Genomic DNA, 55,980 nt, shown 5'->3' on the forward strand with positions numbered 1-55,980 from the left:
GTAGTGTGGAAACTCCAGTTTGGCACTTACGTGCCCTCAGGGGGAGGAGGAGTCCATCCCATTGCAATGGGTCGGGACCTGCCGTACACTAGTTGGCCGCAGTCAACCTTCACTTTTGAACAACTATGCATGTGCGACCTGTGTCCGATCTTCTTCACTCGATGCACTGAAATGCGTCAGGCCGTCGCTCGCGACCCTAAATGGAGTACTGGAAGAGGAATAGAAGTTCCGATACTTTTGTCTTGATGCCGACTGGCCGGTAAATTCATGGATCGGCTCGAAGCGCGATGCCCAAGGCCAGGAACTCATCACCCGCAACTTCCCGGAAGGGCTGGGTACGCTTGAGATGCTCTGCATTTACGAAGTTGTCGACGGACGCATCCAGCGCGCTTCGTTCGCTTCTGGGGCGAAGACCCTCCTCGCGCCGAGGCCCGCTTGAGTCAGCAGATTTCTGAAGCCGTGCGGCTACGAACCCTCACGAGGCCATTGCGGTCGTCCTACGCAATTACAAGGACCTGTTCGGTCACGTAAGAAGTTAGAAGCGCTCGATAGGCCGTCCAGCATCTCATCGTTGGACCAAACCTTCCCGAGGCGCAATCGGATTTGCTTAGTCTGGCTGAACATCTCCTTCGTCACGATCCCTGGAAAGGCATCTTCAATCCTGATTCACTTTATCCGCGTCGTTCGGGCGCTTGGAGCTTCTCAGCCGCTGCGCGCTGCGATTGAAGATAAGCGTTCCTGCGTGATGCAGGCGCCGGATAAAGCATGCTGCAGCAAACGCGTCTTGTGGCGGCTCAATATTCCTTAAGTATCGGAATCCTGTTGTAAATACACAAATCAAAAAAATCTATAGCAAAAAAAGCACTAGTTGCCATGGTAACTGCTTAAACTATGTAGGAGTTATCCTATCAAGGCCTGAGCAGATGGTAATGCTGCTTGTTCCTGATGGTAACGGATTCCCCTGAAGAATTTTCTGGCAGCCAGCCTTGGCTTCAGCATGCGCGGGTGTTTTCAATCAAAGCGGTTTTGCAGGACACGCTCGCGCTGCAGCCAGTTTTTCAAACAGCAAGTAGCTCACGGTTCACCGACTCCCCGGGAGGATGATGATGCGCAGTTACGTGCACTTCAAGGTTGTTCCAGCCTTCACCTTTCCCTCCATTTCCTCACGACGACCCTAGTTTTTCCGCCAGTCCTGGTTCATGTGTCCGCGTTCAATGGGCAACGCACGGGCAGCGCGTCGCCTGACTGTTTCTGCTAGCACCTGCGGATGCATGTGCTGTTCACGCTTACAGAGGAGGTCACAATGCAGTCCACAAGAAAGCAAGTGCAAGCCGCATTCCGAACATTCACTCGGCCCGGTGCCGCGCTGCTCGGGGCGGCTGTAATGTTCGTGCCAATCTGGGTGGTGGCTCATGACGACCCGGTTATCCGGGAAGTCTTCGTCGACCCCGGTGAGGTCTGTTTCAACCCGGCGTATTGCGGAAAGGTCGGACCACTGATTCCTACGCACGTCACCGCCACCCATTCGGCTTTTACCTGGAAGTATGGCGCTGACACGCCGAAAGTCCTGTCGTTCTTCCGTTTCCCGGATATGCAGGCGAATGACGTGGTACTCACGGAGCGTCTGGCCCGGTTGATCCACGAAGCCGTTCCTCCCTTCACGCAGCGTGCGTTCAACGATCCCTCGAATAATTTCAACGCAGCGTACAACCGCGGCTTCATCCGGGTGATGTACGGCGACTACAACATCGTGCAGGGGCTCAGCCAGAGCGTTCCCACCCGTATTCGCGCCAACCAGAACATCGAATTGTCCCAGCTGTGGAACTGGGGCCACGGCGATGCCTTCGCGGTGCTAGGCAGCGGGAAGATTGCGGTTGCCAATCTGACGGAAGCCGATTTCGCGCGGAACGCGCCTGCGTTTTCGGCTGCCGGGTATTCCCGAGGGCTGCGCTACAACCTGTACTGCACCGGGCATTCGGCCCTGGAGGACGGGCGGATCGTCTACGCCGGTGGCCATGACATGAACAGCAACAACGGCCTGTACAAGATCAACGTCTGGAATCCCGAGACGGAAGACTGGGCCCCGCGAGCCCAGTCCTGCCAGCGGGCAGTCTGGGAGACGAAGACGCCGGAGGAGTGGGAGAGCTGGGCGCTCAATCCTGTCAACGCCGGACAGTACGCGCCGGGCTGTCCGGACCCGCACACGACGCTGGCGAACTATCCGTTCGGCCCGACCGTGACACAGCCGGCAGACAGGTCCGACATGCGCTATGCGCGGTGGTATCCAACAGCGGTGACACTGCCCAACAATCGGGTACTGGTGTTCAACGGCACCGACAGCCGCGAGGACATGCGCGAGACGCCTGGCACGGTCATTGATGCCACCACTGGTGACCTGCGCCTGCCCACCTACGCTTCTTCAGACAGGGAGCTGAAGGCGTCCACCATCAACCAGGCCGTGCCGGAAATCTACGACCCGGCCACGGATCGAACCGTGGCACTGGAGAACGCGCGCATGTTGCACCCGTTTTATTCGCATGCGTTTCCCGTCCATACCGGTCCCGGGCCGAACGACTGGAAGCTGTTCGTCACCAATGGCGAGGCACCTTCGTCGGTGTGCCAACGCGCGGAAGCAGGGGAGCTCGGCAGCTTTCGCTGCGATCCAACCCCGGAGCGCTGGGGCAAGGGCGTGCACCCGGCACAGAAGTACGAGATGTCAGGGCGGCCCCTCAGCGGGAAATCGTGGTTCCTCGACGTGAATGGTGCGCTGGATGACCCAGGCAGGAATGTGCCGGGCGAAAAGTTTTACACGTATGTGGATACCGCAAAAAATGAAGCGGGCACAGAAGTTAGCACGGCCCCATACTTCCCCACTGTGCAGATCAAAGTGCTGGGAACGAACGGCCGGTTGTCCTCGCACAAGGTCGTTTCCTTCGGTGCGATGGACAGGGGTGGGACCATTTACGGCACGGTAAACATGATCGAACTGATGAGCGCCAAGCCAAGGTGGATTGCGCAGGAGCCGCTGTACCAGCCTGCCCGATTCGCCCACGCGGTCGTGCTTCCTGACGGCACAGTCTTTGTCTCCGACGGGAAGGCACCAGGAGCGACCTACGAGCAGCGAAACAGCCTCTACTTCCAGATCTTCGACCCTGCAACCTCCCGCTTCAAGCGGCCGCCAGCCAGCACCGATCAGCGACTGGCGAAGACGACTGTCCCGCGCGGCATCCATGCCAACGTGATCATTGGACCAGATGCGAGGCCTGTGATCATGGGTCACGACCGCCCCGACCTCGTGCTCCCGGGGGACATTGCATGGCCTTCGGGAGACCCCGATCTGGGGGTGCCGAACGCGCAGGTCTACGATCCGCCGTACCTGTTTAAGAACGACAGGACACCAGCCGTGCGCCCGACGCTTGCCGCTGTGCCAAAATCGATCCGCTACCAGCAATCGTTCAGCGTGGAGGTGAATAGCGCGGCGGGCATCAAGTCGGTGTCGATGATTCGCACTGGTGCGACAACGCACAGCCTCACGCCGGATTGGGACTACGTGAAGCTGCCGTTCGTGGTCAATGCAGCGCAGAAGAGCGAAGGCGCGGGGGCGGCGAAGCTGACCATCCTTCCGCCATCGTTTCCAGCCCAGGCAATCGCCGGCGACTGGATGCTCTTCGTCGTCGACAAGAACGGCGTTCCCAGCGTGGGGCGCCATGTGCGTCTGAAGCGGCAGCCGGCCTTGCCTCTTTGACTACCTCCCTCGGTACCCTGAAGGCGGCGCTCGCCGTCTTCAGTGGTGCAATATGAATTTCTCTTCGTGCCTGATGTTCATTTTTTTGCGGGCAACCCTACCCGGCCTGCATGGTATCGTGCCGCGCTGAAGCGTACGAGGTGTGCGCGCCGGCGGTCAGCGGCTCAGTTTGAATACCTGCACCACGCCCGACAACTCGTCGGCGCGGCGGTGCAGGTTCTCGGCCGCGGCGGCCGCTTCCTCGACCAGCGCGGCGTTTTGCTGGGTCATGCCGTCGAGGTGGCCGATCGACCCGTTCAGTTCTTCGATGCTCAGGCTCTGCGCGCGGCTGTCGTCGCGCATCTCGGCCATGATGCCGGCCACGCTGCGCACCGATTCCAGCAAACTCGTCATGGCGGTGCCGGCCTGGTCGGCCAGCTTGCTGCCGCCGTCGACTTCAACCACCGAGGCCTTGATCACGCTGCCGATATCGCGCGCGGCGGCGGCGCTGCGCTGGGCCAGCGCGCGCACTTCCGAGGCCACCACGGCAAAGCCGCGGCCGTGTTCGCCGGCGCGCGCCGCTTCGACCGCCGCATTCAGGGCCAGCAGGTTGGTCTGGAAGGCGATCGCCTCGATGGTGCCGATCATGTCGGCCATCTTCGAGGACGCCTCGCGGATCGTGCCCATCTTGCCGACCACTTCGGCGACCGCCTTGCCGCCGGCGGCCGCTTCGTCCGAGGCCGAGGTCGACAGGGCGGTGACGTGGGCCGAGCGCTCGCTGTTGGCGCGCATGGCCGCCACGATCGTTTCGACGTTCGAGGCGATTTCCTCGAGCGCGCCGGCCTGGGTTTCGGTGCGCGAAGCGAGATCGGCATTGCCGGTGGCGATTTCGCTGGTGGCGACGGCGATGCTGTCGGAGCCGCCGCGCACCTTGCCGACGATATCGGCCAGGCCCTGGCTGACGCCGTTAATCGCCTGCATCAGCTGGCCGATCTCGTCGCGCCGCGCCACGTGCATCTGCGTGGACAGGTCGCCCTGGGCCAGCTTTTGCGCCGCTTCGCGCGCCACCACCAGGGGCCGGGTCACCATGCGCCGCACGGACTGGTCGATCACGACCCCGAGCGCAAGCAGGGGCCACAGCATGGCGAGCAGGTAGTTCAGGCGCAGCCCCGCCAGCTCGGGCGCCGGCGCCTGCGCCGTCACCGCCCAGATGCCGGCCGTGCCGGCGCTGCCGGCTACCGCGACGGCAATGAGCGCAAGCTTGAGCGAGATCGGCATCTGGCGCTGGCTGCCGACGTCGATGCCGACAAACAGCACGCCGATGATGGCGCCGCCGCTGTCGAAGATCGGATCGTAATGGGTCATGTACTGCTTGCCGAACAGCGTGGCATAGCCGACATAGGGGCGCCCGGCGAGCAATTCCTGGTAGCCGGGATGGGCGCGGTCGAGCGGCGTGCCGAGCGGGCGCTCGCCGTTCGGGCGCTTGACCGAGGTGGTCACGCGCACGAAATCCTGCGCCATGCGCACGAAGAAGGTGGAGGTCGCGCCGGTGGCCTTCTGGAAGGCGTCCGGCAGCGAGAAGTCCAGGTTCAGCACCGCGCCGCCGCTCCTGAGCACCGGGGTGGGCATGCCGTTGATGGCGACGCTGGCCGCGTGATCGATCGTGATCGAGCCGGGCAACAAGGCATGCAGTTGGGTCGCCAGCGCATTGATCTGCGCCTTCAGCGGTTTGAACATCGTCATGCTGTCTCCTGAACGTTATCGCCTGATTGGCCAGGCTTTTATGCGTCTGATCTTACCGTATGTAACGCTGTATTGCTATGAATCAACCGCCATGTGGTAGGCATGACACGCCCGCGTGGACAAGGCGCTCTTCCGTTCCCATGCGCAAGCGCCGATGTCGCTGTAAGATAGACATCCTGATAACCACCGACGGAGGGATGCACATGAAGGATCTCGTACAGGACGGCGACAGCCTGGTTGGCGCCAGCGGTTTCGAAGACGGTGTCGACCGCCGGGTATTCCTCAAGGCGGCGCTCGGGACGGGTTTTGCGGCCGCGGTGCTGCCGGTCGAGGCGCAAACCCTCGTCAAGACCGACACCGCGGGCCTGTCGGCGGGCGAGCACGTCATCGTCATCGACGGCCAGGACGTGCCGGTCTACCGCGCCCAGCCCGAGGGCAAGCCTAATGCGCCGGTGATCCTGGTCGTTTCCGAGATCTTCGGCGTGCACGAGCACATCAAGGATGTGGCGCGCCGCTTCGCGAAACAAGGCTACATGGCGCTCGCGCCGGACCTGTTCGTGCGCGCGGGCGACGCCGCCAGGGAGCCGAACATTGCCGACCTGATGAAAAACATCGTCGGCAAGACCCCGGACGCGCAGGTCATGTCGGACCTCGATACCGTCGTCACCTGGGCCAGGCAGCGCGGTGGCGACACCGCCAGGCTCGGCATCACCGGGTTCTGCTGGGGCGGGCGCATCACCTGGCTGTACGCGGCGCACAACCCGCAGGTCAAGGCCGGCGTGGCCTGGTACGGACGCCTGGTGGGCGAGCCGACCGCCAATTCGCCGAAGCATCCGATCGATATCGCGCAGAACCTCAAGACGCCGGTGCTTGGCCTCTACGGCGCCAAGGACACCGGCATCCCGCTCGACTCGGTGGAGAAGATGCGCGCCGCGCTGGACAAGGGAAACAGCGGGTCCGCCTTCCACGTCTATCCGAATTCCGGTCATGCCTTCCATGCCGATTACCGTCCGAGTTTCAACGAGCCCGACGCCAGGGATGGCTGGCGCCGCGCACTGGACTGGTTCAGGAAGCACGGCGTCGCCTAAGCTTCCGCCGAAGCGACGCAAGCGGGCTGGGCACTGTACAATGCCCGGCTTGCCACGCCCAGCAAGTCCAGAACAAGAGGCTTCACATCGACCCGATTCTCATCTCCATACTGCTGGCGACCCTGATCGCCGGCGTCATCAGTATCTCGGCCGCGGCGCTATTTTCGTTCACGCTGCTCTCCAAAATGGTGGAGCGCCTGGTGAGCCTGTCGGTCGGCATCATGCTCTCGACTTCGCTGCTGCATGCGCTGCCGGAAGCCTTCGAATCGGGCGCCGATACGCACAAGCTGTTCGCGACCCTGCTCGCCGGCTTGCTCGCCTTCTTCCTGCTCGAAAAGCTCGCGCTGCTGCGCCATTCGCACCACCACGAGGGCGACGGCCACCACCACGCCCACGGACACGATGCGCGCGAGGCGGGGAAATCGGGCTGGATGATCCTGATCGGCGACGGCATGCACAACTTCACGGACGGTATCCTGATCGCGGCGGCCTTCCTCGCCAACCCGGAGCTGGGGATCGTCACCGCGCTGGCGATCGTCGCGCACGAGATCCCGACCGAGATCGGCGATTTCATCGTCCTGCTCAATGCCGGTTTCTCGCGCATGCGCGCCTATGTGTTCAACCTGCTGTGCAGCCTGCTGTCGGTCGCGGGGGGCTTGCTGGGGTATTACACGCTCGACCGGGCCAGCGGCCTGATCCCGTATGTGCTGGTGTTCGCCTCGTCGGGCTTCATCTACATCGCGGTGAGCGATTTGATGCCGCAGATGCAGAGGAAGGCGACGGTGAAGGAGTCGATTCCGCAGGTGCTGCTGGTCGGCCTCGGGGTGGCGATCGTGCTGTTCCTGACAGGGCGCTGGGCGACCTGAGCCGGCCCGGCGCCGGCCATGCCACACCGCATTCGTTACATCCCGCAGGTTGAGCTTTTAATGATAATGATTTATCATTAGCGAAAGGGGCGAGCCGATCCGTTCGCCTGTGCTCGATCGTCTATCTGAAAGGAAGCAGTCCATGTCCGACCTCACCTGTCACCGTACCCCGCTCGCCCTGGCGGTCCTGCTCGCCTTCGGCGCGCCGCTCGGCGCCCATGCCCAGACCGGCGCGGCCGACGCTGCCGACCGCCTGCATGCCGATCCGGACACGATCCCGACGGTGGTGGTCTCGGCCAGCGCCCTGGACGTGCTGGGCGACGACATGATCACGCCGGTGACCTCGCTCGGCGGCGGCGCCCTGGTGCGCGCCCGCGAATCGACCCTGGGCGAGACCCTGGCCAACCAGCCGGGCATCAGCTCGAGCCACTTCGGCGCCGGCGCCAGCCGCCCGGTGATCCGCGGCATGGACGGCCCGCGCGTGAAAATCCTGGCGGACGGTGCGGAAGTCCAGGACGCGTCCACCATCAGCCCGGACCATGCCGTCGGCTTCGAGCCGGTGCTGGCCGAGCGCATCGAAGTACTGCGCGGTCCGTCGGCGCTGGCCTATGGCGGCGGCGCGGTGGGCGGCGTCGTCAATATCCTCGACCGCAAGATCCCGACCGCGATGCCGGAGAAGCCCGTGGAAGGCAGCGCCGAACTGCGCGCCAACTCGGCCGCGCGCGAAAAGACCGGCGCCTTCGAACTCACTGGCGGCGCCGGCAACGTCGCCCTCCACGTCGAGGGTGTGAAGCGCAATGCCGACGCCTACCGCGTGGGCGAGGGCTGGAGCGAAGGCACGAGGGTGGCCGGCAGCTTCAAGGATACGGAGGCGGGCACGGTCGGCCTGTCGTGGATCGGCGCGCGCGGCTACCTGGGCGCGGCCTACACCAAGGAACGCAACCAATACGGCATCCCCGGCCACCCGCACGAATTCGGCGACTGCCATCCGGACGGCGCGCGCCTGCATTGCGGCGGGCACGACGAGCATGAGGGCGAGGAGGGCGGCGAACACGAAGAGGATCACGGCGCCGGGGACGTGCCGGTGGTAAAGCTCGACAGCGACCGCTGGGACCTGCGCGGCGAGTACCGCAATCCGCTGGCCGGCTTCGCGAAAGCCCGCCTGCGCGCCTCCTTCACCGACTACCGCCACGACGAACTGGAAGACGGCGCGGTCGCCACCAGCTTCTTCAGCAAGGCCCACGATGCGCGGGTCGAACTCGAACACGTGCCGGCCGGCGGCTGGCGCGGCGTCGTCGGCCTGCAGACCACGCGGCGCGACTTCAGTACCGACGGCGAAGAGGCCTACGTGCCGCCGACGGTCACGAGCAGGCAGGCGCTGTTCGCCACCGAGGAATACAAGACGGGCGACTGGCGTTTCGAAGCCGGCCTGCGCCACGAGCGCCAGAAGGTCGATGTCGACAGCGCGACGCAGCGCGACAGCAAGTCCAGCGGCACCTCGCTCGCCGCCGGCGCCGTCTGGAAGTTCGCGCCGGCGTACTCGCTGCGCGCCTCGGCCGCCCGCAGCCACCGCCTGCCCAGCGCCGAGGAACTGTATGCCGGCGGCGTGCACCTGGCGACGGCTACCTACGAGATCGGCAACCAGGACCTGGACAAGGAAACCTCGAACAACCTCGATCTCACGCTGCGCAAGTTCTCCGGCACCACGACCTTCTCGCTGAGCGCCTTCCGTAATCGCGTCGACGACTATATCTACGCCCGTACCCTGGACAGCTTCGAGGATTTCCGGCTGGTCGAATACGCCCAGCGCGATGCCGTCTTCACGGGCCTGGAAGGCGAAGTGCGCCACAAGTTCTCGCCGCACTTCGACGCCACCGTGTTCGGCGACCTGGTGCGTGCCCGCTTCGATGGCGCGGACGGCGACGGTAACCGCAACATCCCGCGCATCCCGGCGCACCGCATCGGCGTGCGCCTGAACGCGGACTGGCAGGGCTGGCACGGCATGGTCGAGCTGTCGCGGGTGGGCACGCAGGACAAGGTGGCGGATTTCGAAAGTCAGACCGGCGGCTATACCATGCTCAACCTCGGCACCCACTACACGACCCGCATCGGCGGCGTGCCGGCCCAGCTCTACGCGCGCATCAACAACGTGCTCGACGAACTGGCCTTCAGCCATACCTCCTTCATCAAGGCCGCCGCGCCGCTGCCGGGCCGTAACCTGACGGCGGGCCTGCGCTTCGTTTTCTGAAGTGAAAAAGCTGATCCGGTTTGCCGACTATGCCGGCATCGCCGCATCCATGCTGTGCCTGGCGCACTGCCTGGCCATGCCACTGCTGCTGGCCGTGTTTCCGCTGCTGGGGATGCAGGGCGAACGCCACGACCTGCATGACGTGCTGCTGCTGGGTGTAACCGCACCGGTGCTGCTGGCGCTGGTGCCGGGATGGCTGGCGCACCGCGACCCGGCCCCGCTGCTGCTGGGACTGGCGGGCCTGGGGGTCTTGCTGGTGGCGGTGCTGTACGTCGGACCCGCTTTCGGACAGGGCGCGGAGACGGCGCCGGCTGTACTCAGCAGCGTGCTGCTGATCGCGGCGCACCGGAAGAATCACCGCTTCTGCAAGGCCTGTTGCTAGGAGCGCCGGATACAGGTGCTGGACGGCCGCCGCCAGGGGGAAAGCGGGCTGGGACCCGGGGCCGACCCCCGGTGCAGTGGCGCCATATGGCTGCGTGATACGATCATTACTGCAACTTTCCATTGCAAGCAAAAACTGCATCCTCTTTTACTGCGAAAAATTTGGGAGATAAAGTGAGATTCACGCAAACGGTATTGAGCATGGCGTTGATGACGGCGTCTGCAGCCTTCGCGCAAAGCAAGCCAGTGGTCCAGTTCCTCGCCACCGGCGGCACGATCGCTATGAAAATCGATCCGGTAAAAAACGCGCCGGTGCCGGCAATCTCAGGCGACGACCTGCTGGCCACTGTTCCGGATATCGGCAAGTACGCCACGATTGAAGTCAATAACCTGTCGAATGTGCCGTCCGACTACATGGACCCGCCGCGCTGGATCCAGCTGACCAAGGCGGTGCAAGCGGCGCTGAAGCGGCCGGAAGTGTCCGGCGTGATCGTCTCGCACGGGACCGACACCCTGGAGGAAACGGCTTATTGGCTGGATCTGACGGTCGGTTCCAGCAAACCCATCGTGCTGATCGGCGCCCAGCGCAATGCCTCTTCCCCGGACTTCGACGGCCCGCGCAACCTGCTCAATGCGGCGCGCATCGCCGTCGACCCGCAATCAAGGGAAAAGGGCGTCATGCTTGCCATGAACAACCAGATCAATGCCGCACGCTACGTGACTAAAACTCACACCGGCAACGTGGAAACCTTCAACTCGGGCGACTTTGGCTTCATTGGCGAGGTGTACCCGGATCGCGTCGTCTATGCCAACGGGCCGCTGCGCCGCCAGCATATCGCGATCAAGACCGAAACGATGCCGATGGTGGAAATCGTGCCGATGTACGGCGGCGCCGATGGCATGGCCCTGCGAAGCGCTGTTGATCGCGGCGCCAAAGGCATCGTGGTCCAAGCCCTTGGCATGGGCAACATGAATGCGCCGATGTACGAAGCCGTCAAGTATGCGCTGTCCAGGAACGTGCCGGTGGTCGTATCGACCCGCGTGCACAATGGCCGCGTCTTGCCAAATTACGGCTTTGTCGGCGGAGGCAAAACGACGTTCGATGCCGGCGCGGTCATGGCTGACGATTTGAAACCGGCCAAGGCCCGCATTCTGTTGATGTTGCTGTTGCAAAGCGGCGTTACAGGCCAGGCCGACCTCCAGGCCGCTTTCAGCAAGTAGGCCGGAGTCCGGGCACGGGCAGCAGGGCGATGAAATAAGCGCTTCTTTCTTGCTCGTGCTTCGAATCTTGGGATGCTGCCGATCGTTTCGAATGAGACTTCGGTCGATTTGCGCGCTCCGGCGCTTCGCCCGGAGCCGTGCGACGCGCGCTCGGCACGGACCGCACGGCACGGCCCGCAAAATGCCGGGCTCGCCGGCACGTTTCCGCCCCTTCTTCTATACTGGCCGGCCCGCCGCGGCGCAGACCGCGGCTTGACCTTCATGTTCTGAACCCGAAAGATTTATGTCAGCCTTATTTACACCGTTTACACTGAAAGACGTCACCCTGCGCAACCGCATCGCGGTGCCGCCGATGTGCCAGTACACCGCCAACGATGGCTTCGTCAACGAATGGCACCAGACGCATTACGCCGGCATGGCCCGCGGCGGCGCCGGCCTGGTGATCGTGGAAGCGACCGCGGTCTCGCCGGAAGGCCGTATCACGCCGGGCTGCGCGGGCCTGTGGAACGATGCACAGGTCGAGGGCATGGCCCACATCGCCACCCGCATCAAGGCCGCCGGCGCGGTCGCCGGCATCCAGATCGGCCACGCCGGCCGCAAGGCCAGCGCCAACCGGCCCTGGGAGGGCGACGACCACATTCCGTCGGAAGATGCCTACGGTTGGGACACCATCGCCCCGTCGGCGATTGCCTTCGGCGCGAACCTGCCGAAAGTGCCGAAGGAAATGACCCTCGATGACATCGCCCGCGTCAAGGCCAGTTTCGTCGAAGCGGCCCGTCGCGCGCGCGCTGCCGGCTTCGAATGGCTCGAGCTGCACTTCGCCCACGGTTACCTGGGCCAGAGCTTCTTTTCGCCGCATGCCAACAGGCGCACCGACCAGTACGGCGGCGATTTCAGCGGCCGCGGCCGCTTCCTGCTCGAGACCCTGGAGGCCGTGCGCGAAGTCTGGCCGGCGAACCTGCCGCTCACCGCGCGCCTCGGCGTCATCGAATACGATGGCCGGGACGAAGACACCCTGAACGAGTCGATCGAGCTGATTCGCATGATGCGCCAGCGCGGCCTGGACATGCTGAGCGTCAGCATCAACTTCACCATTCCGGACGTGAATATTCCCTGGGGTCCGGCCTTCCTGGGCCCGGTGGCGAAGCGCGTGCGTGAGCAAGCCGGCATTCCGGTCGCGTCGGCGTGGGGCTTCGACGGGCCGCACCTGGCCGAACGCGCGGTGGCAGAGGGACAGCTGGACCTGGTCATGGTGGGCCGCGCCCACCTGGCCAATCCGCATTACCCGCTGCAGGCGGCCAGGGAGCTGGGTGTGGAGCGTCCGACCTGGGTGTTGCCGGCGCCATATGCGCACTGGCTCGAGCGTTACAGCATGCAGAAGTAAAACCCGTTCCGGCCGGGAGGAGGCAATGCTTCCGGCCGCTCAGCGGCAGTGGCTGCAGACCCCGTACAGGGTCAGTTCGTGCGACTCGAGCAGGAAGCCCTCGGGCGTGAGCTTCTGCATGTCGCCAGGGCAGGCGTGCACCTCGTAGACGCGGTCGCAGCTGCGGCAGTGGAAGTGGTGGTGGTGGCCGTGGCCGGCCAGTTCGTAGCGGTCGCAGCCGCCCGGCAGCGAGACCGCCGTGATGTCGCCCGCTTCCAGCATGGCCTTGAGGTTGCGGTAGATGGTGGCCATGCCGATGCCCGGCACCACGCCTTGCGCGTGTTCCAGGAGTTCCTGCGGGGAGAGCGGGCGGCCGGCATCGGCGATGCACTGCTGGATGGCCGTGCGCTGCTTGGTAGTGCGTTCCATGCGTTTGTCTTTCGTTTTCTTTCCTCAGGCCGCGCCCTTGGCCACCGGCCGCGCCGGGTCGCTGCTCCACTCGCTCCACGAACCCGGATACAGGGCAGCGCCCGGCATCCCGGCCACCTCCAATGCCAGCAGGTTGTGGCAAGCCGTCACCCCCGAGCCGCACTGCATGATCGCGTCCTGCGGGTCCCTGACCAGCGCTTCGAATTCCTCGCGCAACTGCGCCGGCGCTTTGAAGCGGCCGTCGTCACGCAGGTTGTCCTTGAAGAAGCGGTTCTTCGCGCCGGGGATGTGGCCGCCCACCGGATCGACGGTCTCGTTCTCGCCGCGAAAACGGTCGGCGGCGCGGGCGTCGACCACGGTCTTTCGCCCGTTCTCGATATTGTCCAGCACCTCGCGCACCGTCACCGTCGGCACGAACGGGGCGCGCACGGCGATCGTGCCGGCCCTGCGCGGCTCCGGCGGGTCCGACGATAGCGGCAGGCCCAGCGCCTGCCAGGCCGGCAAGCCGCCATCGAGCACGGCCGACGCCTCGTGCCCGATCCAGCGCAGCAGCCACCACAAACGCGCCGCGAACATGCCGCCGTGGGCGTCGTAGGCCACCACCTGCGTGCCGTCGTCGACGCCCCAGCGCCGCAGCACGGCCACCAGCGCTTCCTTCTCCGGCAGCGGATGACGGCCACGAAAGGCGCCGTCCTGCGCATGCCTGGCGCCCGAGAGTTCGCTCTCCATATCCGCGAACACGGCGTGCGGCAGGTGGCCGGCCGCATAGGCTTCGCGCCCGAAGGCGAGGTTCGCCAGGTCGTGGCGGCAGTCGACGATCGCCCAACCGGGGTCGTCGATGCGCGCGGCCAGGTCGGCGGCGCTGATCAAGGTCGTGTACATGGGGTTCCTCACAGTTCGCTTGCGATCGGGTCGGTCTTTTCCAGCGCGGCGCCTTTCGCCGTCTTTCTCGTATTGTAGAACGTCGCCGCCATGCCCGACGCCAGGATCACGCCGATGCCGAGCCAGACATGCCAGCCGAAGCGGTCGCCCCAGAGCGCCAGGCCCCACAGGCTGGAGAACACGATACCGGTGTACTGCAGGTTCGCCACCACCAGCACCTTGCCGACCCGGTAGGCGCGCGTCATCGCCATCTGCGCCACCAGGGCGGCCGCGCCGATCCCCAGCAGGAGCAGGGCGCCGCGCGCGGTATGGCCATGGAAGGGCAGGCCCGACGGCTGGCCGTCGCCGGCGAGCACGCCGGCCAGTCCCGCCAGCATGGTGGTGAGCGAAAAATAGAACACGACGCGGTACTCGGGCTCGCCCATCTGGCCCAGTTTGCGCACCTGCATGTAGGCCATCGCCGAGACCACCGACGAACACAGGCCGGCCAGGCCGCCGAGCCACTGGTTCGATTCGACCGCCGGCTGCAGTACCAGCGTCACGCCGAAGAAGCTGGCGCCCACGGCCAGCACCAGCGGCCATTCGACGGTACTGGCGCGCGACCACCAGCCGGCCACGAACAGGCCGGCGGCCATCCAGATCGGCGCCATGTAGTTCAGCGTCATGGCCGTGGCCAGGGGCAGCTTGCCGATGGCGAAGAACCAGAGCCAGAGCGACGTCACGCCCACCAGGCTGCGCCACAGGTGCTGTTGCGGAAAGCGCGTGCGGAAGCTGGCGCCGCGGTGGCGCACGATGGCGTACAGGATCACCGAGCCGATCAGGCCGCGATAGAACAGCAGTTCGGAAGTGGTGTAGAACCCGGAAGCGAGCTTGACGCCGGCGCCCATGGCGGCAAAGGCGAAGCTGGCGAACAGCATCCAAAGTGAAGGCATGACGGTCCTGGGTGACAAAAACTGGGTAGACGATACAGCAGCTCGCGGCGCCTCGCTGGCGCCGGGCTCGCCAGGGAAGGCGAGCGGGGGGCGGGAACATGGCGCGGCCCGGGGCAGGGCCGCGCACCGGCGGGCTAGAGCGCGATCTTGCTGCGGTACCACTCGTGGAAGTGCTGCATGCCGTCTTCCATCGGCGACTGGTAGGGCCCGACCTCGTTGACGCCGCGCTCGAACAGGATCTTGCGGCCGGCATCCATGCGCTGGGCGATCTCGTCGTCCTCGACACAGGTTTCCATGTAGGCCGCGCGTTCGGCTTCGACCAGTTCGCGCTCGAACAGGGCAATTTCTTCCGGATAGTAGAACTCGACGACGTTGCGCGTCTTTTGCGGCCCGAGCGGCCACAGGGTCGACACGACGAGCACGTTCGGGTACCACTCGACCATGATGTTCGGGTACAGCGTGAGCCAGATGGCGCCCTGCTTGGGCTCCTTGCCGCCGTTGAACTTCAAGACCGCTTCCTGCCACTTTTTATAGGCGGGCGAGCCGGCCTTCTGCAAGCCGCGGTTCACGCCCACGGTCTGCACGCTGTAGTCGCGGCCGAATTCCCAGGTCAGGTCTTCGCAGGACACGAAATTGCCCAGGCCGGGATGGAAGGGCTCGACGTGGTAATCCTCCAGGTAGACTTCGATGAAGGTCTTCCAGTTGTAGTCGACGTCGTGGATCTCGGCGTGGTCGAACAGGTAGCCGGAGAAGTCCAGGTCCTTGGTGACCGACATATGCTTGAGCTTGTCCATCACGTCGTAGCCGTTCTGCTCGAACAGCAGGCCGTTCCAGCTTTGCAGCGCCGTCTTCGACAGGTTCAGGCAGGGCGTCTGCGCGAAATGCGGGGCGCCGATCAGCTCTCCCTTGAGGTCGTAGGTCCAGCGGTGCAGCGGGCAGACAATGGTATTGGCATTGCCGCGGCCATTGAACATGAGCGCCTGGCGGTGACGGCAGACGTTGGACAGCACCTCGATGCCGTTGGCATTGCGCACGAGCATACGGCCCTCGTTTTCCGAAGGCAGGGTCGCGAAATCGCCCGTTTCCGGCACCATCAGCGCATGGCCGACATAGCGCGGGCCCTTGCGGAACAGTTGCTCGATTTCACGCTGCAGCAGCGCGTCGTCAAAATACACATTTACCGGAAGCTGGGCGCAAGAGCGCGCCAGCTTGGCGTGGGTAGCCAGATCGGACATCCCAACCCCCCTTTTATAAAAGCTTCAAGCAAAGAAGAGAAAGAATCCAAAGACCAGTATTTTTAGTTGAGGAAATACGGATTTCGGACAGAACCGGAGATTATAGCGTGGAACGAGCTCAGCCGTCCCCCAGGATCACGGGTCCGTCGCGGGATTGTGGTGCGGAATGGCACAAATCGTGCCGGAATGGCATTGTTTTCATCAGTGTGCAGGTGGCCGTGTTTTACATGAACTTCCCGAGAAGAAGCTCGACATTCGCGCAGACCACCCCAAGGGTGTGGATTGTTTTAAAATACGCGATTGAACTTGCGCGCGTCGCACCCAAGGCGCATGCGCGATCGCCAGCCCAACACAATAAAACACTATGGCAACTATTACTAACGCGGAAACGACGCCGGCCCCGGCTTCTTTCGAAGAGGCCATGGCCGAACTCGCCCAGCTCGTCACGCAGATCGAAGGCGGCCTGTTGCCGCTGGAAGCCTCGGTCGCGGCCTATGCGCGCGGCTCGGAGCTGGTGAAGTATTGCGCGGCCCAGCTCGAGAAAGTCGAAGCCCAGGTCAAGGTGCTCGAAGGCGACATGCTCAAACCGTTCAGCGCCGAGGGCGCAGGCGAAGGTATGCAGTGACCATTCCGATGACGCAGATGCTCCCCTTTGCAGCCTGGATGGGCAGCGTGCAGGCCGAGGTCGAGGACGCGTTGGCCAGCTTACTGCCGGCGCCGCACCTGGTCCCGGCCAAGCTGCACGAGGCGATGCGCTACACCGTGCTGGGCGGCGGCAAGCGCGTGCGTCCGCTATTGGTGTATGCCAGCGGCGCGCTGTTCGATGCCGACCGCGCCGCCATGGCGCGTGCCGCCTGTGCACTGGAAATGATCCACGCCTATTCGCTGGTCCACGACGACATGCCCTGCATGGACGACGACGACCTGCGCCGCGGCAAACCGACCGTGCACGTCGCCTACGACGAAGCGACCGCCTTGCTGGTCGGCGACGCGCTGCAGGCCCAGGCTTTCCAGACACTGGCCGACAGCGATACGCTGGCCCCGGCGCGTCTCGTGCCGATGCTGCGCATGCTGGCGCAGGCGGCCGGTTCGGGCGGCATGTGCGGCGGCCAGGCGATCGACCTCGACAGTGTCGGCATCGCGCTGAACCTGGCGCAGCTCGAGCGCATGCACCAGCTGAAAACCGGCGCGCTACTGCGCGCCGCGGTGCTGCTCGGCGCCATGACCGGCACGGAGCTGACGGATGCGCAGCGCGACGCCCTGGGCGCCTACTCGAGCGCGGTAGGGCTGGCCTTCCAGGTGGTCGACGACATCCTCGACGCGACCGCCGATTCGGCCACGCTCGGCAAGACCGCCGGCAAGGATGCGGCCGGCAACAAGCCGACCTATGTATCGATCCTCGGCCTGGCGGCATCACAAGCATTGGCGCAGCAATTGCGGCGCGACGCGCACGACGCGCTGGCGCCATTCGGAGAACAAGCACTGCGGCTGCGCGAACTCGCGGATCTGATCGTGCAGCGGAAGGCATAAATGAAACTGCTAGAAACCATCAACGACCCGTCTGACCTGCGCCAGCTGTCGCGCGCGCAACTGACGCCCCTGGCCAACGAACTGCGCCAGTTCCTGCTCGACTCGGTCTCGAAGACGGGTGGCCACCTGTCCTCGAACCTGGGCACGGTGGAACTGACGATCGCGCTGCATTATGTGTTCGAGACGCCGCACGACCGCATCGTCTGGGACGTGGGCCACCAGACCTATTCGCACAAGATCCTCACCGGCCGCCGCAACCGCATGGGCACGCTGCGCCAGCTGAACGGCCTGTCGGGCTTCCCGAAGCGCGACGAGAGCGAATACGACACCTTCGGCACGGCGCACTCGTCGACCTCGATCTCGGCCGCGCTCGGCATGGCCGCCGCCTCCAGGATCAAGGGCGAGCACCGCCACGCGATCGCCGTGATCGGCGACGGGTCGATGACGGCCGGCATGGCCTTCGAAGCCTTGAACAATGCCGGCGTCGAGGAAGACTGCAACCTGCTGGTGGTCCTGAACGACAACGACATGTCGATCTCGCCGCCGGTCGGCGCCCTGAACCGCTACCTGGCGCGCTTGATGAGCGGCCAGTTCTACGCCGCCGCCAAGACGGTCGGCAAGAGCGTGCTGCCCGGCCCCTTGCGCGAGCTGGCCAGCCGCCTGGAAGAACACGCGAAGGGCATGGTGGTCCCGGCCACGATGTTCGAGGAATTCGGCTTCAACTACATCGGCCCGATCGACGGCCACGACCTCGATTCGCTGATTCCGACGCTGGAGAACATCAAGAAGCTCAAGGGGCCGCAGTTCCTGCACGTCGTCACGAAGAAGGGGCAGGGCTACAAGCTGGCCGAGGCCGAGCCGATCCTGTACCACGGCACCGGCAAGTTCAATCCGACCGAAGGCATCATCCCGGCGACCAGCCCGAGCAAGATCACCTACACTGAAGTGTTCGGCAACTGGCTGTGCGACATGGCCGCCGCCGACAGCCGCCTGGTCGGCATCACGCCGGCCATGCGCGAGGGCTCGGGCATGGTGCGCTTCCACCAGCAATACCCGGAGCGCTATTTCGACGTCGGCATCGCCGAGCAGCATTCGGTGACCTTCGGCGCTGGACTCGCCACCGAGGGCTTGAAACCGGTCGTGGCGATCTATTCGACCTTCCTGCAGCGCGGCTACGACCAGCTGATCCACGACGTGGCGCTGCAAAACCTGGATGTCACCTTCGCGCTCGACCGCGCCGGCCTGGTCGGCGCCGACGGCGCGACCCACGCCGGCAACTACGACCTGTCCTTCCTGCGCTGCATCCCGAACATGGTGGTGATGGCGGCCTCCGACGAGAACGAGTGCCGCCAGATGCTGACGACGGCCTATCACTATCCGGGGCCGGCCGCGGTGCGCTATCCGCGCGGCGCCGGGGTCGGCGCGGCCATCAAGGAAGAGCTGGTCTCGATCGAGATCGGCAAGGGCGAGATCAAGCGCCAGGGCAAGGACATCGCCATCCTCGCCTTCGGTTCGATGGTGGCCCCGAGCCTGGGCGCGGCGAACGAACTGAACGCGACGGTCGCCAACATGCGCTTCGTGAAACCGCTCGACCTCGCGCTGGTGCAGCGGCTGGCGGCGGAGCACGCCTGCCTGGTCACCGTGGAAGAGGGCGCGACCATGGGCGGCGCCGGTTCGGCCGTGGCCGAGGCGATGGCGGCAGCCGGTATCGTCAAGCCACTCCTGATCCTGGGCTTGCCGGACAAGTTCATCGACCAGGGCGATCCTGCGGCGCTGCTGGCTTCGGTAGGCCTCGATGCCAAGGGGATCGCCGCTGCGATCCGCACGCGCTTCGGTGCAACGGGCGAGCCGCGGCTCGTCGTGAACAATACCTGACGAGGCGTCAGTCTCCCATGAACAACGGCGCTTCGGCGCCGTTGTTCATGGAAAGTTCGGATGCCGCCGCGGTCCAGGCATGGCCGGTCGGGATGATTGATTGCGCACAGGCATTGACTATGTGCGCTGCATAACAAAATATTATCGGGATTCTTTACACTTGAGCTGACTGCTGAGTAAGTTAAATACCTAAGCAATTGATTTTTAATGATATTTTACATCTGGCACGCATATTGCTAACAAGGGGATACCAACGACAATTTGTTCAACCTAATAAAGACCACTATCATGAAATTTCTGAAAAAACTCGCTTGTGCCGCCGCTGTTGCAATGTCCGTCGCAGGTGGCGCAAATGCCGCTACCGTGATGAACAACTGGGTCTTCAACCCGGTCGGCACCGGCTTCAGCGCTGGCCAGACCGTCAACGAATACCTCGACGTCAACGGCAACGCCTTCATCCAGATCAACCCAACCGGTGGCAGCAGCTTCTCGTTCACCGAACACGCTGTGTTCAACATCGTGCAAGCTGACAGCAACGGCGCCCTGTTCCCAGTGAACTACGCCGGCGGCAACATCACCGCGATCTTCGAAGCGACCGGCACCGGTAACTTCAGCGGCGCCTTCACCTTCACCGGCGGCACCATCAAGATGTACCAGAACCCGACCAACGGCCAGTACGGTTCGACCGCCGGCTTCTACGGCGCCAACCTGGGCAACGAGATCGCCGTGTTCAACGTGATGGCTGGCGGTGGCGGCCTGGTCGATGCAAGCGGTTCGCCAACCAACAACGGTCAAGTCAGCGTGTTCGCACAAGCTGATGCCGGCGCCCTGGATGCAGGTTACTTCTTCCGTGAAAACGGCGACGACCTGTCGGCTGAATCGGTGATGGGCTTTGCCTTCACCAACGCCAACACCATCGGCAATCCAACCCGCCGTCTGGTTGACGAAGTCGCTTGCCAATTCGCTGGCTACACCGGCAGCGGTTGCAACGGCACCGACTATGCCAACAACCCAGGCAACTTCTTTGTCTCGAACAACGGTCAGTTCAAGCTGGCTGAAGTGCCAGAGCCAGGTTCGCTGGCCCTGTTCGGTATCGCCATGCTGGGCGCCGGCGTCATGAGCCGCAAGCGCGCCAAGAAGGCCTAAAGTAGCGCCGCAGCGCCGCCTGGTTCAGGCGAGCGCTTGCAGAAAGGCCAGTCAGGAAACTGACTGGCCTTTTCTATTTGGGAAGACTGAACGCGCCGGAATCGCTTGTCTTCGACCTTCGTGCAACCGATCAGCCGGCGGGTTGGCCGAACAATTCCTCGGCGCGCCGGAACAGGATCCAGGAAGTCGCGATCAGCTTGTCGCCGCTGACCGGCACATGCCCCTTGTGGGTGTGGGTGAACCCGGCCGGGGCGATGATCAGGCGGCCCTTTTTCGCCGCCACCTTGCGCTCCTGGTAGAGGAACTCGGTCTCGCCGCCCTCGGTCACATCGTTCAGGTAGAACTGGAACAGCAGCACCCGGTGCAGGGTCTCGCAACTGGCGTTCTGCGGGTAGATCTCGGAATGCCAGTGGTGGTAGCCGCCCGTGCCTTGCAGGTATTTCTGCAGGTTGAGCGGGCCGCAGCGGTACATCGACTGCAAGAGCGCTGCAAGGTGCGGCCTGCCGCATTCGTCGAAGTTGGCCAGCGACAGCGCGACCGGCTGGCCGGTCCGGGGATGGGCGACCATCGGCGCCAGTGCGCCCAGCACCAGCGCCCGGTAGCGGTCGATATAGGCGGCAAGGTGGTGCGCCACCGCCGTCATCATCAGGTTGCCGACGTCGTGCCATTCCTGGTGCGGGCCGATGGTGAGGTCCCAGCTGTCCTTCTTGCTGGTGTCGACGCCGTTGCCGGTGCGCCCGCGCACGACCTTGTCGCTGGCCTCGAAACGGGCGGCGATGGCGCCGCACTGGGCCGCGCTCAAGGCGTCGTCGTAGATGCCGATGAAATCGTTCACGCCCGTCTGCCCTCCCTGCCTGCCTGCGGCGGCAGGTGAATCGAACGCGCCAGCAGGTGTCCGGCCAGCCAGCCGCCGGCCAGGCCGCCGAGATGGGCCGCGTTGTCGGTATGCGGATACACGAAACCCATCCACAGGCTAAAGAGCAGGAATGGAATCAGCGAGGAACGCAGCTCGGAGACGACGGTCGGCGGCACGCCGCTGTTGCTGCGCCCGAGGAAGGCCAGCAGGCCGCCGATGATGCCGAAGATCGCGCCCGAGGCGCCGACGCTGTTGACCTGCGGATTCCACAGCACGCTGGCGATGCTGCCCGCGACGCCGGCCAGCATGTACAGGGCGGCGAAGCGCGTGCTGCCGAAGATGCGTTCGGCGAGCCGGCCGACCTGCCACAGCGCCAGCATGTTGAACAGCAGGTGCCACAGGCTGCCGTGCAGGAACATCGAGCTGACCAGGCGCCACCATTGGCCGCCGCGCGTCAGGCGCCCGAGGTTCGAGCCCCAGTCGACCAGCTGGAAGGCGTGCAGGGCGGCGCCGGCATTGGGCTGCAGCGCGAACAGCTCGCGCAGCGGCCCCGCCAGTTCGGCCTGGTACTTCTGGCGCGCCAGCCACATCAGCACGAAAATGCCGATGTTCGCCGTCAGCAGGCCCCAGATCAGCGGCGTCGACGGACTCCAGTAATCGATGCGGTCGTGGAAGACTTCGTTCTCTTCGTGCTCGCGCACGAAAGCCTCGGTCTGGCGCCCGGGCAGCAGGTCGACGATGCGCGCGGCGGTGGCCCGGTCGGCTGCCGAGAAGCCGATCGTCAGGGTGCCCTTCACGCCGATCAGGTCGAACCAGACGTCCTCGGCGTTGGCATAGGCGTTGACGATGTCGACCTTGCGCAGCTTGTGTTCCTCGCGCCGCGGCAGCCGAAACGCGCGCCGGACGACGCCGCGCAGGAACACGAAATCGGCTTCGATCTCGCAACTGCCCTCGCCACGAAAGCGGAACGGGTTGCTTGGCCACTTGCCGCCGGCCGTATAGAAACGGACCTCGAATACGGTACTGCTCGCCATCGGCACGTCCTAGCCGCGCTGGCGCTCGTGGTTCCAGAGCACGTCGCTGCCGCCGGCAAAGCGGTTGAGCACGCGCGCCAGCACGAACATCAGGTCCGACAGGCGGTTCACGTACTGGCGCGGCTGCGGGTTGATGCCGTCCTCTTTCGACAGTGCGACGATGGCGCGCTCGGCGCGGCGGCAGACGGTCCGGCACACATGGGCGGTGGCGGCCGCGCGCGAACCGGCCGGCAGGATGAATTCCTTGAGCACGGGCAGGCCGGCATTGTATTTTCCGAGCAAGCCGTCGAGGCGCGCGACATGCTCGTCCTTGATCATCCGGTAGCCCGGAATGCACAGTTCGCCGCCGAGGTCGAACAGGTCGTGCTGGATCGAGACCAATTCCTCGCGCAGGTCGGGTGGCATGTCTTCGCACAGCAACAGGCCCACGAAAGAATTGAGCTCGTCGACTTCGCCGAGGGCGTCGATACGGGCGCTGTCCTTGCCGGTACGGCTGCCGTCGCCAAGGCCGGTCGTGCCGTCGTCGCCGGTGCGTGTGGCAATTTTGGAAAGTCGATTACCCATGATAATGTCCTGCCCCGAAAAAAAGATAGCCCGAGCATACGACAAAACAATGTGATTGTGCTTACAATCGACGTTATGTCCGCCTCTCTCCCCACTCCCCTCAGCGCCCCGGTCGAACGCCGCCGGCAGGTAGCCGACGCCCTGCGCGCGAAACTGCCTGCTGGCGCCGTCCTGTCCGACCCCGAAGACACGCGCCCCTACGAATGCGACGGCCTGGCCGCCTACCGCCAATTGCCGATGATCGTCACCCTGCCGACGGACGAACAGCAGGTGCTGGCGATCCTGAACGTCTGCCGCGAGCTGGGCGTGCCGATCGTGCCGCGTGGCGCCGGCACCGGCCTGTCGGGCGGGGCGCTGCCGATCCATGACGGCGTCGTGCTGTCGACCGCGCGCCTGAACCGCATCGTGCGGCTCGACGATTACGCGCGCACGGCGGTCGTGCAGCCGGGCGTGCGCAATCTCGCCATTTCCGAGGCCGCGGCCCCGTACGGCCTGTACTACGCGCCGGACCCGTCCTCGCAGATCGCCTGCACCATCGGCGGCAACGTGGCCGAGAACTCAGGCGGCGTGCACTGCCTGAAGTACGGCCTCACCGTGCACAACGTGCTGCGCGTGCGCGTGGCCACCATCGACGGCGAGATCATCGAGCTGGGCAGCGAGGCGCTCGACGCGCCGGGCCTCGATTTGCTGGCCGTCTTCATCGGCTCCGAAGGCATGCTCGGCATCGTGACCGAGGTGACCGTCAAACTGGTGCCCAAACCCGCGGCGGCCCAGGTGATCATGGCGTCCTTCGACGACGTCGTCACCGGCGGCAATGCCGTGGCCAGCGTGATCGCCGCCGGCATCATTCCCGCGGGCCTGGAGATGATGGACCGCACCTCGGCGCGCATGGTCGAGCCCTTCGTCCACGCCGGTTACGACACCGACGCCGCCGCCATCCTGCTGTGCGAAGCCGACGGCACGCCGCTGGAAGTGGCCGAAGAGATCGAGCGCATGACGCAAGTGCTGGAAGCGGCCGGCGCCAGCGCGATCGCGGTCTCGCAATCCGAACTCGAGCGCATGAAATTCTGGTCGGGGCGCAAGAACGCCTTCCCGGCGGCGGGGCGCATCTCGCCCGACTACTACTGCATGGACGGCACCATCCCGCGCAAGAACCTGGCGCAGGTGCTGACCGGCATCGAACAGATGGAAACGACCTACGGCCTGCGCTGCGCCAACGTGTTCCACGCCGGCGACGGCAACCTGCATCCGCTGATTCTGTTCGATGCGAACCAGCCGGGCGAATTCGACCGCGCCGAAGCCTTCGGCGCGGCCATCCTGGCGCTGTGCGTGGAAGTGGGCGGGACCATTACCGGCGAGCATGGGGTGGGCATGGAAAAGATCAATTCGATGTGCGTGCAGTTCGCGCGTCCCGAACTCGACATGTTCTTCGCCGTCAAGCGCGCCTTCGACGTGCACATGCTGCTCAATCCGGACAAGGCGATCCCGACCCCGCACCGCTGCGCCGAATTCGGCAAGCTGCACGTGCACCACGGCGAGGTGCCGTTCCCGGATCTTCCGCGCTTCTAGAAAGAGAACATGCAGTCAATCGAACAATTCAGGGAGCAGGTGCGCCAGGCCGGCGCAGCCAGGGCGCCGCTGCGCATTCGCGGCGGCGGCACCAAGGACTGGTATGGCGGCCCCTTGCAGGGCGCGATCCTCGACACGCGCGCGCATCGCGGCGTGGTCGACTACGAGCCGACCGAACTGGTGATCACGGCGCGCTGCGGCACGCCGCTGGCCGAGATCGAGGCGGTGCTGGCCGCGCAGCACCAGATGCTGGCCTTCGAGCCGCCGCATTTCGGCGACGGCGCCACCCTCGGCGGCGCGGTGGCCGCCGGCCTGTCCGGTCCGCGCCGCGCCAGCAGCGGCGCCGTGCGCGATTTCGTGCTCGGCGCGACCATCATGGACGGGCAGGGCGAGGTGCTCAAGTTCGGCGGCCAGGTCATGAAGAACGTGGCCGGCTACGACGTCTCGCGCCTGATGGCCGGCTCGATGGGCACGCTTGGGCTGATGCTCGAGCTTTCCGTCAAGGTGCTGCCGCGCGCGGTGGCCGAGACGACGCTGCGCTTCGAGACGGGCGAGATCGACGCGATCCGCATGCTCAACGTGTGGGGTGGCCAGCCCCTGCCGATCTCGGGCAGCTGCTGGCACGACGGCGTCCTGGCGCTGCGCCTGTCCGGCGCGCGGGCGGCGGTCGACGCGGCGGTGCGCTCGCTGGGCGGACAGGTGATGGCGGACTGCGCCGGCTTCTGGGCCGACCTGCGCGAACAGCGTCATCCCTTCTTCGACGGCGACGCGCCCCTGTGGCGCCTGTCGGTGCCGCCGACGACCGGCGCCATCGTGGCCGGCGGCGCGCAGCTGATCGAGTGGGGCGGGGCGCTGCGCTGGCTGCGCGCGCCCGCGAGCGAGGCGGATAATATCCGCCGTACCGTGCGCGCCGCCGGCGGCCATGCGACCCTGTTCCGTGGCGGCGACAAGGCCGCCGGCGTGTTCCAGCCGCTGGCGCCGGCCGTGGCACGCATTCACGAACGCCTGAAGACGGCGTTCGACCCTTCCCACATTTTCAATCCCGGACGGATGTTCTAGCATGCAAACCAACCTGGCCGACTTCATCAAGGGCACCGCCGACGGCAACGAGGCCGAAGCGATCCTGCGCGCCTGCGTGCACTGCGGCTTCTGTACCGCGACCTGCCCGACCTACCAGCTGCTGGGCGACGAGCTCGATGGCCCGCGCGGGCGCATCTACCTGATCAAGCAGGTGCTCGAGGGCGCCGAACCGACGCGCAAGACGCAGCTGCACCTGGACCGCTGCCTGACCTGCCGCAACTGCGAGTCGACCTGTCCGTCCGGCGTGAAGTACGGACGCCTGGTCGACATCGGCCGCCGCGTGGTCGACGAGCGCGTGCCGCGCCCGGCGGCGGACCGCGTGAAGCGCACGATGCTCAAGGAATTCCTGCCCAGAACGGGCCTGTTCAAGCCGGCCTATGGCCTGGGTACCGCGCTGCGCCCGTTCATGTCGAAGGCGCTGCAGCACAAGCTGCAGCGTCCGCGCCGCGCCGGCCACTGGCCGACGCGCGTCCATGCGCGCAAGATGCTGGTGCTCGACGGCTGCGTGCAGCCGGCGATGGCGCCGAACATCAACGCGGCCACCGCGCGCGTGCTCGACGCATTCGGCGTGCAGCTGGTGATGGCGCCCAAGGCCGGCTGCTGCGGCGCCGTGCGCTATCACCTGAACGACCAGGACGGCGGCCTGGAAGACATGCGCCGCAACATCGACGCCTGGTGGCCGTATGTCGAACAGGAGCAGGTCGAGGCGATCTTGATGACGGCCTCGGGCTGCGGCGTGACGGTCAAGGAATACGGCCACCTGCTGGCGCACGACCCGGACTACGCCGCCAAGGCCGGCCGTATCTCGATGCTCACGCGCGACCTGGCGGAAATCATGCCGGAATTCGAAGAGCAGCTGGCCAGCCGCTTGCGCGGCAAGATCGGCAAGCGCATCGCCTTCCATCCGCCGTGCACGCTACAGCACGGCCAGCAAATCCGCGGCAAGGTCGAGGGCGTTTTGCGCGCCGCCGGGGTCGACGTCGTGCTCTGCGCCGACAGCCATTTGTGCTGCGGCTCGGCCGGCACCTATTCGGTGCTGCATCCCGAGATCGCGCACGAACTGCGCGACCGCAAGCTGGCCAACCTGGAAGCGACCGGCGCCCAGGAAATCGTGTCGGCCAATATCGGCTGCATGACCCATTTGCAGTCGGGCACCGGGACCCCCGTCACCCACTGGATCGAGCTCGTCGACCGGGCGCTGGAAACCGGGACAGCTGGCTGACCGGACGCGTCGTCCAGCGCGCGCCGGCGCCGCCGCCGCATGGCGCGCATTCTATTTTTCTCCCCAATATAGAGTATTCATCCCCTGCTAATCCCGCCGGTTCACGCTGGCGGGTGCTTAGCTATTACTTTCAGGAAATATATTTCTACTGATCCTTGCTATCCGCTTTTAGATGAAAACTCACGGAATGTATCCAATAAGCGACGGATGTCACAGTTTTTAACAAGCTGGTCGGGAATTTGGGATATCAACTTTGCTACGGATCAATGTTATGTAAGAGTATTTATTACTGTCATCATTTGTAGCAGAAGTTTGTCACAGGTTGATGACAGCCTGTAGTCAAAATAAATTCACCATTCAGGAGTCGTTGTGAAGCACAAGAGTACTTTGAATAAAAGCGCCATCGCACTCGCGGTAACGTTGGCCTACCCGGCCTTCGCCCTGGCGCAACAGCCGATCGATCCGGCTGTCAAGATGCAGCGCGTGGAAGTCACCGGTTCGAGCATCAAGCGTACCCAGGCCGAAGCCGCAGGCTCGGTCCAGATCCTTACCCGCGATGACATCGAACGTACCGGCGAAACGACGGCTCTCGGCATCCTTACCAGCGCCGCGGCAATCACCACCGACCTGAATTCGGCGTCGAGCAGCGCGGGCAGTTTCGCCACCGGTGCCTCCGGCGTCAGCATGCGCGGCCTGTCCAAAGTGTCGACCCTGATTCTGGTCAACGGCCGCCGTATTGCGCCCTACGGCCTGTCCGATGGCGCCCAGGAAAACTTCACCAACCTCGACGCCATCGCCAGCGACGCGATCGAGCGCATCGAAGTGTTGAAAGACGGCGCCTCCGCCATCTACGGTTCCGACGCGGTGGCCGGCGTGGTCAACATCATCCTGCGCAAGAACTACCAGGGCGCGAAGATCCGTACCCACTATGCGCAGTCGCAGCATTTCAAGGAACAACGCAACGGCAGCGTCGCGGCCATCGTCGGCTACGGCGATATCGAAGCGCAGGGTTTCAATACCTACCTGAGCGCCGAAGCCTACCGGCGCGACGGCTACTCGCAGGGCGAATTGGCCCGCCATTATCCATTCTGGCATCGCCTCACCCCGGGCCGTTCGACCTGGGATGCCAAGAGCCAGTATTCGCCGACCGGCAACTATTTCCGCAGCTCGACCAACATCGTCGCCGCGCCGGGCTGCCCGGCTGGCGATATCGACCCGATCGACAAGCTGTGCAAATACGATATCCTGCCCTTGACTGGCCTGACCACCGACAACAAGCGTCATGCGATCGCCAGCGTCACCAATTTCAAGATCGGCAAGTCGATCGATGCGACTTTCGAGATCACCCATGCGGGCGCGGAAAGCGACTACATCGTGGCACCGTTCGCCCTGCAGCCGACCACCACATCGAGCACCTGGTATGACGTCTACGGCGGCAAGATGGTGGGTCCGTTCTTCTATCCGAAACTGCCGGTTGGCCATCCGAACAACCCATACAGCACGCCGACCGAATTCCGTACGCGCCTGATGGACACGGGAAACGGCTTTAACTTCAACCGCACCGAGTCGGACCAGCAGCGGGTCATGCTCGCCCTGACCGGCACGGTTGCAGGCTACGACTGGCGGTCGGCCGCCGGCTGGATGCGCTCGTCGGCGACGAAAGCGACCCGCAACCCTGCCGCCAAGGGCTACACCGATGCAATCGTCAACGCCACCTACAAGTTCGGCCAGCAAAACAGCTATGCGCTGCTCGACTCGATGTTCCCGGTCCGTACCACCGAAGGCGAATCGGACATCAAGTTCTTCGACGCCACGATCTCCGGTACTGTCATGCAATTGCCGGCTGGTCCCGTGAACGTCGCCGTCGGTACTGACATCCGCAGCAATGGTTACCGGATGAAGAGCTCGGACAACGTCCTGCGCGGCGAACTTGTCGGCGTGTTCGGTCTGCAGGTGGACGACCGCGTCAACCAGTATGCCGTCTTTACGGAAGCGAGTGTTCCTGTGGTGAAGAACGTCGAGCTGAGCGCCGCTCTGCGTGCCGACAAGACCACGGGCTTCGAGGCGCATTTGTCGCCGAAACTGGGCCTGCGCTGGAATGCCACCGATCGTCTGCTGTTGCGCGCTACCGCATCGGGCGGCTTCCGGGCCCCGAACATTGTCGAGTCCGGTAACGGCCTGGGCCGCAGCTCGGTTGCCACCTCGATCAACGACCCGCGTCGCTGCCCGACCGCAAATATCCTGAACGCGCTGGTGCAGGATGCCAAGAACGCCACGCCCGCCGACAAGTCCCAGGCCAACATCTTCCGCAACAGCGAATGCCTGGCCAACCTGCCAAGCTTCGTGTCGTCGAACCCCGACCTGAAGCCGGAAACCTCGCGTTCGTTCACCAGCGGCTTCGTCTTCGAGCCGGTGAAGAACTGGACGATGGCGATGGACTACTACTTCATCGAGCGCCGCAAGGAAATCGGCTCGCGCTCCGTGAACGATATCCTGAAAGGCGAAGCAGCACTGCCTGCCGGCCAGCTGATCCGTACCGACAACACCGCGTCGGACAACGATTTCCTGGCACTGGTGCGCAAGTATGCGCCGAACAACACCGTCAATTACGGTGGCGTGGGCAAGCTGGGCCTGGTGTACAACCCGTACGTCAACAGCGGCCAAACCCGCGTGATGGGTCTGGACTTCGACACCACCGGCCGCCTGAAGGCAGGCGGCTACGACGTGCGCATCAAACTCGATGGCACCTATGTCCTGAAATACCAGGAATACAGCGTCGCCAACGACGCCTATGGCCCGAACCAGGCCGGCACCTGGGACTTCGGCCCGCGCATGCGTGCCAAGCTCAGCACGTACGCCAAGAAAGGCAATTTCGATCATGGCGTCACCGTCAACTGGGCCAGCGGCTACAGCAACAACAGCATTTCGTCGCCAACCTACTGCGTGACGCAGAAGGTCGCCGCCGAATTCCTTGACACCTGCGGCCACGTCGGCAGCAACACGACGGTCGACTACAGCCTGTCGTACACGGGCATCGATCGCGTGAAGCTGAGCCTGTACGTCGACAACGTCTTCCACCAGGAAGCACCGGTCCAGTGGCGCGACGGCTTCAGCCCGCAATTCCGCCGTTTCGGCGCTGCCGCCAGCTATACATTCTAAGCGCAACGGGTAATGTCATCGATGCCGTTCAGTCTAGACTGAACGGCATTTTCATTTTGTCGCCGTCCGTAGCGGCATGGGGCTCGCCCGCGGCGCCGCTTCCCTGCCGCACCTGTTGCGCCCACGGAGCAGGCGCCCCGGCGCGCCTCGTGGCGCCGTGCTAGCATGCCGTCCCATCCATGATCGAGAAGAGCACGCCATGAGTTCAGTCTTTCGCCTCGTGCGCGACGAGGGAGGCGCCGTCCCCGTCGTCGTCTTCGAGGACTCCACCACGCCCGGCTTCGTCCCCTTGTGGGAAGAGGTCGGCGTCTATGACGCCCTCTACAACAGCGACGGCCGGCGCGCGCGCGACGTTTCGCGCACGCTGGCCTATGGCCTGGACCGCGTGATGAGCGAGCCGGGACTGAACCGGCTGGTGCCGGCGTCGGCCTCCATGGGGGAGGCGCTTCGCTTCCTCGAGAATGTCAATCGCGGCTGCGTCATCCACGGCTCGGCCGAGATCCAGACGCGCTGACCGCTGTCCCGGGCAACACCGGCGCGGCGTATTCGGCCGCGACCCTGCGCAAGATTCAAGGGTTGGAGCCTCATACTCAGGTGTAAGCAAATGCCACGGATGTAAGTGATTGTTAAACTCGTCAACAGCCTTGGCTGGCCGCCCGTTGATAGCCCAGTGACATGCGAGACGTGCACTGACAAACAACCAACCGAGGAGCTGCACCATGAAAAAAATTACCGCCACCCTGATCGCCGGCCTGTTCGCTACCGCTGCCTTCGCACAAACCCCCGCCACGCCGGCCACGTCCGCGACGGCGACTGTGACTGCGGCCACGCCAGCCACCCCGGCGGCGCAAGCGAGCGTGGAGGCCAAGGACACCAAGGGCGCTGCCTTCGTCGATAACAAGGAGTTGAAGGCCGACGCGCAGACCGACGGCAAATTGGTGAAAAAGATCAGCAAGGCCGATGCCAAGGCGGCGGTCAAGGCCGACAAGGAAGCCAAGGCGGCAGTGAAGGTCGACAAGGAAGCCAAGGCGGCCGTCAAGGCGGACACGAAGGCCGAAGTGCAGGCCGATACCCACGGCGCGCATGTCGCCGGGACCGCCAAGACCAAGTAAGATCGTTCAGGTCGAGAAGAAACCCGCGTGGATCGCGGGTTTTTTTTCGGATGAACATTTGCGTATTGGAATGTTCGTCAGCCGCTTGCCTGGGAATCGCACAGCGAACGGGTCACCTCGGGAGCAGTGCCTCGATGTCGCCTGCAATCTTCTCCGGCTTCGTCCGCGGCCCATAGCGCTTGACGACCGCGCCGTCGCGCCCGACGAGGAACTTGGTGAAATTCCACTTGATGAGTTTCGTCCCCAGCACGCCCGGTGCGGCGTGCTTCAGATACCGGAACAGGGGATGGGCGCCGGCGCCGTTGACGTCGACCTTGGCGAACAGCGGGAAGGTGACGCCGTAGTTCTCTTCGCAGAAAGCGCCGATCTCGGCCTCGCCGCCCGGCTCCTGGTGGCCGAACTGGTTGCACGGAAAGCCCAGCACCGCGAGCCCGCGCGCGTGGAACCGGCGGTAGACCGCTTCGAGCCCCTTGTATTGGGGCGTGAAGCCGCAGGCGCTGGCGGTATTGACGATCAGGAGCACCTGGCCGCGGTAGCGCGCCAGGTCGATGGAGGGGCCGGCTAGGCTGGCGGCCTGGAAGTCGAATATGTTCATGCCGCAATGATACCAAAAAAGCAAGTATCACCCCCGCGCGCCAGCTAGCCGCTCATACCAGCCCCAGGTGCTCGGTCCCGTTCGAGAAATCGCGGTCCTTCGCGTTCTTGCTGTTTAACTTGATGTTCAGGCGCAGGTCGTTGACCGAGTCGGCGTTGCGCAGCGCATCCTCGTAGGAGATGCGTTCGGCTTCGTGCAGGTCGAACAGGGCCTGGTCGAAGGTCTGCATGCCCAGCTCGCGCGACTTTTTCATGATCTCCTTGATCTCGTGGACTTCGCCCTTGAAGATCAGGTCGGAAATGAGCGGCGAATTGAGCATGATTTCCATCGCCACCACGCGGCCCTTGTCTTCCTTCTTCGGGATCAGGCGCTGCGAGACCAGGCCGCGCAAATTCAGCGACAAGTCCATCAGCAGCTGCTGGCGGCGCTCTTCCGGGAAGAAGTTGATGATGCGGTCGAGCGCCTGGTTGGCGCTGTTGGCGTGCAGCGTGGCCAGGCACAGGTGGCCGGTCTCGGCGAACGCGATCGCGTGCTCCATCGTCTCGCGGTCGCGGATTTCGCCGATCTGGATCACGTCCGGCGCCTGGCGCAGGGAGTTCTTCAGGGCTGCCTCGAAGCTGTCGGTGTCGACGCCCACTTCGCGCTGCGTGATGACGCAGTTGCGGTGCGGGTGGACGAATTCGACCGGGTCCTCGATGGTGATGATGTGGCCGTAGCTGTTCTCGTTGCGGTAGCCGACCATGGCGGCCAGCGTCGTCGATTTGCCCGAGCCGGTGGCGCCGACCATGATCACGAGGCCGCGCTTGGACATGACGACGTCCTTGAGCACGGGGGGCAGGGCCAGGTCTTCGAATTTCGGGATCTGGGTGGTGATCGTGCGCAGCACCATGCCGACGCTGCTCATCTGGACGAAGGCCGACACGCGGAAGCGTCCCAGGTCGCCCGGGCTGATCGCGAAGTTCGCTTCCTTGGTCAGCTCGAAGCCGGCGGTCTGTTTGTCGTTCATGATCGAACGCGCCAGGTCGGACGTGTGCGCCGCCGTCAGGGGCTGGCTCGAGACCGGCGTCATCTTGCCGTCGATCTTGATCGCCGGCGGGAAGCCGGCGGTAATGAAAAGGTCCGAGCCGCCCTTGTTGACCATCAGGCGCAGCAGGTCGAACATGAATTTTGAAGCCTGGTCGCGTTCCATCGTCTCAGCCCGGGAAGTTTTCTGGAATCTTGGCGGCCGAGCGGGCGGCGGCGCTCGAGATCACGTTGCGGCGCACCAGGTCGGTCAGGTTCTGGTCCAGCGTCTGCATGCCGACATTGCTGCCGGTCTGGATCGACGAATACATCTGGGCGATCTTCGCTTCGCGGATCAGGTTGCGGATGGCCGGCGTGCCGAGCATGATCTCGTGCGCGGCCACGCGTCCGGAGCCGTCCTTGGTTTTCAGGAGGGTCTGCGAGATGACCGCCTGCAGCGACTCCGACAGCATCGCGCGCACCATCTCCTTTTCCTCGGCCGGAAAGACGTCGACGATACGGTCGATGGTCTTGGCGGCCGACGAGGTGTGCAGGGTGCCGAACACGAGGTGGCCGGTTTCGGCGGCCGACAAGGCGAGACGGATTGTCTCGAGGTCGCGCAACTCGCCGACCAGGATCGCGTCCGGGTCCTCGCGCAGCGCCGAGCGCAGCGAATTGCTGAACGAGAGGGTGTGCGGGCCGACTTCGCGCTGGTTGATCAGGCATTTCTTGGAATCGTGGACGAATTCGATCGGGTCCTCGATCGTCAGGATGTGCCCGTACTCGGTTTCGTTCAGGTGGTTGATCATCGCTGCCAGGGTCGTCGACTTGCCCGAGCCGGTCGGGCCGGTGACCAGCACCAGGCCGCGCGGACGCAGGGCCAGTTCGCCGAAGATCTTCGGGGCGTTCAGTTCTTCCAGCGACAGGATCTTCGAGGGAATCGTGCGCAGCACGGCGGCGGCGCCGCGTTCCTGGTTGAAGGCGTTGACGCGGAAACGCGCCAGGCCCGGAATGGCGAACGAGAAGTCGCATTCGAGCATCTCTTCGTATTGCTTGCGCTGGCCGTCGTTCATGATGTCATAGATCATCCCGTGCACGTCCTTGTGCTCCAGCGGCGGCAAGTTGATCCGGCGTACGTCGCCATGCACGCGGATCATCGGCGGCAGGCCGGCCGACAGGTGCAGGTCGGAAGCCTTGTTCTTCACCGAGAAGGCGAGTAATTCTGAGATGTCCATTTATAATCCCTGTGCCGTGAAGGGCGCCGGCGTGCGCCTCGAATACGTGGCATCGTCCCGAATATTGCCCATAGAAAACGATTATGTCCACAATCGCTGCCAACTTGCAAGCTGTCGAAGCGACAATCGCCGCCGCCGCACAAGCCGCCGGCAGGCGCCGTTCAAGCATCCAGTTGCTCGCCGTATCGAAGACGTTCCCGATGGAACACGTACTCGAGGCGATTGCCGCCGGCCAGCGCGCCTTCGGTGAAAATTACCTGCAAGAAGCCGTCGAAAAGATCGCGGCCGTGGCGCGCGCGCAACCCGCGCAGGCGGGTGAGGGCATCGAGTGGCATTTCATCGGCCCGATCCAGAGCAACAAGACGCGGCCGATTGCCCTCAATTTCGCCTGGGTCCACACGGTCGAGCGCCTGAAGATCGCCCAGCGCCTGTCCGAGCAGCGCCCGCCCGAACTCGGCCCCCTGAACGTCTGCCTGCAAGTGAACATCAGCGGCGAAGCGACCAAGAGCGGCGCCATGCCGCACGAACTGCCGGAGCTGGCGCGCCAGGTCGCGGCCTTGCCCAACCTGCGCTTGCGCGGGCTGATGGCCATACCCGAAGCCCAGACCGACCCGCAGCGCCAGCGCGCCGCCTTTGCGCGCCTGCGCGTACTGGCCGACAAGCTGCGCGGCAACGGCCTCGCGATCGACACGCTGTCGATGGGGATGTCGGGCGACATGGCAGCCGCGATAGCGGAAGGCGCGACCATCGTGCGCGTGGGCAGTGCGATTTTCGGTGCGCGGCAATACGACTAAGAACAGGTTCCAAGGACGACTGGGGAAGACTATGAAGATTGCGTTTATCGGCGGCGGCAACATGGCGACGGCGCTCATTGCCGGGATGGCCAAGGACGCTGGAGCGGGCGTGCAGGTGCATGTGGTGGACCGCGATCCGCAAGCGCTGGCGCGGCTGGCGGCGCAGTACGGCGCGCGCACGGCCGGCGCCATCGACGCCGCGGTGGCCGACGCCGGCGTCATCGTGCTGGCGGTAAAACCGCAGCAGATGCGCGAGGTGGCGCTCGAACTGGCGCCGCATTTGGATGGCGGGCCGCTGGTGCTGTCGATCGCGGCGGGCATCCGTGGCGCGGATCTGTCGCGCTGGCTGGGCGGCTACGGCGCCATCGTGCGCGCCATGCCCAACACGCCGGCGCTGATCGGCATGGGCATGACCGGACTGGTGGCCTTGAAAGGCGTGAGCGCCGCGCAGCGCGCCGCCGCCGACGGCGTGCTGCGCGCGGTCGGGCAGACCGTGTGGCTGGACGACGAAGCCCTGATCGATCCGGTGACGGCGGTGTCGGGCAGCGGGCCGGCCTACGTGTTTTATTTTCTGGAAGCGATGCAGGCGGCGGCGCTGGAGATGGGCCTTAGTGCGCAGCAGGGCAGGGAGCTGGCGCTGGCAACCTTTGCCGGGGCCACGCAACTGGCCGCGCAGTCGGATGAACCGCTGGAAGTGCTGCGCCGGCGCGTGACCTCGACAGGCGGGACGACCCATGCGGCCATCGCCAGCATGGAAGCGGCGGGCGTGAAGGCGGCGATCGTGGAAGCGATGAAAGCCGCCGCCGCGCGCGGGCGCGCGCTGGGCGACGAACTGGGGGCCGATTGAGCGCAGCGGGTGGGCACTGCGTGCCTGCCCGCTGCGTACGCCCAGCCGGCCCGCGGCCGTCTAATCGAGCTGGCCGCCCAGCCGCGCACGCAGCAGCGGCAAGACCCGCTGCACCGCCGGCAAGGCCGCCTGCGCCATCTTCCACAGCGACGTCCCGGCCGCGACGGCGCCCAGCACCGGCTTCGGCCGCGCCAGCAGCACGCCGAGCAGCACGCCGGCACCGGCCAGCAGGGACTTCTTGTGCTGGCCGATGAACCCCGCCGCGCCGCCGATCCGTTCGACCGGCGCCTTGAGCAGGTTCAGGTGGTCCGCCATGTCGCCGCGCTGGCGCGCGCATTCGGCAATCAGGCGCGCGCGGCGCAGCGCCAACGGGGTGCCGTCATCCTTCATGCCGTGCTCCCTTGCCCTGGATAAAGGCGATGTCCTTGCCCAGTTCGGCGCGGGTGGCGGCCAGCATCGGGGCGCGTGCCGCGAAGCCGGCGCGTACCCTGGCCAGGATCAGCACGGCGGCCAGCGCGAACAGGCCGGCCATGGTGCCGATGGCAAGCAAGCGGTGTTCGTCCCAGAACAGCGCGATCACGAACAGCGCGGCCAGCAGGAGCGCGCCGGCGCCGAGGAAGACCGCCAGCAGCGTCCAGGCCAGGTAGCCCAGCAGCGACTGCGTTTCCTCGCGCACTTCGACCGCCGCCAGTTCCAGGCGCGTGCGCGCCATGCCGGCCAGGGTCGTGCCGATGCGGCCGACCGTTTCGGTAAAGACCATCAAGGGCGCGCCTTCAACGACGATTGATCAGCATGCCCAGCACGAGGCCGACCGCCGCGCCGATGCCGACCGCTTTCCACGGGTTTTCCTTGACATAGACATCCGTGGCCTTGGCGGCGGCTTTCGACTTTTCGACGACTTCCAGGTTGGCCAGGCCTTCCTTGGCGCCGGCGATGGCGCCTTCGAACTTGGCTTTCGCGTTCTTGAGCTCTTCGCCGGTCAGCGAACTGCCGTGGCGCAGCCAGGCTTCAGCATCCTGGATGACGGTTTTCAGGTCGGCCATCAGCTGATCGCGGGCGCCGGTCTGGGTCGGGATTTTTTCCATCATGGGGTGGTCCTCTTCATGTGAATGGGTCGCGGCCAGGCAGCCGCAACGGGCCGTGCAATTCGGACAATATTATCCTAATGCATAGTCTAACGCGACACCAAGAAATAGTGCCGCACCCAACCAATTGTTGTGCCGGAAGGCCGCAAAACAGCGCATCCGGTCGCGGTCCCGGATCAAGGTGTAGTGATAGAGCGCAATCGCGGCCGCGACGGCGACGCCGCCGACGAACCACCAGCGCAGGCCCAGCAGCCAGCCGCAGACCAGGTCGATGGCCAGTGCCAGCCCGTAGCACAGCATCACGGCGGCCACGTCGAAGCGCCCGAAGGTGATGGCCGAGGTGCGCATGCCGATTTTCAGGTCGTCGTCGCGGTCGACCATCGCATACTCGGTGTCGTAAGCGACGGCCCAGAACACGTTCGCCACCAGCAGCCACCAGGCCACCGCGGGCACCGCATTCTGGATGGCGGCGAATGCCATTGGGATGCCGAAGCCGAAGGCGATGCCGAGATAGGCCTGGGGAATGGCGAAAAAGCGCTTGAAATAGGGATAGGTGCCGGCCACGATCACGGCCAGCACCGAGAGCTGCTTGGTGAGCGTATTGAGCGGCAGGATCAGGAGAAACGACACGACGGCCAGCACGAGCGCGACCATGACCGCTTCCCAGCCCTTGATGCGCCCGGAGGTGAGCGGCCGCTCGGCCGTGCGCTTGACGTGCCTGTCGAACTCGCGGTCGGCGTAATCGTTGATCGCGCAGCCGGCCGAGCGCATCAGGGCGGTGCCGAGCACGAAGATGACGACGATGGCCGGATCGGGCTTGCCGCCCGATGCCATCCAGAGCGCCCACAGGGTCGGCCAGAGCAGGAGAAGGATGCCGATCGGCTTGTCGGCGCGGACCAGCCGCAAGTAGAGCGCCAGCTTGTTCATGATTCGCTTCTTGTCACGCAAGAATTATTGTGTACAAGACAGCGATTTTACTTGGTTTGCGCTTCGTTAACGCATGCTGGCGTCCACCCCGCGGCATCAGGCAGCCTTGTCGAGCGTGAGCATGTCGACCCCGGGCAGATCGCACTGCGCCACCGCATTGCAGACCGCCTCGATGGCCGCGCGCCGCGTGAAACTCTTGCGCCAGGCGATGACCACGCGGCGCGAGGGCGCCGGATTCGAGAAAGGGACGAAGGAGAGCATCCCGTTGGGATCGTTCATGTCGCGCACCGAAGCGCGCGGCAACACGGTCAGGCCGATACCGCTGGCGACCATGTGACGGATCGTTTCCAGCGACGAGCCCTCGAAGGTGCGCTGCATGCCGTTGCCGGGCGACGAGAAGCGCGCCATCTCCGGACACACTTCCAGCACCTGGTCGCGGAAGCAGTGGCCGCTGCCCAGCAGCAGCATGGTTTCGGCTTTCAGGTCGTCGGCGGGTATTTCGCGGCGCTGGGCCCAGGGATGGGTGCGCGGAGTGGCCACGACAAAGGGTTCGTCGTACAGGGTCTGCATCAGCATGCCGTGGTCCGGCAGCGGCAGCGCCATGATGGCGGCATCGAGCTCGCCCTGGCGCAACAGTTCCAGCAGCTTGACCGTGAAATTTTCCTGTAGCACAAGCGGCATTTGCGGGACATGGTCGATCAGGTTCTTGACCAGCGGCGGCAGCAGGTAGGGGCCGATCGTGTAGATCACGCCCAGGCGCAGCGGGCCGGCCAGCGGATCCTTGTTCTGCTTGGCCGTTTCCTTGATCGCGGCCGTCTGCTCGAGCACGCGTTCGGCCTGCGCCACGATCTGGGCGCCGACCGGCGTCACCGACACCTCCGAGCCGCCGCGTTCGAACAAGGTCACGCCGAGCTCGTCTTCGAGCTTCTTGATGGCGACCGAGAGAGTGGGTTGGGCGACGAAACACGATTCGGCGGCATGCCCGAAATGTTTGGCACGCGCGACGGCGACAATGTATTTCAGCTCGGTGAGTGTCATGGATGATGGTCAGTTCCAATTGCAGAGTTGCAATAATAATCCTGCCATGCCCGGCGTGGTTTGCCGAGAAAAAGTATTTTAACGAGAATCTTAGTCGATATAATGCCCGGCGGGTGAGATCGACTGTGAATCCATGCCCGGCAACCGTAGCGACACTCAGAAAGGCACCCATGTCTTCCACGTTTGGCCCGGTCGAAGCCCTGGCCTATATCCAGAAGCTGCTGACGGTAATGCACCAGCAGGGCGGCTCCGATCTCTTCATTTCCGCCGACTTTCCGCCCAGCATGAAGCACCAGGGCGCGATGAAACCGATGAGCCAGCAGCGCCTGACCGGCGAGGTGACGCGGGCGCTGGCCCTGTCGCTGATGAACGAGCGCCAGCGCGCCGAGTTCGAAGCGCAGATGGAGTGCAATTTCGCGATCTCGCTGCCCAATGTCTGCCGCTTCCGCGTCAACGTCTTCGTGCAGCAGCAGAGCGTGAGCATGGTCGTGCGCACGATTGCCTCGGAAATCCCGAATTTCGACAAGCTCGCACTGCCCGAAGTGCTGAAAGAGGTGGTGATGACCAAGCGCGGCCTGGTGCTGGTCGTCGGCGGCACCGGTTCGGGCAAGTCGACCACGCTGGCGGCGATGATCGATTACCGCAACAGCAACTCGGCCGGCCATATCATCACCGTCGAAGACCCGGTCGAATACGTCCACAAGAACAAGAATTGCCTGGTGACGCACCGCGAAGTGGGCGTCGACACCCATTCCTGGCACAACGCCCTGAAAAACACGCTGCGCCAGGCGCCGGACGTGATCCTGATCGGCGAGATCCGCGATACCGAAACGATGGAGCACGCGATCGCCTTCGCCGAAACCGGCCACCTCTGCCTGGGCACCCTGCACGCGAACAACGCGAACCAGACGATGGACCGCATCATCAATTTCTTCCCGGAAGAGCGCAGGAACCAGCTGCTGATGGACCTGTCGGCCAATCTGCGCGCCATCGTCTCGCAGCGCCTGGTGCGCACCGAAGACGGCAAGGGCCGCAAGGCCGCCATCGAGATCCTGTTGAACACGCCGACCATCGGCGAGATGATCCTTAAAGGAAATTTCCACAGCATTAAGGAAATCATGCACAAGTCGCGTGAACTGGGCATGTGCACCTTCGACCAGGCGCTCTACGAGCTCTACAACAAGGGCCATATCGGCTACGACGAAGCGATCCGCAACGCCGACTCGGCCAACGGCCTGCGCCTGCAGATCAAGCTGTCGGGCGAACGGCGCGAGGCGGACGACGCGGGCGCCGGCAAGGCGTCGCCGCTGTCGATGATGCTCGAAGAAGAAGAAGAGCAAGACCCCGCCAATCCACAATGACGCAGCAACAGCCGAACCCCATGCCGAATTTCGAATCCAAAATTTGCACGCGCGCCCAGCTCAAGGCACGCGTCGCCGCCCTCCCGAAACCGGTCGTGCTGACCAACGGCGTGTTCGACATCCTGCACCGCGGCCACGTGACTTACCTGGCGCAGGCGCGCGCACTGGGCGCGTCGCTGGTCGTGGCCGCCAATACCGACGCTTCCGTCAAACGCCTGGGCAAGGGCGAGGACCGCCCGCTCAATACCCTGGCCGACCGCATGGCCGTGCTGGCCGCGCTCGAATCGGTCAGCCTGGTCGTCGAATTCGACGAAGACACGGCGCTCGAAACGGTGCTCGAGGCGCGGCCCGAGATCTACGCGAAGGGCGGCGACTACCAGATGAACGCGATTCCCGAAGGGCAGGCGGTGCTGGCCTACGGCGGCCAGGCGGTCGCCATCGATTTCGAGCACGACCGCTCGACGACCAAGCTGCTGACCAAGGTGCGGGCCGGCTGAGGCGGCCGATCATGCGCTGATCGTCCCTGGCGGCCGCATGCAAAAGACACTCGGCACGCTGTTCCTGCTCGGCATCGCTGCCTACAGCGCGGCGTGCCTGGCCCTGTTTCTCCTGCAGCGCTCGCTGATTTATTTCCCGCCCGCCCAGGCCCTGGTCCGGGCCCCGCAGGTGTCGACCATGACCGTCCCCGGCGCGGTCGTGACCATTTCGGAACGCCCCCGGCCTGGCACCAAGGCCCTCATCTATTTGGGCGGCAACGCCGAAGACGTGTCCATGAGCCTGCCGCAGCTGGACGACGCCTTTCCCGATCACGCGCTCTACCTGCTGCACTACCGCGGCTATACCGGCAGCACCGGCAAGCCGAGCGAGCAAGCGCTGGTGGCCGACGCCTTGCGGCTGTTCGACCGCGTGGCCGCGGCGCATGCCGAGGTCGTGCTGGTGGGCCGCAGCCTGGGCAGCAGCATCGCGCTGCAGGTGGCCAGCCGGCGTCCGGTGCACAAGCTGGTGCTGGTCACTCCCTTCGACAGCCTGGCCGGGCTCGCGGCCCGCCAGTTTCCGTTCTTCCCCGTGCGCTGGCTGCTGCGCGACCGCTACGAAGCGGCGCCCCATGCGCCGCGGGTCAGGGCGCCGACCCTGGTCCTCGCCGCCGGACAGGACGAGATCGTTCCGGCGCGCAGCACGGCGCGGCTGGTGGCGCGCTTCGCCCCCGGCGTGGCAAGGCACGAGGTGATCGAAGGAAGCGGGCATAACACGATTTCCGACAGCGCCGCCTATGCCGCGGCCCTGCGCTGGGCCCGCTGATCCCTATCGGACAGCCTGAACAGTTGTAGCCCATCCACGTTATTGCTGAAGGGGCTATTTCCTAATTGCATGAACTGTTAGACTCTTGGCGCACGCCCGCGCTTCGCCGGCGGCGCGCCGGGCGGTCCGCATGGCCGGCCGCACGGTCCGGCGCCACCACGACCGGTCCTGAGGCCATGACCCCCACGCACCCTACGTACCCCATGCACCCCATTCACCCCACGCACCCGAGCGCGCCGCCCGCCGACCCGCGCCTGCGCGCCGATCCCCTGGCCGACGACATCGTCCATCGCATCCTCTGCGGTCCGGACACCGGTACGCCGTCCTTGTCGCGCTGGGACGCGATCGCCGTCGTCGAGCGCGCGCTGGCCGCCTGGGACAGCAATGGCGCGCTCGATGGATGGCGCGCCGATGCCGGCACGCCGGCGCCGATCGCCGCCGCGCTGGAAGACTATATAAAACAGGCGCGCCGGCTGCCGGCCTGGCTCGATGCCGGCAAGGTCGCCCGCGCCGAAGCGGTGTTCGCCTGTCTCGGCACGGTATCGTTCACGCTGCTGGCCTGCGCCGCCGTGCCGGAAGCCGACATGGCGGCCGGTGCCGTCGAGCCGCATCCCGACGACCGGGTGCGTGCGGCGGCGGCCCTGATGCTGGCGGCGATGCTGCCCGGCGGCCTGCTCGATCCGGCCGGCAGCGGCGTGGCGCAAGTGCTCGCGCTGCGCCTGAGGAACGCCCTGGTCCGCCACCTGGTCGTGCGCGGCCACCCGGGCGAGGCGCTGACCTACGGCGCGGCCATTCCGGCCCTGCTGCCCGAGGGCGCGGACCCGCACCGCACGCTGTTCGCGCGCGGCTGGGACGTGCGCGTCGACGGCCTGCCGCGCAACCAGGAAGCGCTGGCTTATACGCTGCTCGGCTTTCACTACGTGATGCTGCGCAGCCTGCGCCGCCTCGGCCTGGGCCTGCGCCGACAGGACGAGGACGCCTGGCTGCACGCCTGGAACGTGGCGGGCCACCTGCTCGGCATCGAGGAAGACTTGCTCGCCCCGCGCATGCGCGAGGCCGCCACCTTGTTCGAGCGCCTGCAACGGCACGCGCGTGCCGTCGCCGACGCCCGCTACGCCGTGCCCGGGCGCAAGGGCGGCGCACCGGCCTGGGGAAAAGCGCCCGACCCGCGCCCGGCGCTGGCCGCCGGCCTGGTGCGCGCGCTGAGGGAGGGCATCCGGCGCCGCGCCCTGCAAGCCTTGCCGCTGCTGCTGGCGCGCCGCCTGTGCGCCCGCGCGACGGCGCGCGCGCTCGGCCTGGACGCGCAAGCGCCGCTGCTGGCACGCGCGCTGTTCTCCCTCGGGCTGGGCGCGGCGCGCGCCGCCGACAGCGCCACCGGCCTGTTCGACCCGGGGGTGTCGATCCTGCGCCTGGCTGCGCGCATCCTCGGTTACCGGATCGCACTGCGCTTCCTGACGGACCCGGCGCTGCCTGAATCCCTGCTGCGCCAGGTCGACGCCGCGCTCGGCGCCTGGGAAACCAATCCGGCGGCGCCCGGCTGGGTGAATGCCATCGAAGCGCGCTTGCGGCCACGGCGCCCCAGGATCGGCCCCGGCCAGGCCGCCGCGTGCTGAGCCTACTGTCCTCGCGCGGATGGACCGGCCCGTTAGCAGGACGCTATCGTTCGGATAGATAATTTTGAAGGAATGCTAGCGTGTTTCTGTTAGTTGCCTAACGTAGCGTCGTCCTGCCATCGGTTATGGTCGTTGTCGCAGACAAGACACCTGATCAACTAGCGAGGACAGAATGACCGCAAGCAAGAACAAACCTGGTGCAACCGATGGCGCCGGCTCCGTATTGAGTACCGTGGCCGGACCTTCCACCGGCAAGCCGCCTTCCAGCCTGGGCAGCAATGAACCGGTTCCCGCGCGCCTGCTGGAAAAGACCAGCGCCGAGAAGCAGCTGGCCGCCGCCGCGCCGTTCAACCCGAACAAGCCGGGCGAATACGGCGACGCGTCGCGCACGCCGTCCGAGGGCGACCACCATCAGCCGTCGACACCTGCGGCGACCGGCAGCACCAGCACGGAAATCATCGGCTCGGACAAAGTCGGCAGCGGCCAGCCGGCGGTCGGCCAGAATCCGACCGTGGCGCCGCTCGACCGGGTGCGCGTCGATGCCGGCGACCGCGTGCTCACCACCAACCAGGGCGTGCCGGTTGCGGACAACCAGCATTCGCTGAAGATCGGCCTGCGCGGGCCGACCGCGATGGAAGACTTCATCCTGCGCGAAAAGATCACCCACTTCGACCACGAGCGCATTCCCGAGCGCGTGGTGCATGCGCGCGGTTCGGCCGCGCACGGCTTCTTCGAATCGTATGGCGACTTCAGCGAACTGACCCGCGCGGTGCCGTTCGCCGCCAAGGACAAGCGCACGCCGGTCTTCGTGCGTTTCTCGACCGTCGCCGGCGAGCGCGGCTCGACCGACACGGCGCGCGACGTGCGCGGCTTCGCCGTCAAGTTCTACACCGAACAGGGCAACTGGGACCTGGTGGGCAATAACATCCCGGTCTTCTTCATCCAGGATGCGATGAAATTCCCGGACCTGGTGCATGCCGCCAAGCCCGAGCCGCACCACGCGATGCCGCAGGCCGCCACCGCCCACGACACCTTCTGGGACTTCGCTTCGCTCTCGCCCGAAATCGCCCACATGCTGATGTGGACGATGTCGGACCGCGCCATTCCGCGCAGCTACCGCACGATGCAGGGCTTTGGCGTGCACACTTTCCGCCTGATCAATGCCGCCGGCGAGTCGCGCTTCGTGAAATTCCACTGGACGCCGCTGCAGGGTACGCACTCGCTGGTGTGGGACGAGGCGGTGCGCATCTCGGGCGCCGACCCCGACTTCCACCGGCGCGACCTGTGGGAAGCGATCGAAGCGGGCAATTTCCCGGAATGGGAGCTGGGCTTGCAGGTCTTCACCGAAGAGCAGGCCGCTTCCTTCCCCTTCGACATCCTGGATGCGACCAAGCTGGTTCCCGAAGAGCTGGTTCCGCTGACCCCGGTGGGCCGCCTGGTGCTCAACCGCAATCCAGACAATTTCTTCGCCGAAACCGAGCAAGTGGCCTTCTGCACCGCGCACATCGTGCCGGGCATCGATTTTTCCAACGATCCGCTGCTGCAAGGCCGTAACCACTCCTACCTCGATACCCAGATCAGCCGCCTGGGCGGCGCGAACTTCCACGAAATCCCGATCAACTCGCCGGTCGTCCAGATCCAGAACAACCAGCGCGACGGCATGCACCGCCAGGCCATCAACCGCGGCCGCGTGAACTATGAACCGAATTCGCTGGGCGGCGGCTGCCCGTTCCAGGCTGGAAAGGCGGGCTTCACCAGCTTCCCGGAAGCCTTCGCGACCGAAGACAAGGTGCGCGGCAATCCGGAACTGTTCGCCGAGCACTATGGGCAGGCGCGCCTGTTCTTCCAGAGCCAGAGCGCGGCCGAGCAGGCCCACATCGCCAACGCCTTCCGCTTCGAGCTGACCCGGGTCCAGACCCCGGCCGTGCGCGAGCGCGTGCTGGCGCTGCTGGCCAATGTCGACGCCGGGCTGGTGGCGAAAGTGGCCGAAGGCCTGGGCATGGACGTGCCGGCGCCGCTGCCGCTGGCGCGCCCGGAAATCCCGGCCTACGCGCCGTCGCCGTCGCTGTCGCTGCTCAGCCGTCCGGGCGAGACCGGCATCCGTACCCGCCGCGTGGCGATCCTGGTGGCCGCCGGTGTCGACGGCAATGCCGTGCGCACCATGTATGCGGACTTGCTGAAGGACGGCGCCGTGCCGCGCCTGGTCGGCTCCATGCTGGGCAAGGTCAAGACGGGCGCCGGCGACCCGCTGGACGTCGAGATTTCGCTCGAAGCCGGGCCGTCGGTCATGTATGACGCGGTGATCGTGCCGGACGGCGAGCAATCGTCCGACCTGCTGGCGAGGAATGCCCATGCGATCGACTTCCTGCGCGAGCAGTACCGCCATTGCAAGCCGATCCTGGTCCTGGGCGGCGGCGCCGGCTTGCTGGCCAAGGCGATGATTCCGGCGACGCTGCCGGACGGGTCGGACGATCCGGCGCTGCTGATCGACGCCGGCCTGGAAGCGTTCAAGGAAGCGCTGGCCGGCCACCGCTCGTTCGCGCGCGAGACCGACCCGCCAACGGTGTAAGGAACGACAGGCGCGGCTGCGGCCGTGCCTGTCAGGGCGCGGCGCGCGCCCTGCCGCCCGACCATTCCGGGCGGCGCCTCACGCCCCGCCTGCGTAGCCGTTCTGGCGCCAGGCCTCGTACACCACCACCGCCACCGTATTCGACAGGTTCAGGCTGCGGTTATCCGGCATCATCGGCAGGCGAATCCGCTGCGCCGCCGGAAAACCGTCGCGAAAGGCCGGCGCCAGCCCGCGCGACTCGGGTCCGAAGACGAAAACATCGCCCGGCTGGAACGCGGCATTCGCAAACGGTGCCGAGCCGTGCGTCGTGAGGGCGAACATGCGCGCCGGATCGGCTTGCGTGTCCGCCAGAAAAGCATCCCAGTGCTTGTGCACCTTCATCGTCGCATAGTCGTGGTAATCGAGACCGGCGCGGCGCATCTTGGCGTCGTCGAGGGGAAAGCCGAGCGGCTCGATCAGGTGCAGTTGCACGCCGGTGTTGGCGCACAGGCGGATGACATTGCCGGTATTCGGTGGGATTTCCGGTTCGACTAAAACAACATGAAACATTCCAGCTTCCTCATCAGTATGGTGGCGTGCGCGCGAACACCAGGTTCGATACGCGCGCCGCGCCGGCTGCCTTCAGGGTGGCGGCCAGCTCGTTCAAGGTGTGTCCGCTCGTCATGACGTCATCGACGACGCCGACGTGGCGGCCGTGCAGCAAATGGACCATCTCCGGCGCCACCTCGAAGGCGCCGCGGATATTGCGGGCACGTTCGCGCGGCGCCACGCCCGACTGCGCGGCCGTCTCGACGGCGCGTTGCGCCAGGCGCGGCTGCAGGACGGCGCCGATGGCGAGCGCCAGCGGCCGGGCGATCTCGAGCGCCTGGTTGAAGCCGCGCTCGGCGAGCCTGCGCGGCCCCAGCGGGACCGGGCACAGCAGCTCGGGCAGCGGCCAGCCCGGCTGCATCAGCACGGCATCGCGCATGCGCTGCGCGAACCAGGGCGCCAGCGGCAGGCGGGCGCCGAATTTCAGGCCAAGCACGAGGGCGTCGAGCGGCGCGGCGTATTCGGCCGCGACGATTGTCGCATCGAAGGCCGGCGCCGCGGCCAGGCAGGCGCCGCAGGCTTGTCCGGGCAGCTCGGCGGCGCCGAGCGGATTGGCGCAGCGGGGGCAGCGCGGCCCGCCGGGCCCGGCATGGTCCCGCGTGCAGGGCGCGCACACGGGTTCGGGCGCCGCTTCGCCGCACAGCGCGCAGGAGCAGGGCAGGACGGCGCGTGCCAGGGCGCGCGGCCAGTGTTGCGCAACCGCTCCCAGGTGCTCAAGCATGGGCCCGACTCCCACAAAGATGTACACTGCCGCCATTATCTCATTCGAACGCAACAGAAACATGGCTTCTCCCTCGTCTCCGTCGAAAATGAGCGCACCGATTGACGCCGGCCGCGTGCGCGCGCTGTTCAAGGAACCGCGGCGCGTGGCCGCGGCCGATTTCCTGCGCCGCGAGATCGCCGGGCGCATGCACGAGCGGCTGAGTCTGGTCAAGATCGGGCCCCGGCGCGTGCTCGACGCCGGCTGCGGCGCCGGGCCCGATCTGGGCACGCTGCAAACGACCTATCCGGCGGCCCAGGTCATCGGCATCGACGCGTCGAGCGCCATGCTGGCCGCGGCCGGCACGCCGGCGCCGGCCCTGCGTTCGCTGAACCGGATGCTCAGCCGCTTGATGCCGGCCAAGGCCGGCATCGATCTGCTGTGCGGCGACTTCGGTACCCTGCCATTCGGCCCGAACTCGATCGACCTGGTGTGGTCGAACCTGGCGCTGCACTGGCATCCCCAGCCGGACCGCGTGTTCGCCGAATGGCGCCGCGTGCTGCGCGTCGACGGCTTGCTGATGTTCTCGAATTTCGGTCCCGATACCTTCAAGGAGCTGCGCACGGCCTTTGCCGCGCTCGACGAAACGCCGCATACCCTGCCGTTCGTGGACATGCACGATTTCGGCGACCAGCTCGTCGAGGCCGGGTTTTCGACGCCGGTGATGGATGCCGAGCGCATCACGGTCACCTACGGCACGGTCGCGGCGCTGCTGGCGGACGTGCGCGCGCTCGGCGGCAACCCGCTGGCCACGCGCCGGCGCGGGCTGGTCGGACGCGCGGCCTGGCAGCGCATGCTCGACGCCCTGGAAGCGATGCGCGGGGCCGACGGCAGGATCGGGCTGAGCTTCGAGGTGATCTACGGCCACGCCTTCCGGCCAGTGCCCAGGACGACCGTGGCAGGGGAGTCGATCGTGCGCTTCCAGCCGCGCAGGCCATAGGCGGCCGCGCCGGCGCCGGTGGCACGGCGGCGCCGGAATGGCAAGGCCGGGAAGGCAACGCTCGATGCCACGGCGCACGAAATAACATGGCCATTGCAAGGATTTTCCTTGAATAAAAATTGGCGATTTGAGTATAATCAATGACTATTTTTTCGCCCAGCGCCCGGTAAACGTTGAAAAACAGGGTGAAATGGTGAAAGAATTGGAAAATTGAAAAGCAGCACCAGCAAGTTTCGCGCCCTTCAGTGTGTTTGCAGTTGCTGGGGAACGCGTCATGGTTTTAACCGGTTGCGCGTCCCCGCGCCGCGCCGTCGGAAGCCGCTTGCAACTGGTTTCGGAGCGGCGGCGGTTCGTTCATGGAATTGCTGACCGTTTAAAAATATTCTTATTTTGGGTGGTTGGGGACAATTCATGACATATGCAAAGCGACTTCACGCCATGGTGCTCGGTCTCGCGGTATGGACCAGTATCCCGGCACTGGCTGCGCCGGAAATCACGGGGCGGCCGGTGGAATACCAGTTGAACATGCAAACTCCGGTGACTGGGATCGGCGCTGACATCTACAGCTTGCACAACTGGATGATGATCGTGTGCCTGATCATCTTCATCGGCGTCTTCGGCGTCATGTTCTACTCGGTGTTCAAGCACCGCAAGTCCCTCGGCCACAAGCCGGCCACCTTCCACGAATCGACCGCCGTCGAAATCGCCTGGACCATCGTTCCCTTCCTGATCGTCATCGGCATGGCCCTGCCTGCCACCAAGACCGTGGTGGCGCTGAAGGACACCTCGAACGCCGACCTCACCATCAAGGCCACGGGCATGCAGTGGAAATGGGGCTACGACTACCTCAAGGGCGAAGGCGAGGGCATCAGCTTCCTGTCGAACCTGTCGACCCCGCGCAGCCAGATCGGCGAGCCGGGCGTGGCGCCGACCGAGGCGCGCACCGAAAACTACCTGCTCGAAGTCGACAACGAAATGGTCGTGCCGGTCGGCAAGAAGGTCCGCATGGTCCTGACCGCCAACGACGTGATCCACGCCTGGACCATTCCGGCGTTCGCCATCAAGCAGGATGCGATTCCCGGTTTCGTGCGCGACGGCTGGTTCAAGGCCGACAAGATCGGCGTCTACCGCGGCAACTGCGTCGAGCTGTGCGGCAAGGACCACGCCTTCATGCCGATCGTGGTGCGCGTCGTCTCGAGCGAGGATTACACTGCCTGGGTCAATACCAAGAAAAAGGAAATGGCCGCGCTGGCCGACGATCCGGCCAAGGTCTGGACCATCGACGAACTGAAGACCAAGGGCGAAGCCGTCTACGCCGCCAACTGCGTGGCCTGCCACCAGGCCAACGGCAAGGGCGTGCCGAACGCCTTCGCGCCGCTCGACGGCTCGGCCCTCGTGAACGGTCCGAAAGCGGCGCAGATCGACGTGCTGCTCAACGGCCAGGACACGCCGGCCTATCCGGGTGCCATGCCGCCATGGAAGCAGCTGTCGGACTCGGACATTGCGGCGGTGATCACCTATACCCGCAATACCTGGTCGAACAAGGCTGCGGAAAACATCGTACAACCGGCCGAAATTCTGGCTGCACGTAGCAAGTAACAGGATTCCAGGATACTGACATGACTACCAGCTCTCTCGACCACGCCCACGACGACCATCACGGTCACGCCCATGACCACGACCACGCGCACGACATGCCGACCGGCGCCCGCCGCTGGCTGTTCGCGACCAACCACAAGGACATCGGTACCCTGTACCTGTGGTTCTCGTTCATCATGCTGCTGTCGGGCGGCGTGCTGGCACTGATGATCCGCACCGAGCTGTTCCAGCCCGGCCTGCAGTTCTTCCGCCCCGAATTCTTCAACCAGCTGACCACGATGCACGGCCTGGTGATGGTGTTCGGCGCGATCATGCCGGCCTTCGTCGGCTTCGCCAACTGGATGATCCCGCTGCAGGTGGGGGCGTCGGACATGGCGTTCGCGCGCATGAACAACTTCTCGTTCTGGCTGCTGCCGCCCGCGGCCCTGCTGCTGGCCGGTTCCTTCTTCGCGCCGGGCGGCGCGACCGCCGCCGGCTGGACCCTGTACGCGCCGCTGTCGACCCAGATGGGTCCGGGCATGGACATGGCGATCTTCGCGATGCACATCATGGGCGCCTCGTCGATCATGGGTTCGATCAACATCATCGTCACCATCCTCAACATGCGCGCGCCCGGCATGACCCTGATGAAGATGCCGATGTTCTGCTGGACCTGGCTGATCACCGCCTTCCTGCTGATCGCCGTGATGCCGGTCCTGGCCGGCGCCATCACCATGACCCTGACCGACCGCCACTTCGGCACTTCGTTCTTCAACGCCGCCGGCGGCGGCGACCCGGTCATGTACCAGCACATCTTCTGGTTCTTCGGCCACCCCGAGGTCTACATCATGATCCTGCCGGCCTTCGGCATCGTCTCGCAGATCCTGCCGGCATTCGCGCGCAAGCCCCTGTTCGGCTACGCCTCGATGGTCTACGCGACCGCCTCGATCGCCGTGCTCTCGTTCATCGTCTGGGCGCACCACATGTTTACCACCGGCATGCCGGTGACCTCGCAGCTGTTCTTCATGTACGCCACCATGCTGATCGCGGTGCCGACCGGCGTGAAGGTGTTCAACTGGGTCGCCACGATGTGGAAGGGCTCGATGACCTTCGAGACGCCGATGCTGTTCTCGGTCGGCTTCATCTTCGTGTTCACCATGGGCGGCTTCACCGGCCTGATCCTGGCCGTGACCCCGATCGACATCCAGGTCCACGACACCTATTACGTGGTGGCCCACTTCCACTACGTGCTCGTGGCCGGCTCGCTGTTCGCGCTGTTCGCCGGCTTCTACTACTGGGCGCCGAAATGGACCGGCCACATGTATCCGGAAGGCCGCGGCAAGGCCCACTTCTGGCTGTCGCTGATCACCTTCAACATCACCTTCTTCCCGATGCACTTCCTGGGGCTGGCAGGGATGCCGCGCCGCTATGCCGACTATGCCGTCCAGTTCACCGACTTCAACATGCTGGTCTCGGTGGGCGCCTTCGGTTTCGGCCTGTCGCAGGTGTACTTCCTGTTCGCGGTGGTGCTGCCGACGATCAAGGGCGGCCCGAAAGCCGAGGCCAAGCCATGGGAAGGCGCGGAAGGGCTGGAGTGGACCGTGCCGAGCCCGGCGCCATTCCACACCTTCGAGAATCCGCCGCTGGTGAAGTAATGAACGCGCCGAAGAAGCCGGGCAATGTGAAAACGGCCCTGATCCTGTGCGTGATCGCCGCGTTCTTCTTCGCGGCGGTCATCATCAAGCGCACCTGGTTCATGTCGTGAGCTACAGCCCGAAAGAGCGCCTGCGCCTGAACCGCTCCACCTTCGGCAAGCTGGTGGTGGTGGCGGTGGCGATGTTCGGCTTCGGCTACGCGCTGGTGCCGGTCTACCGCCAGATGTGCGAGGTGCTCGGCATCAACGTGCTGACCCAGCAGGACGGCACGGTCGAGCGGCCCGAGAATACCCAGGTCGACAAGTCGCGCCTGATCACGGTGGAGCTGGACGGCAATGCGCAGGGGCCGTGGCGTTTCCGCCCGACCACGCGCAGCATCCAGGTGCACCCGGGGGAGCTGGCGACCGTCGTCTACGAGGTCGTCAACACCCAGGCGCGCGCGGTCAAGGCGCAGGCGATCCCGAGTTATGCGCCGCAGTCGGCGACGCCGCATTTCAAGAAGGTCGAGTGCTTCTGCTTCCGCGAGCAGCTCATGAAACCGAACGAGGCGCGCCAGATGCCGGTGGTATTCTTCATCGACCCGAAGTTGCCGAAGGAAGTGAAGAACATCACGCTGTCGTATACCTTCTTCGAGATCTCGGGCGCGGTGGCGGCGAACTGATGGAACCGCCGCGCCGCAAGGCTTCCTTCCTGGCGTCGATGAAGGCGGTGTTCTGGTCCTTCTTCGGAGTACGCAAGCGGCGCGACTACGAGGACGACGCGGTCAACCTGAACCCGGTCCAGGTGATCGTGGCGGCGCTGCTGGGTGTGGCGATATTGATCGGCGTGCTGTTGTTTTTGGTGAAAATGGCGGTTTCGCAATAGAAGTTTTGCATGTCAACTCAACGCAATTCAACGCAATAGAATAACGATCCAGGAGATGAAGATGAGTGTGTCAAAGACCGCGCCGCATTATTTCGTGCCGGGCCCTTCCATGTGGCCAATGGCCGGCGGCATCTCGATGCTGGTGACGATGCTCGGTGCATCCGGCTGGGTCAACAGCGCCTCCTGGGGGCCTGCCGTCTGCATCGCCGGCATCGTGGCGATGCTGGCCGTGCTGTATTTCTGGTTCGGCGACGCCATCAAGGAGTCGGAATCGGGCCAGTACAGCCGCAACATCGATGCATCCTTCCGCTGGTCGATGAGCTGGTTTATCTTCTCCGAAGTCATGTTCTTCGCCGCCTTCTTCGGCGCGCTGTTCTACGCCAGGGCGATCTCGATGCCCTGGCTGGCCGACCTCGACCACAAGGTCTTGTGGCCCGACTTCGCCGGCCAGTGGGGCAACACCGGTCCCGCCGGCGTGGTCGACGCGTTCAACACCATGGGCCCGTTCCCGATCCCGACCATCAACACCGCGCTGCTGCTGCTGTCGGGCGTGACGCTGACGATCTCGCACCACGCGCTGCGCGCCGGCCACCGCCGCAACACGGCGTTCTGGCTGTTCGCCACCATCCTGCTGGGCGCGATCTTCATGGGCTTCCAGGTCTATGAATACATGCACGCCTACCAGGAGCTGAACCTGAAGCTGACCTCGGGCATCTACGGCTCGACCTTCTTCATGCTGACCGGTTTCCACGGCTTCCACGTGACGCTGGGCGCGATCATGCTGTCGGTGATCCTGTACCGCGTGCTGCGCGGGCATTTCACGGCCGATCAGCACTTCGGTTTCGAAGGCGCGGCCTGGTACTGGCACTTCGTCGACGTGGTCTGGCTGGGCCTGTACGTCGTGGTCTACTGGCTTTGATTCGACGGCAGGCAGGGACTGCGAGGGACAGCCTGCCGGCTGTCCCTTGTCGTATCTGGGGTGGCGCGGTCAGCGGATGCCGGTGGGCTGGATCCAGCCCATCTTGTACGAGGCCAGCAGGATCAGGAACAGCGTGATCGACAGGCCGACGCGCATCGCCAGCGCCTGCACCGTGCGGTTGCTGCGGCCCTTGTCCCTCATGAGGAAGAACAGCGCCGAGCCGAGGCTGGCGATGATCAGGATGAAGGCGATGGCGACAAAGATTTTCATGTTCTGGCCGGCAATGAAGTAAAGGTGAATTGTAATGGCGTTCCGGTTCAGGGTCATACCGTTCGTGGCGACGGTGGTGCTGGTGGTGCTCGGGATTGCGCTGGGTAACTGGCAGACGCGCAGGGCGCAGGAGAAGGATGCGCTTGTTATGAAGCTGGCGCAACGGTCGGCGGCGCCGCCGCTGGTGTTCGGGAATGGCGGCGGTGTGCAGGGGGACGCGGGCGTGGGCAACGGTGCCGTGCGCGGTCCGGCCGAGCCGACGCCGCGCGCCGAAGAGCTCGACTATCGCAGGGTGCGCCTGACCGGGGAGTGGGTGTCCTCGTGGCCGCTGTTCCTGGAAAACCGGCCGTTGAACGGGCGCTCCGGGTTCATCCTGGCGATGCCGTTTAAAATAACCGCTTCGGGCCGGCACGTGCTGGTGCTGCGCGGGTGGCTGCCGCGCGCTGCGCGCGCGTACGGGCAATTGCCGCAGTTCGCGACCCCGAGCGGCACGGTGACGATCGAGGGCGTGGCCACGCCCGGCGCGGGCCGGGTCATGCAGCTCGGCACACCGGGCCCATTGCAACCCGGGGCGCTCGTGCAAAACCTGACCACGGCCGAGGTGGCCAGGGCCAGCGGCCTGGCCTTCTACCCCTTTTTCGTGCAGCAGGCCGGCGCCGGGCAGGGCGAGGGACTGGTGCGCGAGTGGCCGGCCGCGGGCACGGGCGTGGACAAGCACCGCGGCTACGCGTTCCAGTGGTATGCATTGGCGGCCATGGCGGCCGTATTTTTCGTGATGACGGGATTTCGAAGTGGAAGAAAACAAGGTGCCTGAACAAACGCCGACGTCGAACAAGGCCCGCTGGAGCGGACGCCTGAAACTGCTGGTGCTGCTGCTGGTCTGCGCGGCGCCGATCATCGCCTCGTATGTGACCTATTACATCATCAAGCCCGCAGGGCGCACCAACTACGGCGCCCTCATCGACCAGCGCGCCCACCCGATGCCGGCCCTGAGCAGCACCACGCTCGACGGCCGGCCGGAGACGCTGGAGCGATATGCCGGCAAGTGGATCATGGTGAAGGTCGGCGGCGGCGCCTGCGCCGAGGCTTGCCTCAAGCAGCTGTTCGCGATGCGCCAGCTGCGCACCATGCAGGGCAAGAACATGGACCGCATCGAGCGCGTCTGGCTGATCACCGACGACGCGCCGGTCGACACCATGCTGATCCGCCAGTACGACGACATGCATATGCTGCGCGTGCCGCCCGGGCAGTTGTCGCGCTGGCTGCCGGTGGAAAGCGGCACCGGGCCCGACGACCATATCTTCCTGATCGACCCGCGCAGCAACCTGATGATGCGCTTCCCGAAAGACCCGGACCCGCGCCGCGTGCACAAGGACCTCGCCAAGCTGCTGCGCGCCTCGGCGATCGGGTGAGCGGACCATGAACATGAACGCGTCGACCCTGTTCCAGCTTGGCCTGATGGGCCTGTTCGTCGCCGCCATTCCGCTGACCATGGTCTGGCTGTCGAGCGACGCCAACAAGTACCGCAAGCTGGTCTGGGTGATGGCTTTCCTCACCTTCGACCTGATCGTGTTCGGCGCCTTTACCCGCCTCACCGATTCGGGCCTGGGCTGCCCCGACTGGCCGGGCTGCTATGGCGCGGCCAATCCCTTCATCGCGCACGAACAGATCGCCGCGGCCGAGGCCGCGATGCCGACCGGTCCGGTCACCCGGGTCAAGGCCTGGATCGAGATGATCCACCGCTACCTGGCCATGGGCATCGGCGTCCTGATCATGGCCCTGATGTTCCAGTCGATCCGCCAGTGGAAGAAAACGCGGCGCGCAGCCTTCGCGCCGGCGCTGCCGGTGGCGCTGTTCCTGTTCGTCTGCGTGCAGGGCGCCTTCGGCGCCTGGACCGTGACATTGAAACTGCAGCCGCTGATCGTCACCCTCCACCTGCTGCTGGGCATGGGCCTGCTGGCCATGCTGGCCTGGCTGGGCGGGCAAGAGGATTACCTGTCGACGCCGCCGGCGCCGCTGCGCGACCGGCGCGACCTGCCAGGCTTGCGTGCGCTGCGCACCCTGGCCCTGTTCGCCGCCGCCGTGCTGGCGGTCCAGATCGCGCTCGGCGGGTGGGTCAGCACCAACTACGCGACCATGGCCTGCGATGAATTCCCGCTCTGCGACGGCAACCTGTTGCCGGAGATGGATTTCGAGCATGGCTTCACCCTGTGGCGCGAACTGGGCAAGACGGCGGCCGGCCACTACCTGCAATTCCCGGCGCTGGTCGCCATCCACTGGGTGCACCGCAATTTCGCGATCGTCGTCACGCTGGTGCTGGGGCTGGCCGCCTGGCGCGCCAGCCGCCAGCCGGCACTGCGCCGCACCGGCTGCCTGATCGCGCTGGTATTGCTGGCGCAGCTGTTCACGGGCATCGCCACCGTGTTTTTCGACTTCCCGCTGGCCATTGCCGTGTTGCATAACGCCGGGGCGGCTCTCCTCGTCCTCCTGGTGACCATGTTAAACTACAAGGTCAAGCACCTGCTTCACGTGTCGCAGCGCACGCCCGCGAATGCCCACGCTCCTGCGAACTCGTACCGATGACCACCCAGACCGCCCTCCGACCGACCAGCCGCATTTCGCAGTACTGGACGCTGACCAAGCCCCGGGTCACCCAGCTTGCCGTCTTTTGCGCCATCATCGGCATGTTCCTGGCCACCGACGGCTTCCCCGGCTGGCGCGTGCTGATCGCAGGCACGGCCGGCATCTGGCTGCTGGCCGGGGCCGCCTTCGCCGTCAACTG

Annotated in this window: 54 protein-coding genes (1 of these 54 only partly in view); 35 read left to right on the plus strand and 19 right to left on the minus strand. The window is 65.2% G+C overall.

Features of this window, described 5'->3' with window-relative positions; genetic code table 11:
- Positions 1–1,384 precede the first annotated feature (1,384 nt).
- Positions 1,385–3,745 (plus strand): galactose oxidase early set domain-containing protein, encoded by a 2,361-nt coding sequence (locus ACFPOU_RS22630; RefSeq protein WP_379726969.1) that lies wholly within the window; start codon positions 1,385–1,387, stop codon positions 3,743–3,745.
- Between the two features lie 156 nt (positions 3,746–3,901).
- On the opposite strand, the gene ACFPOU_RS22635 is transcribed toward ACFPOU_RS22630, so the two are convergent.
- On the minus strand, positions 3,902–5,467 hold the full coding sequence (locus tag ACFPOU_RS22635) for a methyl-accepting chemotaxis protein (protein ID WP_379726972.1): 1,566 nt from the start codon (positions 5,465–5,467) through the stop codon (positions 3,902–3,904).
- A 203-nt stretch (positions 5,468–5,670) separates the two neighbouring features.
- On the opposite strand from ACFPOU_RS22635, the gene ACFPOU_RS22640 reads away from it, so the two are divergent.
- From ACFPOU_RS22640 to ACFPOU_RS22665, 6 genes are all read left to right on the plus strand, one after another.
- Positions 5,671–6,555 (plus strand): dienelactone hydrolase family protein, encoded by an 885-nt coding sequence (locus tag ACFPOU_RS22640; protein ID WP_379726976.1) that lies wholly within the window; start codon positions 5,671–5,673, stop codon positions 6,553–6,555.
- A 122-nt stretch (positions 6,556–6,677) separates the two neighbouring features.
- Entirely contained in the window at positions 6,678–7,421 is a 744-nt protein-coding gene (locus ACFPOU_RS22645; protein WP_379727159.1) for a ZIP family metal transporter, read from the plus strand.
- A 142-nt stretch (positions 7,422–7,563) separates the two neighbouring features.
- Entirely contained in the window at positions 7,564–9,669 is a 2,106-nt protein-coding gene (locus ACFPOU_RS22650; protein WP_379726979.1) for a TonB-dependent receptor domain-containing protein, read from the plus strand.
- Position 9,670: 1 nt separating this feature from the next.
- A complete protein-coding gene (locus ACFPOU_RS22655; RefSeq protein ID WP_379726982.1) occupies positions 9,671–10,051 on the plus strand; it encodes a MerC domain-containing protein in 381 nt (126 codons plus the stop codon).
- Between the two features lie 209 nt (positions 10,052–10,260).
- Positions 10,261–11,271: an asparaginase gene (locus tag ACFPOU_RS22660; protein ID WP_379727162.1), complete on the plus strand. Its 1,011-nt coding sequence runs from the start codon at positions 10,261–10,263 to the stop codon at positions 11,269–11,271.
- A 283-nt stretch (positions 11,272–11,554) separates the two neighbouring features.
- On the plus strand, positions 11,555–12,655 hold the full coding sequence (locus ACFPOU_RS22665; protein WP_379726985.1) for an NADH:flavin oxidoreductase/NADH oxidase: 1,101 nt from the start codon (positions 11,555–11,557) through the stop codon (positions 12,653–12,655).
- A 39-nt stretch (positions 12,656–12,694) separates the two neighbouring features.
- Here the strand turns inward: ACFPOU_RS22665 and ACFPOU_RS22670 are convergent, their stop codons facing one another.
- The 4 genes from ACFPOU_RS22670 to ACFPOU_RS22685 all read right to left on the minus strand — a co-directional run bounded on the left by ACFPOU_RS22670 (position 12,695) and on the right by ACFPOU_RS22685 (position 16,112).
- A complete protein-coding gene (locus tag ACFPOU_RS22670) occupies positions 12,695–13,063 on the minus strand; it encodes a Fur family transcriptional regulator (RefSeq protein ID WP_379726988.1) in 369 nt (122 codons plus the stop codon).
- 24 nt (positions 13,064–13,087) lie between these two features.
- Positions 13,088–13,945 (minus strand): sulfurtransferase, encoded by an 858-nt coding sequence (locus ACFPOU_RS22675; protein ID WP_379726991.1) that lies wholly within the window; start codon positions 13,943–13,945, stop codon positions 13,088–13,090.
- Between the two features lie 8 nt (positions 13,946–13,953).
- Positions 13,954–14,877, minus strand: a complete 924-nt coding sequence (locus ACFPOU_RS22680) for a DMT family transporter (protein WP_379726994.1) — start codon at positions 14,875–14,877, stop codon at positions 13,954–13,956.
- Positions 14,878–15,011: 134 nt separating this feature from the next.
- Positions 15,012–16,112 carry an aromatic ring-hydroxylating oxygenase subunit alpha gene (locus ACFPOU_RS22685; protein ID WP_379726997.1) on the minus strand — a complete coding sequence of 367 codons (1,101 nt, stop codon included), beginning with the start codon at positions 16,110–16,112 and terminating at the stop codon, positions 15,012–15,014.
- A 364-nt stretch (positions 16,113–16,476) separates the two neighbouring features.
- Between ACFPOU_RS22685 and ACFPOU_RS22690 the strand changes: the two genes are divergently transcribed.
- From ACFPOU_RS22690 to pepA, 4 genes are all read left to right on the plus strand, one after another.
- Positions 16,477–16,737: an exodeoxyribonuclease VII small subunit gene (locus ACFPOU_RS22690; RefSeq protein ID WP_379727000.1), complete on the plus strand. Its 261-nt coding sequence runs from the start codon at positions 16,477–16,479 to the stop codon at positions 16,735–16,737.
- A gap of 8 nt (positions 16,738–16,745) precedes the next feature.
- Positions 16,746–17,642 (plus strand): polyprenyl synthetase family protein, encoded by an 897-nt coding sequence (locus tag ACFPOU_RS22695; RefSeq protein WP_379727003.1) that lies wholly within the window; start codon positions 16,746–16,748, stop codon positions 17,640–17,642.
- Complete coding sequence (dxs, locus tag ACFPOU_RS22700) at positions 17,643–19,517, plus strand: 1-deoxy-D-xylulose-5-phosphate synthase (protein WP_379727006.1); 1,875 nt, start codon at positions 17,643–17,645, stop codon at positions 19,515–19,517. It begins immediately after the preceding gene.
- Between the two features lie 288 nt (positions 19,518–19,805).
- Positions 19,806–20,663: a flocculation-associated PEP-CTERM protein PepA gene (pepA, locus tag ACFPOU_RS22705; protein WP_379727009.1), complete on the plus strand. Its 858-nt coding sequence runs from the start codon at positions 19,806–19,808 to the stop codon at positions 20,661–20,663.
- A 130-nt stretch (positions 20,664–20,793) separates the two neighbouring features.
- Here pepA and ACFPOU_RS22710 read toward each other — a convergent pair whose 3' ends face one another.
- From ACFPOU_RS22710 to ACFPOU_RS22720, 3 genes are read right to left on the minus strand one after another with little or no spacing between them, the layout of a single operon-like run.
- Positions 20,794–21,498, minus strand: coding sequence for a 2OG-Fe(II) oxygenase (locus tag ACFPOU_RS22710; RefSeq protein WP_379727012.1), 705 nt, complete (start codon positions 21,496–21,498; stop codon positions 20,794–20,796).
- On the minus strand, positions 21,495–22,553 hold the full coding sequence (locus tag ACFPOU_RS22715) for a rhomboid family intramembrane serine protease (protein ID WP_379727014.1): 1,059 nt from the start codon (positions 22,551–22,553) through the stop codon (positions 21,495–21,497). The genes ACFPOU_RS22710 and ACFPOU_RS22715 overlap by 4 nt, the downstream gene beginning before the upstream one ends.
- Before the next feature lie 9 nt (positions 22,554–22,562).
- Positions 22,563–23,117: a cob(I)yrinic acid a,c-diamide adenosyltransferase gene (locus tag ACFPOU_RS22720; RefSeq protein WP_379727017.1), complete on the minus strand. Its 555-nt coding sequence runs from the start codon at positions 23,115–23,117 to the stop codon at positions 22,563–22,565.
- Between the two features lie 75 nt (positions 23,118–23,192).
- On the opposite strand from ACFPOU_RS22720, the gene ACFPOU_RS22725 reads away from it, so the two are divergent.
- The 6 genes from ACFPOU_RS22725 (at position 23,193) to ACFPOU_RS22750 (ending at position 31,259) form a co-directional block, all read left to right on the plus strand.
- Positions 23,193–24,686 carry an FAD-linked oxidase C-terminal domain-containing protein gene (locus ACFPOU_RS22725; RefSeq protein ID WP_379727020.1) on the plus strand — a complete coding sequence of 498 codons (1,494 nt, stop codon included), beginning with the start codon at positions 23,193–23,195 and terminating at the stop codon, positions 24,684–24,686.
- 9 nt (positions 24,687–24,695) lie between these two features.
- Positions 24,696–25,745: a glycolate oxidase subunit GlcE gene (gene glcE, locus ACFPOU_RS22730; RefSeq protein WP_379727023.1), complete on the plus strand. Its 1,050-nt coding sequence runs from the start codon at positions 24,696–24,698 to the stop codon at positions 25,743–25,745.
- 1 nt (position 25,746) lies between these two features.
- Positions 25,747–26,988, plus strand: a complete 1,242-nt coding sequence (gene glcF, locus ACFPOU_RS22735; protein WP_379727026.1) for a glycolate oxidase subunit GlcF — start codon at positions 25,747–25,749, stop codon at positions 26,986–26,988.
- Positions 26,989–27,357: 369 nt separating this feature from the next.
- The gene (locus tag ACFPOU_RS22740; protein ID WP_379727029.1) at positions 27,358–30,147 is read left to right on the plus strand and encodes a TonB-dependent receptor plug domain-containing protein; all 2,790 of its coding nucleotides are present in this window, start codon (positions 27,358–27,360) and stop codon (positions 30,145–30,147) included.
- A 199-nt stretch (positions 30,148–30,346) separates the two neighbouring features.
- Positions 30,347–30,661 (plus strand): hypothetical protein, encoded by a 315-nt coding sequence (locus tag ACFPOU_RS22745; protein WP_379727032.1) that lies wholly within the window; start codon positions 30,347–30,349, stop codon positions 30,659–30,661.
- Positions 30,662–30,866: 205 nt separating this feature from the next.
- Entirely contained in the window at positions 30,867–31,259 is a 393-nt protein-coding gene (locus ACFPOU_RS22750) for a hypothetical protein (RefSeq protein WP_379727035.1), read from the plus strand.
- A 112-nt stretch (positions 31,260–31,371) separates the two neighbouring features.
- Here ACFPOU_RS22750 and ACFPOU_RS22755 read toward each other — a convergent pair whose 3' ends face one another.
- From ACFPOU_RS22755 to ACFPOU_RS22765, 3 genes are read right to left on the minus strand one after another with little or no spacing between them, the layout of a single operon-like run.
- Positions 31,372–31,854 carry a glutathione peroxidase gene (locus tag ACFPOU_RS22755; RefSeq protein WP_379727038.1) on the minus strand — a complete coding sequence of 161 codons (483 nt, stop codon included), beginning with the start codon at positions 31,852–31,854 and terminating at the stop codon, positions 31,372–31,374.
- Between the two features lie 52 nt (positions 31,855–31,906).
- Positions 31,907–33,043 (minus strand): PilT/PilU family type 4a pilus ATPase, encoded by a 1,137-nt coding sequence (locus ACFPOU_RS22760; protein ID WP_379727041.1) that lies wholly within the window; start codon positions 33,041–33,043, stop codon positions 31,907–31,909.
- Positions 33,044–33,047: 4 nt separating this feature from the next.
- On the minus strand, positions 33,048–34,091 hold the full coding sequence (locus tag ACFPOU_RS22765) for a type IV pilus twitching motility protein PilT (RefSeq protein ID WP_379727044.1): 1,044 nt from the start codon (positions 34,089–34,091) through the stop codon (positions 33,048–33,050).
- An 83-nt stretch (positions 34,092–34,174) separates the two neighbouring features.
- On the opposite strand from ACFPOU_RS22765, the gene ACFPOU_RS22770 reads away from it, so the two are divergent.
- Complete coding sequence (locus tag ACFPOU_RS22770) at positions 34,175–34,885, plus strand: YggS family pyridoxal phosphate-dependent enzyme (RefSeq protein WP_379727048.1); 711 nt, start codon at positions 34,175–34,177, stop codon at positions 34,883–34,885.
- Positions 34,886–34,916: 31 nt separating this feature from the next.
- On the plus strand, positions 34,917–35,732 hold the full coding sequence (proC, locus tag ACFPOU_RS22775; protein WP_379727051.1) for a pyrroline-5-carboxylate reductase: 816 nt from the start codon (positions 34,917–34,919) through the stop codon (positions 35,730–35,732).
- Between the two features lie 60 nt (positions 35,733–35,792).
- Here the strand turns inward: proC and ACFPOU_RS22780 are convergent, their stop codons facing one another.
- From ACFPOU_RS22780 to ACFPOU_RS22800, 5 genes are all read right to left on the minus strand, one after another.
- A complete protein-coding gene (locus ACFPOU_RS22780; protein WP_379727054.1) occupies positions 35,793–36,122 on the minus strand; it encodes a YqjK family protein in 330 nt (109 codons plus the stop codon).
- Positions 36,112–36,492, minus strand: coding sequence for a phage holin family protein (locus ACFPOU_RS22785; RefSeq protein WP_379727165.1), 381 nt, complete (start codon positions 36,490–36,492; stop codon positions 36,112–36,114). The genes ACFPOU_RS22780 and ACFPOU_RS22785 overlap by 11 nt, the downstream gene beginning before the upstream one ends.
- A 13-nt stretch (positions 36,493–36,505) precedes the next feature.
- Positions 36,506–36,820: an ElaB/YgaM/YqjD family protein gene (locus tag ACFPOU_RS22790; RefSeq protein ID WP_379727057.1), complete on the minus strand. Its 315-nt coding sequence runs from the start codon at positions 36,818–36,820 to the stop codon at positions 36,506–36,508.
- A gap of 69 nt (positions 36,821–36,889) precedes the next feature.
- A complete protein-coding gene (gene ubiA, locus ACFPOU_RS22795; RefSeq protein ID WP_379727060.1) occupies positions 36,890–37,744 on the minus strand; it encodes a 4-hydroxybenzoate octaprenyltransferase in 855 nt (284 codons plus the stop codon).
- A 96-nt stretch (positions 37,745–37,840) separates the two neighbouring features.
- On the minus strand, positions 37,841–38,782 hold the full coding sequence (locus ACFPOU_RS22800; RefSeq protein ID WP_379727063.1) for a hydrogen peroxide-inducible genes activator: 942 nt from the start codon (positions 38,780–38,782) through the stop codon (positions 37,841–37,843).
- A 170-nt stretch (positions 38,783–38,952) separates the two neighbouring features.
- Here ACFPOU_RS22800 and ACFPOU_RS22805 point away from each other — a divergent pair, with 170 nt between their 5' ends.
- From ACFPOU_RS22805 to ACFPOU_RS22825, 5 genes are all read left to right on the plus strand, one after another.
- On the plus strand, positions 38,953–40,143 hold the full coding sequence (locus tag ACFPOU_RS22805; RefSeq protein ID WP_379727066.1) for a PilT/PilU family type 4a pilus ATPase: 1,191 nt from the start codon (positions 38,953–38,955) through the stop codon (positions 40,141–40,143).
- 20 nt (positions 40,144–40,163) lie between these two features.
- Complete coding sequence (gene rfaE2 / locus ACFPOU_RS22810) at positions 40,164–40,640, plus strand: D-glycero-beta-D-manno-heptose 1-phosphate adenylyltransferase (protein WP_379727069.1); 477 nt, start codon at positions 40,164–40,166, stop codon at positions 40,638–40,640.
- A 37-nt stretch (positions 40,641–40,677) separates the two neighbouring features.
- Entirely contained in the window at positions 40,678–41,442 is a 765-nt protein-coding gene (locus ACFPOU_RS22815; protein ID WP_379727072.1) for an alpha/beta hydrolase, read from the plus strand.
- A 203-nt stretch (positions 41,443–41,645) separates the two neighbouring features.
- Positions 41,646–43,055, plus strand: coding sequence for a DUF2236 domain-containing protein (locus tag ACFPOU_RS22820; RefSeq protein WP_379727075.1), 1,410 nt, complete (start codon positions 41,646–41,648; stop codon positions 43,053–43,055).
- Positions 43,056–43,227: 172 nt separating this feature from the next.
- Complete coding sequence (locus ACFPOU_RS22825) at positions 43,228–45,624, plus strand: catalase (RefSeq protein WP_379727078.1); 2,397 nt, start codon at positions 43,228–43,230, stop codon at positions 45,622–45,624.
- Positions 45,625–45,702: 78 nt separating this feature from the next.
- Here the strand turns inward: ACFPOU_RS22825 and trmL are convergent, their stop codons facing one another.
- Positions 45,703–46,173, minus strand: a complete 471-nt coding sequence (gene trmL, locus ACFPOU_RS22830; RefSeq protein WP_379727081.1) for a tRNA (uridine(34)/cytosine(34)/5-carboxymethylaminomethyluridine(34)-2'-O)-methyltransferase TrmL — start codon at positions 46,171–46,173, stop codon at positions 45,703–45,705.
- Between the two features lie 13 nt (positions 46,174–46,186).
- A complete protein-coding gene (locus tag ACFPOU_RS22835; protein ID WP_379727083.1) occupies positions 46,187–46,933 on the minus strand; it encodes a ComF family protein in 747 nt (248 codons plus the stop codon).
- Between the two features lie 88 nt (positions 46,934–47,021).
- Here ACFPOU_RS22835 and ACFPOU_RS22840 point away from each other — a divergent pair, with 88 nt between their 5' ends.
- The 7 genes from ACFPOU_RS22840 to ACFPOU_RS22870 all read left to right on the plus strand — a co-directional run bounded on the left by ACFPOU_RS22840 (position 47,022) and on the right by ACFPOU_RS22870 (position 52,928).
- Positions 47,022–47,912, plus strand: a complete 891-nt coding sequence (locus ACFPOU_RS22840; protein WP_379727086.1) for a methyltransferase domain-containing protein — start codon at positions 47,022–47,024, stop codon at positions 47,910–47,912.
- Positions 47,913–48,323: 411 nt separating this feature from the next.
- Complete coding sequence (gene coxB, locus ACFPOU_RS22845; protein WP_379727089.1) at positions 48,324–49,511, plus strand: cytochrome c oxidase subunit II; 1,188 nt, start codon at positions 48,324–48,326, stop codon at positions 49,509–49,511.
- Between the two features lie 20 nt (positions 49,512–49,531).
- Complete coding sequence (ctaD, locus tag ACFPOU_RS22850) at positions 49,532–51,145, plus strand: cytochrome c oxidase subunit I (protein WP_379727092.1); 1,614 nt, start codon at positions 49,532–49,534, stop codon at positions 51,143–51,145.
- A complete protein-coding gene (locus ACFPOU_RS22855) occupies positions 51,145–51,255 on the plus strand; it encodes a cytochrome oxidase small assembly protein (protein ID WP_379727095.1) in 111 nt (36 codons plus the stop codon). Before ctaD ends, ACFPOU_RS22855 begins: the two co-directional genes overlap by 1 nt.
- Complete coding sequence (locus tag ACFPOU_RS22860) at positions 51,252–51,806, plus strand: cytochrome c oxidase assembly protein (protein ID WP_379727098.1); 555 nt, start codon at positions 51,252–51,254, stop codon at positions 51,804–51,806. Before ACFPOU_RS22855 ends, ACFPOU_RS22860 begins: the two co-directional genes overlap by 4 nt.
- The gene (locus ACFPOU_RS22865) at positions 51,806–52,009 is read left to right on the plus strand and encodes a DUF2970 domain-containing protein (protein WP_379727101.1); all 204 of its coding nucleotides are present in this window, start codon (positions 51,806–51,808) and stop codon (positions 52,007–52,009) included. The genes ACFPOU_RS22860 and ACFPOU_RS22865 overlap by 1 nt, the downstream gene beginning before the upstream one ends.
- A gap of 61 nt (positions 52,010–52,070) precedes the next feature.
- Positions 52,071–52,928: a cytochrome c oxidase subunit 3 gene (locus tag ACFPOU_RS22870; protein ID WP_379727104.1), complete on the plus strand. Its 858-nt coding sequence runs from the start codon at positions 52,071–52,073 to the stop codon at positions 52,926–52,928.
- Between the two features lie 69 nt (positions 52,929–52,997).
- On the opposite strand, the gene ACFPOU_RS22875 is transcribed toward ACFPOU_RS22870, so the two are convergent.
- On the minus strand, positions 52,998–53,198 hold the full coding sequence (locus tag ACFPOU_RS22875; protein WP_379727107.1) for a twin transmembrane helix small protein: 201 nt from the start codon (positions 53,196–53,198) through the stop codon (positions 52,998–53,000).
- 34 nt (positions 53,199–53,232) lie between these two features.
- Between ACFPOU_RS22875 and ACFPOU_RS22880 the strand changes: the two genes are divergently transcribed.
- The 4 genes in view from ACFPOU_RS22880 to cyoE are tightly spaced (at most 13 nt apart) and all read left to right on the plus strand, a layout consistent with a single transcriptional unit that may run on beyond the window.
- Entirely contained in the window at positions 53,233–54,012 is a 780-nt protein-coding gene (locus ACFPOU_RS22880) for an SURF1 family protein (protein ID WP_379727110.1), read from the plus strand.
- Complete coding sequence (locus ACFPOU_RS22885) at positions 54,005–54,610, plus strand: SCO family protein (RefSeq protein ID WP_379727113.1); 606 nt, start codon at positions 54,005–54,007, stop codon at positions 54,608–54,610. The genes ACFPOU_RS22880 and ACFPOU_RS22885 overlap by 8 nt, the downstream gene beginning before the upstream one ends.
- Before the next feature lie 13 nt (positions 54,611–54,623).
- Positions 54,624–55,781 carry a COX15/CtaA family protein gene (locus tag ACFPOU_RS22890; protein WP_379727168.1) on the plus strand — a complete coding sequence of 386 codons (1,158 nt, stop codon included), beginning with the start codon at positions 54,624–54,626 and terminating at the stop codon, positions 55,779–55,781.
- A protein-coding gene (cyoE, locus tag ACFPOU_RS22895; protein WP_379727116.1) for a heme o synthase crosses the window boundary here: on the plus strand, positions 55,778–55,980 show its beginning. It continues 688 nt past the right edge of the window; 203 of the gene's 891 nt are visible here — the first part of the coding sequence; it begins with the start codon at positions 55,778–55,780; the stop codon falls past the right edge of the window. Before ACFPOU_RS22890 ends, cyoE begins: the two co-directional genes overlap by 4 nt.

Source organism: Massilia jejuensis, assembly GCF_042656795.1.
In the GTDB taxonomy this organism is placed as follows: domain Bacteria; phylum Pseudomonadota; class Gammaproteobacteria; order Burkholderiales; family Burkholderiaceae_D; genus Telluria; species Telluria jejuensis.

Bases quoted from the DNA above. Each gene is read 5' to 3' on its own strand.
- ACFPOU_RS22630 (WP_379726969.1), top strand. From the start codon at position 1,385: ATGTTCGTGCCAATCTGGGTGGTGGCTCATGACGACCCGGTTATCCGG.
- ACFPOU_RS22635 (WP_379726972.1), bottom strand. From the start codon at position 5,467: ATGACGATGTTCAAACCGCTGAAGGCGCAGATCAATGCGCTGGCGACC.
- ACFPOU_RS22640 (WP_379726976.1), top strand. From the start codon at position 5,671: ATGAAGGATCTCGTACAGGACGGCGACAGCCTGGTTGGCGCCAGCGGT.
- ACFPOU_RS22650 (WP_379726979.1), top strand. From the start codon at position 7,564: ATGTCCGACCTCACCTGTCACCGTACCCCGCTCGCCCTGGCGGTCCTG.
- ACFPOU_RS22660 (WP_379727162.1), top strand. From the start codon at position 10,261: ATGACGGCGTCTGCAGCCTTCGCGCAAAGCAAGCCAGTGGTCCAGTTC.
- ACFPOU_RS22665 (WP_379726985.1), top strand. From the start codon at position 11,555: ATGTCAGCCTTATTTACACCGTTTACACTGAAAGACGTCACCCTGCGC.
- ACFPOU_RS22670 (WP_379726988.1), bottom strand. From the start codon at position 13,063: ATGGAACGCACTACCAAGCAGCGCACGGCCATCCAGCAGTGCATCGCC.
- ACFPOU_RS22675 (WP_379726991.1), bottom strand. From the start codon at position 13,945: ATGTACACGACCTTGATCAGCGCCGCCGACCTGGCCGCGCGCATCGAC.
- ACFPOU_RS22680 (WP_379726994.1), bottom strand. From the start codon at position 14,877: ATGCCTTCACTTTGGATGCTGTTCGCCAGCTTCGCCTTTGCCGCCATG.
- ACFPOU_RS22685 (WP_379726997.1), bottom strand. From the start codon at position 16,112: ATGTCCGATCTGGCTACCCACGCCAAGCTGGCGCGCTCTTGCGCCCAG.
- ACFPOU_RS22690 (WP_379727000.1), top strand. From the start codon at position 16,477: ATGGCAACTATTACTAACGCGGAAACGACGCCGGCCCCGGCTTCTTTC.
- ACFPOU_RS22695 (WP_379727003.1), top strand. From the start codon at position 16,746: ATGACGCAGATGCTCCCCTTTGCAGCCTGGATGGGCAGCGTGCAGGCC.
- dxs (WP_379727006.1), top strand. From the start codon at position 17,643: ATGAAACTGCTAGAAACCATCAACGACCCGTCTGACCTGCGCCAGCTG.
- pepA (WP_379727009.1), top strand. From the start codon at position 19,806: ATGAAATTTCTGAAAAAACTCGCTTGTGCCGCCGCTGTTGCAATGTCC.
- ACFPOU_RS22715 (WP_379727014.1), bottom strand. From the start codon at position 22,553: ATGGCGAGCAGTACCGTATTCGAGGTCCGTTTCTATACGGCCGGCGGC.
- ACFPOU_RS22720 (WP_379727017.1), bottom strand. From the start codon at position 23,117: ATGGGTAATCGACTTTCCAAAATTGCCACACGCACCGGCGACGACGGC.
- ACFPOU_RS22725 (WP_379727020.1), top strand. From the start codon at position 23,193: ATGTCCGCCTCTCTCCCCACTCCCCTCAGCGCCCCGGTCGAACGCCGC.
- glcE (WP_379727023.1), top strand. From the start codon at position 24,696: ATGCAGTCAATCGAACAATTCAGGGAGCAGGTGCGCCAGGCCGGCGCA.
- glcF (WP_379727026.1), top strand. From the start codon at position 25,747: ATGCAAACCAACCTGGCCGACTTCATCAAGGGCACCGCCGACGGCAAC.
- ACFPOU_RS22745 (WP_379727032.1), top strand. From the start codon at position 30,347: ATGAGTTCAGTCTTTCGCCTCGTGCGCGACGAGGGAGGCGCCGTCCCC.
- ACFPOU_RS22750 (WP_379727035.1), top strand. From the start codon at position 30,867: ATGAAAAAAATTACCGCCACCCTGATCGCCGGCCTGTTCGCTACCGCT.
- ACFPOU_RS22755 (WP_379727038.1), bottom strand. From the start codon at position 31,854: ATGAACATATTCGACTTCCAGGCCGCCAGCCTAGCCGGCCCCTCCATC.
- ACFPOU_RS22760 (WP_379727041.1), bottom strand. From the start codon at position 33,043: ATGGAACGCGACCAGGCTTCAAAATTCATGTTCGACCTGCTGCGCCTG.
- ACFPOU_RS22765 (WP_379727044.1), bottom strand. From the start codon at position 34,091: ATGGACATCTCAGAATTACTCGCCTTCTCGGTGAAGAACAAGGCTTCC.
- ACFPOU_RS22770 (WP_379727048.1), top strand. From the start codon at position 34,175: ATGTCCACAATCGCTGCCAACTTGCAAGCTGTCGAAGCGACAATCGCC.
- proC (WP_379727051.1), top strand. From the start codon at position 34,917: ATGAAGATTGCGTTTATCGGCGGCGGCAACATGGCGACGGCGCTCATT.
- ACFPOU_RS22780 (WP_379727054.1), bottom strand. From the start codon at position 36,122: ATGAAGGATGACGGCACCCCGTTGGCGCTGCGCCGCGCGCGCCTGATT.
- ACFPOU_RS22785 (WP_379727165.1), bottom strand. From the start codon at position 36,492: ATGGTCTTTACCGAAACGGTCGGCCGCATCGGCACGACCCTGGCCGGC.
- ACFPOU_RS22790 (WP_379727057.1), bottom strand. From the start codon at position 36,820: ATGATGGAAAAAATCCCGACCCAGACCGGCGCCCGCGATCAGCTGATG.
- ubiA (WP_379727060.1), bottom strand. From the start codon at position 37,744: ATGAACAAGCTGGCGCTCTACTTGCGGCTGGTCCGCGCCGACAAGCCG.
- ACFPOU_RS22800 (WP_379727063.1), bottom strand. From the start codon at position 38,782: ATGACACTCACCGAGCTGAAATACATTGTCGCCGTCGCGCGTGCCAAA.
- ACFPOU_RS22805 (WP_379727066.1), top strand. From the start codon at position 38,953: ATGTCTTCCACGTTTGGCCCGGTCGAAGCCCTGGCCTATATCCAGAAG.
- rfaE2 (WP_379727069.1), top strand. From the start codon at position 40,164: ATGCCGAATTTCGAATCCAAAATTTGCACGCGCGCCCAGCTCAAGGCA.
- ACFPOU_RS22815 (WP_379727072.1), top strand. From the start codon at position 40,678: ATGCAAAAGACACTCGGCACGCTGTTCCTGCTCGGCATCGCTGCCTAC.
- ACFPOU_RS22820 (WP_379727075.1), top strand. From the start codon at position 41,646: ATGCACCCCATTCACCCCACGCACCCGAGCGCGCCGCCCGCCGACCCG.
- ACFPOU_RS22825 (WP_379727078.1), top strand. From the start codon at position 43,228: ATGACCGCAAGCAAGAACAAACCTGGTGCAACCGATGGCGCCGGCTCC.
- trmL (WP_379727081.1), bottom strand. From the start codon at position 46,173: ATGTTTCATGTTGTTTTAGTCGAACCGGAAATCCCACCGAATACCGGC.
- ACFPOU_RS22835 (WP_379727083.1), bottom strand. From the start codon at position 46,933: ATGCTTGAGCACCTGGGAGCGGTTGCGCAACACTGGCCGCGCGCCCTG.
- ACFPOU_RS22840 (WP_379727086.1), top strand. From the start codon at position 47,022: ATGAGCGCACCGATTGACGCCGGCCGCGTGCGCGCGCTGTTCAAGGAA.
- coxB (WP_379727089.1), top strand. From the start codon at position 48,324: ATGACATATGCAAAGCGACTTCACGCCATGGTGCTCGGTCTCGCGGTA.
- ctaD (WP_379727092.1), top strand. From the start codon at position 49,532: ATGACTACCAGCTCTCTCGACCACGCCCACGACGACCATCACGGTCAC.
- ACFPOU_RS22855 (WP_379727095.1), top strand. From the start codon at position 51,145: ATGAACGCGCCGAAGAAGCCGGGCAATGTGAAAACGGCCCTGATCCTG.
- ACFPOU_RS22865 (WP_379727101.1), top strand. From the start codon at position 51,806: ATGGAACCGCCGCGCCGCAAGGCTTCCTTCCTGGCGTCGATGAAGGCG.
- ACFPOU_RS22870 (WP_379727104.1), top strand. From the start codon at position 52,071: ATGAGTGTGTCAAAGACCGCGCCGCATTATTTCGTGCCGGGCCCTTCC.
- ACFPOU_RS22875 (WP_379727107.1), bottom strand. From the start codon at position 53,198: ATGAAAATCTTTGTCGCCATCGCCTTCATCCTGATCATCGCCAGCCTC.
- ACFPOU_RS22880 (WP_379727110.1), top strand. From the start codon at position 53,233: ATGGCGTTCCGGTTCAGGGTCATACCGTTCGTGGCGACGGTGGTGCTG.
- ACFPOU_RS22890 (WP_379727168.1), top strand. From the start codon at position 54,624: ATGAACGCGTCGACCCTGTTCCAGCTTGGCCTGATGGGCCTGTTCGTC.